This window comes from Accumulibacter sp., assembly GCF_023806635.1.
Lineage (GTDB): Bacteria > Pseudomonadota > Gammaproteobacteria > Burkholderiales > Rhodocyclaceae > Accumulibacter.
This window is the reverse complement of record NZ_JAMTDQ010000043.1, coordinates 57,551-115,221: the sequence shown is the minus strand read 5'-3', so window position 1 is coordinate 115,221 and position 57,671 is coordinate 57,551. Positions and strand designations below refer to the sequence as shown.

The window sequence follows — 57,671 nt, the reverse complement described above, 5'->3', positions numbered from 1 at the left end:
CGCAGCAGTCGCAGACCATCGAGGCCATTCGCTGCTACGCCGACCTGCGGCCGACGCCGATCGCGCCGGGTGGCAGCACGCCACGGGTGCTTTTCGGGCCGGCGCTGTCGGCTGCCGGTAGCGAACCGCCGGTGTGCTGGATGGCCCTCGAGGGCCTGTCATTCGCCGACGCGCTGGCCGCTCTGCTTGAGCTCGCCAGCGCAGACGACACACGGGCACTCGTTGCCAGCGAATTGTTCGGCGTCTGGGTCAATCGTGGCTGTCCGGTTGCCTCGCTGCAGTTCAGCAGCTGGTGGCAGGGCCGCCGTGCCGTCGTCAGTCACAACTACGGCCTCAGCGGCGAATCGCCGCCGCCGGCCTGGCTTGATCCACAACGGGGCGGAACCGCCGACCCGGGTCTCTTTCACGCCGTCTTCCTGCCGGTCCGCAAACTGCTCGAGATCGGCATGCTCACCACCGTAACCGACAACAGGAGTAATCCGATGCTCAACAAACTGGGCCACAAGGTGGCCTCGATCGCCAGGATGGCACAACTCGCGGCGAAGACGCCGCATGGCAGCCGCTGGGAGAAGCTACTGACCGCCCTGGCCGCCGTACAGGCGTGGTCGGAACAGGTCGACCGGCAGGAGAGCCGGCTGCGCGAGGTCTCCGGCTTTGGCTCCAATCCCGGCGAACTGCGGATGTACGAGTACCTTCCCGCTGCGCTGCCGCCGCAGGCACCGCTGGTCGTCGTCCTGCACGGCTGCACGCAGAGCGCGGCTTCGTACAACAAGGGCAGCGGCTGGTCGACGCTCGCCGATCGTCACGGCTTTGCGCTCCTGCTGCCGCAGCAGCAATGGAACAACAACCCGCTGCGCTGCTTCAACTGGTTCAAGCCCGAGGATCTCGAGCGCAGCCAGGGCGAACCGGAGTCGATCCGGCAGATGGTCGAGCACATGCTGGCCTCCCACTCGCTCGACCGGCGTCGCATCTACGTCACCGGGACCTCTTCCGGCGGTGCGATGACGGCCGTGATGCTGGCGACGCATCCTGATCTCTTCGCCGGTGGCGCGGTGATCGCCGGTGTTCCGTATCGGGCGGCGAAGGGGATGCAGGAAGGGCTGGAGACGATCTTCCAGGGCCGCAACCTGGCGCCGGCCGAGTGGGGCGAGCGCGTGCGCGCGGCCTCGCCGCACCAGGGGCCGTGGCCGAGGCTGTCGGTCTGGCATGGCGATGCCGATACGGCAGTGAAGCCGGTCAACGCCGAAGAGCTGATCAAGCAGTGGAGCCACCTGCACGAACTGCCGTTGCAGCCGACACTGGAGATGAGCGTCAACGGCTACCCGCGCCGGGTCTGGCTTTCGCCCGCCGGTGAGGAGGTCATCGAGTCCTACACCATTACCGGCATGGCGCACGGCGCCGCGCTCGATCCCGGTCCGGCGCCGCACCAGTGCGGTACCGCGGCACCGTTCTTCAACGCCGTCGGGATTTCGTCGACGCATCGCATCGCCGACTTCTGGGGGCTGCTTGCCGAACTGCCGGTACAGGCGACGAACGAGGCGAAAGCAGCGGCAGCGGCGACGCCCGCGGATGGCGACGCGTCAGCTGGCGCAGCGGCAGCCGGGCAGGCGAGCCCGGCGTCGCTGGCCAGCCCCGGTTGCGCGCCGGAGCATGCAGCCCGCTCGGCACCGGAAGACGGCCACGGCACGGCGGGTCCGGAGCAGGGCGCCGGTAGGCGCCGGCCTTTGGGTCTCGACGTGCACGGCATCATTTCCGCTTCGCTGGAGGCTGCGGGCCTCCTCAAGAGTGGTACCACGGCCGGCCGTGCGGGCAGCGGCGCGCCGCTGGGCATCGACGTACCCGGGATCATCTCGACGGCGCTCGAGGCAGCAGGCGCGTTGAAGTCGGTCAGCCAGCGTGCCGCTGCGGCGACGACGCCGGCAGCACGGTTGCAGGCTGCCGGTTGGGAAGGCGACGGCTGGGATCTGCTGCGCGATGACCCGCGCGCGTTTCGCGGTGGTTCGACGCTCCACGGCCACGCTTCCTCTGGCGAGCGGGGTGCGCTCGGGCCGCACGCGCACTCGATCTCGCGCCGCATCGAACTGGGCCCGCGGCCCGAGTTGAGCTACCTGCGGCGACTCGATCTCAGCGCCGCGGTAAACGATTACACCAGTGCCAGCTTCCGCATACTGATCGACGGCATCGTCGTCGATGAGGTGACGGCGATCGGCATGCTGCACCAGGAGAGCGAGTGGTTGCGCCAGTCGGGCATCGACCTGGCGCGATTTGCCAATCGGACGGTGACGCTGACGCTCGAAGTCGCTGCCTATTCGAACACGTACAGCACCGTGCATGCCAGCGCCTGGGTCGAGCAGGTCGTGATCGAGGACGCTGTCGATCTGGCGCCCTGCTGAGCGCCGGGCAAACCGTCGCCGGCCGGGCGACGCCCGTCTGCGGGCGTGCCCGCCGGCGAAGTTGGCGGGGGGGCGACTGCCGGTGGCAGTGAACTGACTGCGGCGGTCAGCGGTTGCTGAAGACGGGCTTGCGCTTCTCGACGAAGGCTGCCATGCCCTCCTTCTGATCGTCGAGCGCGAACGCCGAGTGGAAGGTGCGGCGTTCGAAGAGCAGTCCCTCGGCGAGCGAGCTCTCATACGACCGGTTGATGCACTCCTTGATCATCAGCACGACCGGCAGCGAGAAGCTGGCGATCTTGCTGGCGGTCGCCATCGCCTCGTCGAGCAGCTTGTCGGCGGGAACGATGCGCGAAACGAGGCCGGCGCGTTCGGCCTCGACGGCGTCGATGTTGCGTGAGGCCAGGCACATTTCCATCGCCTTCGCCTTCGAGATCGCCCGCGGCAGGCGCTGCGTGCCGCCGGCACCCGGCAGGATGCCGAGGCGAACTTCCGGTTGCCCGAACTGCGCGGTATCGGCGGCCAGGATGATGTCACACATCATCGCCAGTTCGCAGCCACCGCCGAGAGCATAACCGGCGACGGCAGCGATCACGGGCTTGCGGCAGCTCTTCAGCGTGTCCCAGTTGCGGGTGATGAAGTCACCCTTGTAGGCCTCCATGTACGACAGAGACTGCATCACCGTGATGTCGGCGCCGGCAGCGAAGGCCTTGTCGGAACCGGTGATGACGATGGCGCCGATGTTCTCGTCAGCCTCGTAGCCTCGGAGGGCGTCGCCCAGTTCGTTCATCAGGTCATCGTTCAGGGCATTGAGCGCCTTTGGGCGGTTGAGCGTGATCAGGCCGACTTTGCCGCGTGTCTCGGTGATGATGTTGACGTAGGTCATGAGCAGGAAACTCCTGTGGTGGAATTTGCGAAAGGGGCGTGCAGCTCCCGTTCTCCGGCGGTCGGCACGGGAGCACTGTTGGCGTGCGGCCCCCGCCGTGTTCCGCGGCGGGGGCCGACAGGGATTGCCGGGAGGAGCTTCAGGAGATGTCCATCTGGAACTTGACCGGGCCGCGCACATCCTTTCCGTTGGCGTCCTTGAAGGCGCCGTTGACCGGCGACTTCTTGCCGTACGGGCTGGTCAGGATGGCGACGTGGCCGCCGAAGAAGGCGACCGACTCGAGGCCGTCCCAGCCCTCGAGGAACTTGTTGCCGGCGGTGGCGCAGGGCGGCGTGACGAGGTCGTCCTTGATCGCGTAGTTCTGGTACCACGGCACCTTGAGGTCGATCAGGTTCTTGATGTTGAGCGGCTTGTCGAACAGCTTGACCGGCAGCGTGCCGTCGTCGGCGATCGGATCCTGGAAGGTGTGCGAACTCATGTTGGCGATCGCCAGCGGCAGGTGTACGCGCTCCTTGAGCAGCCAGCGGAAGAGCGCGGCCGGCGTCTTGCCCGGGTTGAGGTCGGTGGCGCGCTGCAGCGAGGCCTGGTCGAGCACCTTGACCAGCGGCGACTCGCGGTCGATGGCGACGAAGCGCATGCCGAGGCTCAGCAGATAGCCATTGGCCACCTTGTTGCCGCTCGGCAGCGTCGTCGTGATGAAGTCATGGTGCATCGTCGGCATGCCGCTGATGGCGTCGCTGTAGGTGCCGTCGACCGGCGTCACGTTGGTGATCAGCGCGTCGCAGACGTCCTGCAGCTTGCCCGAGAGCACGTTCATCAGGCAGATGTAGCCACCCTGGCAGGTGCCGTTGAGGGTCACCTTCCTGCCACTGTTGAGCTCCATGACCTTGGCGCAGAGTTCTCGGGTCTGCTCGCAGTCCTGCTCCGGAGTCATCATCTGGACCTTCTCGACGGTCATGATGTCCTTGACGACGCGGACGTAGGTCGGGATGCCCTCGTTGGCGAAGGAGTGGCTGTAGCTCTTGTTCTCGTACGGCAGGAAGGACAGGATATGGACGCCGAGCATGTACGGCGGCACGAGGATCACCGGCTTGAGATCCTTGCGCACCTCGACGCCCTTCTTCAGCGGCAGGACCTGATAGAGCTCGAAGGCGTCGGTTTCATGCACCAGCTTGTAGTTCGAGGTGTTGAAGTGGAAGCCGAACTCGTCGGCGATCGCCTCGATCTGCTCGTTGAAGTTGGATACGGCTTCCATCACTTCGGCCTCACGCCGCATGTAGCCGCCGAGCTTCTCGCCTTCCGCGTTCATCACCGTGTTGAGGAAGGCGCGGGTCGCCTCCTCCATCTGGTCAAAGGCATAGTCGGCCATCTTGTCCTGCATGCCGGCAAGCCCCTTGCGCGCCATGCCGACGTTGTGCTCGAGGATTTCGAAAGTCTCCATCATGCTCAACGGATTGTCGCGGGCGGCGGTCATCGCGATGTGCGCGGCAATGAACAGGTTGTCGTTGAACTCGCTGACCTCTCGGTTCGAAGCGCGCATCATCGCCAGCGTATACCTCCACCAGCTCGTGGTGAAATCCGGCATTTCCCTTAGCAGTGCATTCATTTTTCCAACCTCCAGCAATTAGACGTGCTACCTGAGTCAAAAAAGAAGCGGCCCGCAGCGGGCCACCCGCGCTTACCCTGGTGCCGCCGTCAGGGCGGCCACCGATGTTTCACCGAATCCGCTTCCGTCGCTGCACCGGCGCCGCCTTCCGGCTGTCGCACGCACTGGTGGCGATGGCCAGCCGCGAGCACCATATCGACCTCGTACCTGCCGCTCGTTCGAGTACCCGCCATACGCCGTCGAGATCCGCTGCACGACGCCTCATTGCGCAGCGCACAATACATTCTACTCCTCTGCGCGGGATTTGTTCACCCGCTTTCGCGCCAGCTGTGGTGAGCGTCGATCCGGGGCACGCAAGAGGCGCTGCAGGGCCGTGGGACGGTCGTGTGGTGCATCGTGGAAGGGCTCGGCGGCAGTTTGCGACGACTCTGTGCCGGACTCTCGCGCGGTACCGGTGTTGGTGGGGATGCAGGCGATGTATAGTACATCCTTGTTGCGCTGCGATGGAGCTGCACGCCGGTGCCGGCAGGCAGCACAGGGATCCGCCGCAGCCTTGTCCAGGGGAGACGACGATGCTGCAACTTGCGACACTGGTCAGCCACCACGCGGCCTTCCGGCCCGATGAGACGGCGCTGGTCTTTGAAGACGAGCGTTTGAACTGGCGTGACTTCGCCGCCCGCGTCGACCGTTGTGCCCGCCTCCTGCAGTGGCTGGGCGTGCGTCGCGGCGACCGGGTGGCGACGGTTCTCGCCAACTGTCGCGAGTTGCTCGAGATCTACTGGGCGGTACCGGCGATCGGTGCCGTCCTGGTGCCGCTGAGCCCGCTGCTGCTGGCCTCAGGGCTGGCCAGCCTGCTGCGCGACGCCGGTGCCGTCTGCCTGTTCACACAGGACTCTCGGGTGCCGATGCTGCAGCAGGTGCGCGACGAGCTGCCGCATCTGCGCGCCGACCGCATCCTGCTCGTGGACGGGGCCGGTGGCGATTTCCCGGACTACCGGAGCCTGCTCGACAGCTGTCCTGAAGGCAGCCACCGCCCGGTGGCGGTTGCCCAGGACGAACTGTTCAACATCATGTATACCAGTGGCACCACCGGTCTGCCGAAAGGCATCATGCACAGCCACTTCGTGCGCGCGATGTACTGCACGCTGTTCGCGTCGGCATGGCGGATGCGGCCGGAGTCGGTCGTTCTGCATACCGGCGCGATCGTCTTCAACGGCGCCTTCGTCACCCTGATGCCCTGCTTCTATCTCGGTGCGCGCTACGTCCTGCAGCGCCAGTTCGACGCCGGCGAGGCGATCGAGATCATTGCCCGCGAACGCGTCACGCACACGATGATGGTGCCGGCGCAGATCATCGCGCTTCTCGACGCGCCGAACTTCTCGCCCGCGAAACTCGCCTCGCTGGAGATGATCCTCTCGCTCGGAGCGCCGCTCCATCAGGAACACAAGGATCAACTCAACCGCCTGCTGCCCGACCGCTTCTACGAACTCTATGGCCTGACCGAAGGATTCTGGACGATCCTCGACCGCACGCAGTCGCTGCGCAAGGCGGGATCGGTCGGTTCGCCGCCCTGCTTCTACGAGATGCGCATCGTGCGCGAGGACGGCAGCGACGCCGAAGCCGGCGAAGTCGGCGAGATCGTCGGTCGCGGCCCGTCACTGATGCTTGGCTATCATGGCCGTCCCGACCTCACCGATCAGGCGATCCGCGATGGCTGGCTGTACACGGGCGATCTCGGCTACGCGGACGGCGAGGGCTACCTCTACCTCGTCGACCGCAAGAAGGATATGATCGACAGTGGTGGCGTCAAGGTCTACCCGAAAGACATCGAGGAGGTCGCTGCCCGTCACCCGGCGATCAGCGAAGTCGCCGTTTTTGGCGTCGCGCACGAGAAGTGGGGCGAGACGCCGGTTGCCGCCGTCCTGCTGCGCGCCGGCGCGACCGCCACCGCGGCGGAACTGCGCGACTGGATCAACGCACGCGTCGGTGCGCGCTACCAGCGGCTGCATGCGGTCCAGATCATGGATGACTTCCCGCGCAACGCAGCCGGCAAGACGCTCAAGCGGGAGATGCGCGACGCGTATCAAGCCGTGCGACAGCATCCTTGATGGGCTCGTGCCCTCAAGTGTGGTGACGGTATGCTTCGTGGCAGAGGAAGTCGAGCAGCGGCATCGCGGCAGCGAAGCGCTGCGCGGCAAGGCTGACCAGTCCACCGGCGGTCGCTTCGGCGAAGGACAGCGGCGCCATCCCGATGAAGTCCTTGCGCCGGATGTCGTCGATCGCCGGATGGTCCGCCGCGTAGCCGCGTGGCGGTCGGCGCAGGCTGTCACCGGCGAGCGTCCAGTTTGCGGTGAACAGCGGGTCGTCGCGAACGGCGAACCAGAGCAAGGGGTGATCGGCGATGCGGGCGCGGATGCCGGTGAGCGTGCCGGGATCCGGGTGCCAGCACCCGGCAGCGAAAAAGCAGCCGTCGTTGGCGAGGTGCATGTAGAAAGCCGCTGCGTGGACGTCCGTGCCGAGCTCATGGCGGAACTGGATGCCGACGTTGGTCTTGTAGGGACGCTTGTCGCGGCTGAAGCGCGTGTCCCGGTGCATGCGCATCAGCGAGCCGCCCGTTGGCCTCGGGTCAGCGCGGTACTGTGGCGCAAAGCCCGCCAACGCGGGCGCCATCGCGGCGATGAAAGCGAGGGCTGGCGCGCGGACCAGCGCTTCGTAGCGCTCCCGATTGGCGGCGAACCAGGAACGCTCATTGTTGGCCGCCAGTTCGTCGAGGAAGGTGAAGGTGGCAGGGCTGAACATCGCGGGTTCTCCTCTCTGGCATTCTGGTTGGGGAAGCGGGTGCCTCTTGCCCGCATTCCTGCGCTTGCCGGGCGGCGGCAAAGACGATGCCGCAGGTCGTTGGCGTCAAGTGCTGCGGCGCGCGGTGAATTCGTCGACGACCTCGGCGACGCTGCTGCCGCGACCGAAGTCGCCGGCTCGCTCGTCGAGTCCCTCGGCGCGCAGAATGTCGCGCGCAGCCGCGTGCGCTGCCACCAGCCGCAGGCGGATTCCCGCCGCCCGCAGTTCGGCGTGCAGCGTGGCGAGCATGCGTGCGCCGGCGAGGTCGACGGTTGGCGAAGTGGACAGATCGAATACCGCCAGCGTCAGGGGCTCAGGGGTCGAGCGGATGCGCTGCCAGATGGCATCGCGCACATGCTCGACGTTGAAGTAGAGCAGGGCGGCCTCGACACGAAAGATTAGTGCACCGGGAACGAACAGGTTGTCCGGGTTGCGCTCGCCGTCGGAGTAGATGCGCGTTCCGGGAATGCGACCGAGGAAGGCGACGTGCGGGTGCGCCGCGCGCCGGATGAGCAGGAGAAGCGACACCAGGACGGCGACGATGACGCCCTTGAGAATGCCGAGCACCAGCACGGCGGCGAAGGCGACCATCGAGACGCCGAACTCGAAACGGCTGACTCGCCACACATGACGAAGTTCGGCGATATTGACCAGGCCCCTGACGGCAACCAGCACGATCGCTGCCAGAACCACGTTCGGCAGGTTGTGGAGCATCTCCGTCAGGTACAGCAGGCAGAGGCCGATCGTCGCCGAGGCGAAGACCAGCGCGAGCGGTGTGCGGGCGCCGGCCTTGTCGTTCACCGACGACTGCGAGAGGCCGCCAGCCACCGGGTAGGCCTGGAACAAGCCGGCAGCCAGGTTCGCCGCTCCCAGGCCAAGAAGTTCCTGCCGGGCATCGATCTCGTAGCCGCGCGCCTGCGCCAGGGCGCGGGCGGCAGACACGCTTTCGACGTAGGCCAGCAGCAGGCAGGCGAAGGCGAGCGGGATCACGCCGTCCACATCGCGCACGCGCAGGTCCGGCAGCTGGAAGTCGGGCAGCCCCTGTGGCAACGCGCCGACGATCTTGAAGCCGAGTTCGCCGAGCGGCGTCAGCGACAGCAGGATGATCGAGACGATCACCACGACGAGTGCGACGGGCCGCCCCGGCAGGAGTTTCTCCCCCAGCAGCAGCACGGCGAGTGCGGCAAGACCGAATGCGAGAACCGCCAGGTTGGTATCCGGGAGCTGCCCGGCAAGGGTGACGACGGACTCGAAGAAGCCGTGCCCGCCGCCCGGGACGCCGAACAGCTTGGGCAACTGCGTCATGGCGATCGTCAGCGCCGCGCCGGCCTTGAAGCCGAGCAGAATCGTCTCGCTGATGAAGTTGACCAGCGAACTGAGGCGAAACAGCCACGCCAGCACACACATCGCGGCGATGACCAGCGCCGTCAGGGCGGCGATGGACGCCCAGCGCCCTGGATCACCCTGCGCCAGACCGGCGACCGTGACGCCGACCAGCATCGAGATCGCCGAGGTGGGGCCAATCGCCAGTTGGCGTGACGAGCCGAACGGCGCGTAGAACAGTCCGCCGACCAGATAGCAGTAGATCCCGTACTGTGGCGGCAGCCCGGCGAGCGAGGCGTAGGCGAGCGACACCGGGATGCCGTAGGCCGCCAGCGTCACCCCAGCGATCGCGTCGTTCGCCAGCCACTTCTTCTGGTACGAGGCAAGCCACTGCGCCGGCGGAAAGAGCGCACGCCAGCCGGCACCCGGGGCATCTCGCGCCGGTCCCGAAGCGGCGCCCGGGCTCACGGACTTTCTTCGACCTGCGCCTCGAGTCGCCCTTCGCGGATTGCCTTGACGAAGGCTCGGTAGTCGCGCTGGTTCTGGTCGCTGTACTCGACGGCAAACTCGCAGATCGCGTCGTCGAAGATGGAACTGGAACCCATATAGCCGGCGATCAGCGCCGCGTCGCCCGAGCGCGCGTGCGCGCGCGCCAGCGCGCGCGCGCACAGCCGGCCATAGGTGGTCAGCAGGTTGATGTCCCAGCCTTCGACGATGGCGCTGATCTTGACGTCGCGCAACTGCCTGAAGTAGTAGTGCCGGCCGTTGCTTCCGGTCGTCCAGCCGAGGAAGACGTCGCTCGCCGCCTGCATCAGGCGTTGCCCGGCGACCACACGCTGGCCGTGATTGGCATGCACGCTCGCGCCGGCATGGGGCTCGAGCACCGATGCACGCGCCTCCTTGATCTGCAGGAACAGGGGATCATTGTCGGCGGCCATGAACAGCGCGACGAGGCACTGGGTGCCGACGCTGCCGACGCCGACGACCTTGACCGCCACGTCGCACAGGCGGAAACGGTCGAAGAGCACGCGCACGTGTTCGGGCAGCGACTCGCGGTACAGGGCGAGGGCTTCGCGGTACTGCGTGCGCATTCCCGGCGCCTGCTCCTCGTTGAGGTGGAAGATCAATGGCGGGTTGTCCCGGATCTTCGGCAGTGCCCCGTGGTGCTCGGCCAGCTTGAGGAACACGCTTTCGACCGCGCTCTGCTGGTGTGCCTTGGCGAGCCGTCTGGCGGCGAGCTTCCTGAACCTGGCATCGTTGCCGCTCATCTCGGCCAGCGCGCGCTGCAGCGGAATCCGGTCGTACCAGATCTCGAGCGCGCGCATCGAGGAATAATCGGCCATCCGCTCGCGGTACGCGCGCACCGCTGCCGTCGCCGCCCTTGCCGCCTCGCTCTCGTGCAGCTGCAGGTACTGTGCGGCGATGACGATGCTCGCCGTCAGTCGCTTGAGATCCCACTCCCAGGGCGCCGGCAGGGTTTCGTCGAGGTCATTGACGTCGAAGACCACCTGCCGTTCGGGTGTGGCAAAGCCGCCGAAGTTGAGCAGATGCGCGTCGCCGCAGGCCTGTACGCGCAGGCCGGAGGAGGGGGTGGACGCGAGGTCGGCTGCCATGATCCCGGCCGCACCACGGAAAAAGGTGAATGGCGACTGCAACATCCGGCCAAAGCGGATCGGCACCAGTTCGGGCATTCGCCCCTCGTTGGATGCGACCAGCAGCTCGATTGGATCGAACCGTTTCTTCGCTGGCTTCCAGCCGCCATGCGCCTCGCGCGCTACCGCGTCGCGCAGCGCGCTGCCCTGCGCACGGCGTTCCTGCGGCGAGAGGACGGCCGGCTGCGCAGCGGTGTCGGCACTCTCGATCCTGTCATCAGACTTGCCCTTCGCCATCTTGCCACTCCCATTCGTTGAACACGCTGCCAGATCGTTATGGTCTTCGCGCGTCGCGCGCGGCGAGACCCTGGCGGCAACCGGGCGCGGGCAGCCGCACGCCGGGGTCGGGTGTCACGGCGACAAGGCCCGGCCATCGTCCAGCGCAGCGACTCAGTGGTGACGAATGGTGCCCGCAACGAAACCACCGCTGTGACCAGAGCCGCAGCGCGCCGCCGCCTTGCCGTTGCGCTCAGTACTTCCTGGCTGGCGTCGCCTGCGCCTTGCCGGCCTGGACACCTTGCTGGTAAGCGCGCTGCTCTTTCTGTTTCTGCTGATCGTAGAGGTAGCCGCCGGCAGCACCGACCGCCGCACCGCCCGCCGCCCAGGCCCAGTCGCCGGTGGCGGCTCCGACCACCGCGCCGACACCGGTGCCGATCGCGGCACCGCTCAACGTGCGCTGCTCGGTCGAACTCATGTTGGCACAGCCGCCGATGGCGAGCATTCCCGCCAGCAGGGTAACGGCCATTGATCGCTGTTTCATCGTCATGCTCCTCTCGTCTGTCGTTTCATGACCGGTCTCCGTCCCCGCGGCGTCACTTGCGGCAGGGGAACTTCTCGCCGGCGAAGCGGAAGAGGGTGTCGATCGCGCCGGCGGACATCAGCTGCGGGCGGGCGTTGGCCCAGGCGACGAAGTCACTCGCCACCTGCGAGCGCTTGGGACTCGGGTCGGGCAGGCAGACGAAGCGATCGGCCGGCTGCGTCGCTGCGTCGTAGTAGCCGTAGGCGCCGGCCAGGACGCCGTGGCAGAAGGCGAGCGCCGTCGCGTGCTCGGGATCCGACGCCGGCACGCTGCACACCTTGACCAGCTCGCCGGCGTTGCGGATGCGGTATTGATCGGGTGGCACCGCGTGGGCGGTGGCGGTGAGGGTGGCAGCGGCGGCAAGAAGGGCAAGGCGCATGTTGGGAACCTCCGTTGGGCAAGGCGAGCGCGTCGGGTCGCCGGCAATTGCTGGTTTGCTCTGTACCTGGTCAGTAGGCTTCCGGAACGTACTTCAACGGCAGACCGGGATCCTCGTAGTCGCCTGGCTTCTGCCGCTTCGGAAGACTGATCTTCGGCTGCTTGACGACCTCGTACGGGATGCTGCCCAGCAGGTGCTTGATGATGTTGAGCCGCACGCGCTTCTTGTCGTCGGAGCGGGCGACGAACCACGGCGCCCAGTCGGTGTCGGTGGCGCTGAACATGTCGTCGCGGGCTCGCGAGTAGTCGTACCAGCGGCTGTATGACTTGAGGTCCATCGGTGACAGCTTCCACTGCTTGCGCGGGTCGGTGATGCGTTGCTCGATCCGCCTGGTCTGCTCGTCCATGTCGACCTCGAGCCAGTACTTGCGCAGGATGATCTGGTTGCCATCGACCATCAGCTTTTCGAACAGCGGTGCCAGACGCAGGAATCCCTGCACCTGCTCATCGCTGGCAAAGCCCATCACCCGTTCGACGCCGGCGCGGTTGTACCAGCTGCGGTCGAAGATCACCACCTCGCCGGCAGCCGGCAGGTGCGGCAGGTAGCGCTGGAGGTACATCTGCGTCTTCTCGCGCTCGGTCGGCGCCGGCAAGGCGACGACGCGGAAGATGCGCGGGCTGACGCGGCCGGTGATCGCCTTGATGGTGCCACCCTTGCCGGCGCCGTCGCGACCCTCGAAGACGATCACCACCTTGAGTCCCTTCTCGACCACCCAGCTCTGCAGGTGAACGAGCTCGGCCTCGAGCTTCTCGAGCTCCTTGTAGTACTCCTTCGACGACATCTTCCGGGGTGGCTGCGCAGGCGTTTCCGCTGTCGCCACTTCCTCTGCCGTTTCGGGCCGGGCGACTTGCCCGACCTTCGCCTTCCCTGCCTTCTTGCCCTTCTTGCCCTTCTTGCCCATGCTTCTCTCCTCTGATGTGATATCGGGACGCTGCGCTACCGGGCAGCGCCGATGCCGGGACCGGCCGTCGCAAGGGCTACGACTACGCTGCCTGCCGCCGCAGGTGTCGCATCAGTGCGCGCCCGCCTGAACGTTTACGGTTGCCTGGCCCGCTGCGTCGTCCACCTTGCTGGCGAGCTGCTCTGCCTGATCGATCCAGCCTCCGCCCATGGCCAAATACAGACTGATCATCGCCTGGAACTCCGTTCCCTGCGTCTGCGTGTATTGTAGTTGAACGTTGAACAGGCTGCGCTCGGCGTCGAGGACCTCGATGAAGCTGGTGTAGCCATTGTCGTAGCGCAGGCGGGCGGTGGCGGCGTACTGCTGCAACGCCTCGACCTGACGCCGCTGCGCCTGCAGCTGCGCGCGCGTCCGGTTCTGGTTGATCAGCGCATCGTTGACCTCGCGGAAAGCCTCCTGAATCGCCTTCTGGTAGCTGAACAGCGCCTGCTGCTGGGTCGCCTCGGCGGCCTGCAACTGTCCCGCCAGCGCGCCGGCGGTGAAGATCGGCATGCTGATCGGCAGGCCGTAGTTCCAGACCTTGTTCTCGCCCTGGAACAGGTTGCTCAGGCTGGTGCTCGAGTAACCGAAGAGGCCCGTGAGCGAGATCGTCGGGAAGTAGGCCGCCTTGGCGGCGCCGATCAGGGCGTTGGCGGCGATCAGCTCCTGCTCGGCGCGGCGCAGGTCGGGCCGCCGCTCGAGGAGTTCCGACGGCAGGCCGGCGGGGATCGCCGGCAGCGTCAGCTCGTCGATGCTCTTGCCCCGGGCGACGGGCCCGGGGTTGCGTCCGAGCAGCACGCTGAGGCCGTTTTCCTGCTGGGCGATCGCTTTCTCGATGGGCGGGATCGTCGCCAGGGCCTCCTCGTACTGCGAGCGGTTCTGGCTCAGTTCGAGCAGGGAGATCAGGCCACCTTCGAAGCGCAGCTTGAAGAGCTCGTACGACTCGCCGCGCGTCTTTGCCGTCGCCTGCGCAATTTCCAGCTGCCGGTCGAGATCGCGCAGGTTGATGTAGGCGCCGGCGACGCTGCCGACGAGCGACAGGATGACACCTCGCCGGCCTTCCTCGCTGGCCAGCAGGCGCGCACGCGCCGCTTCGCTCTGGCGCCGGATGCGGCCCCAGATGTCGATCTCCCAACTCGCGTTGAGCAGGACATTGTAGGTGCTGAACGTCTTGTCCTGCCCGGCGCCGAGGACCACTGCGCCGACGTCGCGCTGGCGGCGGGCGTCGGCGCTGGCGTCGACCTGCGGGAAGAGACCGGAGCGAACGAAGCCGTACTTGCCGGCGAATTCCTCGACGCGGGCGCTGGCGATCATCAGATCCTTGTTCTCGCGCAGCGCCGTCGTCACCAGATCGTTGAGCACCGGGTCGGCGAACTGCTCCCACCAGGCGGTGTTGGCGAGATCGCGCGCGTCCCGCTCGTCCAGCCGCCAGGCCGCCGGTGCGTCGAGCGGGGGGCGGACGTAGTCGGGGCCGACCATGCAGCCGCCGGCGAGCAGAGTGATCAATGCTGCAGCGATGCGATTACGCATGGCCATCCCCTCCCTTGCCGGCAGCCGGGTTGTCTTCCGTGCCGGTGCTTTCAGCCGGCAGCGGATCGGTCTTGCCGCGGTGGCTGAGCCGCTCGATGACATAGAAGCTCACCGGGATCATGAAGATCGCGATGCCGGTGGCGGCCAGCATGCCGCCGATGACGGCGCCGCCCATCACCTGCCGCGAGATGGCGCCGGCACCGCTGGCCAGCGCCAGCGGCACGCAGCCGAGGATGAAGGCGAACGAGGTCATCAGGATCGGCCGCAGGCGCAGCTGCGCACCCTTCAGGGTCGCGTCCGCCAGCGACAGCTCGCCCTTCTCGTACTCCATCTTGGCGAATTCGACGATCAGGATCGCGTTCTTCGCCGCCAGGCCGATCAGCATCACGAGGCCGATCTGCGCGTAGACGTTGAGTTCCTGCCCGCGCAGCAGCAGCGCCGCGAAGGCTCCGGCGACGGCGATCGGCGTGCCGAGCAGCACCGAGAACGGCAGGGACCAGCTCTCGTACTGGGCGGCGAGGATCAGGAAGACGCAGAGCAGCGAGAAGGCGAAGATGGCGACCGGCGAGACGCCCTGCGCGGCTTTCTGTTCCTGGAACGACATGCCGGAGTAGTCGAAGCCCATCTCGCTCGGCATGGTCTCGTGGAAGACTTCTTCCAGCGCGCGCATCACCTGCGCCGAACTGAAGCCGGGCGCTGCCGAGGCGTTGATCTGCGCGCTGCGGTAGAGGTTGAAGCGCATCGTGAACTCGGGACCGGCAATGTTGCGCACCGAGGTCAGCGCCGACAGCGGCACCGGCTGGCCGTCCTTGTTGCGCACATAGAACTGGCCGACATTCTGGATGTCGGTGCGGAAGTCGCCCTCGGCCTGGATATAGACCTGCCATTGGCGGCCGAAGCGGTTGAAATAGTTGATGAAGCCGCTGCCGAGGAAGGACTGCAGCGTCTGGTAGACCTCCTTGATGTTGACCCCCTGCTTGAGCACCTTGTCGCGGTCGACGTCGATGAACAACTGCGGCACGACCGGGCGGAAGGTGGTCGACAGGCCGGCGAGTTCAGGACGCTTGCGCGCCGCTTCGAGGAACTTGCCTGTCTGCTCGGCGAGGAAGGCGATGTCCTTGCCGGCGCGGTCCTGCAGGATGAAGGTGGCGCCGCCCGAGACACCGACCCCCTGGATGGCCGGCGGCGGAAAGGCGAAACCGATGGCGCCGCTGATCCCGGCCAGTCGCCTGGAGATTTCGGCCTTGATCGCCCCGTACTGCTCTTCCGGCTTCCTGCGCTGCGACCATTCTTCGAAGGTGATGAAGAAGAACGCGCTGTAGGTGTTCTGGACCTGGCTCAACAGGTTGTAGCCGACCACGGTGGTCGTGTACTTGACCCCGGGGACGTCCTTGATCAGGTCTTCGGCCTGGCGGGCGATCTCCGAGGTGCGCTGCAGCGAACCCGCATCGGGAAGCTGCACGCCGGCGAAGACATAGCCCTGGTCCTCGTCGGGCAGGAAGCCGGTCGGCAGCGTCTTGCCGAACAGACCGGCCAGGGCGGCGAGGCCGGCGATGAACATGAGGCTGATGAGGCTCTTGCGGATCGCCAGCCGGCAGATGCCGACATAGCCGTGGGTGACGCGCCCGAACACCTCGTTGAACCAGTCGTAGAACTTCTGCAGCGGTCCGCTCCCCTTGACCTTGGGACGCAGCAGCAGGGCGCACAGGGCCGGGCTCAGGGTCAGCGCGTTGAAGGCCGAGATGACGACCGAAATCGCGATGGTCACCGCGAACTGCTGGTAGAGCTGGCCGGTGATGCCGGGGATGAAGGCGGTCGGCACGAAGACCGCGGCGAGGATGACGGCGATGGCGATGACCGGTCCGGTCACCTCGCTCATCGCCTTCAGCGTCGCGTCCTTCGGCGACAGGCCCTGCTCGATGTGGTGTTCGACCGCCTCGACGACGACGATGGCATCGTCGACGACGAGGCCGATCGCCAGGACCAGCCCAAACAGCGACAGGGTGTTGATCGAGAAGCCGAACAGCGGGAAGAGCATGAAGGTGCCGACGAGCGACACCGGCACGGCGAGCAGTGGAATCAGCGTCGCGCGCCAGCCCTGCAGGAAGACGAAGACGACGATGATCACCAGCACCAGCGCCTCGAAAAGCGTGTGCTCGATCTCCTTGATGCCTTCGGTGACGGCCAGCGTCGTGTCGAGGGCGATGACGTAGTCGAGGTCGGGCGGGAAGCTCTGCTTGATCTTCTCCATCAGCGCCTTGGCGCCGTTCGCGGCATCGAGGGCGTTGGCACCGGGGATCTGGTAGAGGGCGACCAGTGCCGCCGGCTTGCCGTTCAGCCGCCCTTCCATGTTGTAGGTCTGCGCACCGAGTTCGATCCGGGCGACATCCGAAACGCGGACGATCGAGCCGTCCGGGTTGGCACGCAGCACCACCTTGCCGAAATCCTCTTCGGTCACCAGCCGCCCCTGGGCGCGGACCGCGTAGGTGAATTCCTGTCCCGGTGGTGCCGGCTGCGCACCGACCTGGCCCGCCGGGTTGACGGTGTTCTGGGTCTGGATGGCGTTGATGATCTCGGGAATCGTGATGTTCAGCTTGGCCAGCACGTCGGGACGCACCCACAGGCGCATCGCGTACTGGCCGGCGCCGAAGACGGTGACGCTGGCGATCCCCTTGATCCGCGTCATCTGGTCGTTGATGTTGATGTACGAGTAGTTGGCGAGGAAGATGTTGTCGTAGGTGCCGTTCGGCGAGTAGAGGGCGAACATGATCAGCGGCGACGAGGTCGATTTCTGCACCGTGACGCCGTAGTTGCGCACGTCCGAGGGCAGTTGCGACTCCGCCTGTCCCTGGCGCATCTGGGCGAGCAGCTGGTCGGTGTTGGCGTCGGTGCCGAGCGCGAAGTTGACGTACAGCGTCGATTGGCCGTTGTTGGCGTTGATCGAGTACATGTAGTCCATGTTGTCGACGCCCGACATCTGCTGCTCGATCGGCGTGGCGACCGCCTGTTCGAGGGTCAGCGCATCGGCGCCGGTGTAGGTCGCGTTGACCTGGATCTGCGGCGGCACGATGTTCGGGAACTGCGCGATCGGCAGGCTCGACATGGCGACCAGGCCGACGATGGTCATCAGGATCGAGATGACCATCGCGACGATCGGGCGGTTGATGAAGAACCGGGACATGGCGGCTTATTCCTTGGCAGCGGCTGCGGCGGGCCCGGCTGCGGCCTTGCCGGGGGCGCCTGTCGCCGGTGGCGCGGCCGCAACGAAGGGTCTGGTCTCGACCGTCATCCCCGGCCTGACCTTCTGCGTGCCCTCGGCGACCACCGTTTCGCCGGGCTTCAGGCCCTCGGCGATCAGCCAGTCGCTGCCGATGCGGTCGCCGACGACGACCGGGCGGATGTCGACCTTGTTGTCGGCGCCGACGACGGCGAGCAGGAACTTGCCCTGCATCTCGGTCACCGCCCGTTGCGGCACCAGCAGCGCGCCCTTGACGACCTTCATCGTCGCCCGGATGCGACCGAACTGGCCCGGGCGCAGCAGGTTGTTGGCATTGGCGAAGAGGGAGGCGACCTTGAAGGTGCCGGTGGTGACATCGACCTGGCGGTTGAGCACAGAGACCTTGCCCTGGTGCGGATAGGTCGAGCCGTCGACCAGAATCAGTTCGAGCGGCACGTCTTCCGGCGACTTGCCCGCTGCGCTGGCGGCGGTTGCCACCTTGAGGTATTCCTGTTCGCTGATGTTGAAATAGACCTTGATCGGGTCGACCGACGAAACCGTCGTCAGCTCGGCGCCGCCCGGGCTCAGCAGGTCGCCGATCTGCGCCCTGGCGATGCCGGCGATACCGGTGATCGGCGAGGTGATCCGGGTGAAGCCGAGGTTGAGCTTCGCCGTCTTCAGGTTGGCGTCGGCGGCCTCCAGTTCCGCCTTGGCCGACTGGAAGGACCCGGTCGCGTCGTCTAGATCCTTCTGGCTGACCGCGTTCTTCTCCGCCAGTGGCCTGACGCGGGCGAGGTTCGCCGAGGCAGTCTCGAAACGGGCAACCTTCTGGGCGCGAACCCCCTTGGCCTCATCGACCGCCGCCTCGAAGGTGCGCGGGTCGATTTCGAACAGCGGCTGACCCTTCTTCACGAGGTCGCCTTCGCGGTAGTTCTGCTTGATCAGGTAGCCGGTCACCTGCGGCCGGATCACCGCGTTGATGTTGCCGTCCATCGTCCCCACCCATTCCATGTAGATCGGCACGTCCCTCTGGACCACCTGCACGACCTCGACGACCGGCGTCACGGGCGTTGCAGACTTCTTCTCGCTGCAGCCGGTGGTGGCGACGAGCAGCAGGCCGACGAAGATGGCGGCCACGCCCAGCGGGCGGTGGGGGAGGGGCAAGGGAGGGAGGTTCATGGTGGCTCCGGCGGATGCTGGTTTGAGGCGCTGCGGCGAGGAGAGGAATTATGGGCCATTGCCAGGGGCATGACCAGCGCTGCGATCGCTGCGCAATGCACCTGCCGGAGCGCAGCGGGCGACGAAACCCGTCATGCGCTGTTACGAACCCGCCCGAGGGCATGCGCTATACTCGCCGCTCATTGGGCATCGATTCGGCACCGAAATGGCACAGGAAGGCCGCAGGGCATGAGCGAACGCGAGACGGACCAGCTGCTGGTGGAACGTGCGCAGGCGGGGGACAAACGCGCTTTCGAGGTGCTGGTCGCCAAGTACCAGCGCAAGGTCGCGCGCCTGCTGTCGCGCTTCGTGCGCGATCCGGCCGAGGTCGAGGATGTGGCACAGGAAGCCTTCATCAAGGCCTTTCGCGCGCTGCCCTCGTTTCGCGGCGACAGCGCCTTCTACACCTGGCTCTACCGCATCTCGATCAACACCGCCAAGAACTACCTCGTGGCCCAGGGTCGCCGCGCGCCGACCTCGACCGAGTTCGATGCCGAGGAGGCCGAGGTCTTCGAGGACGCCAGTCAGCTGCGTGACATCAACACGCCGGAAAGTCTGCTGCTGACGCGGCAGATCGGCGAGACGGTGAATGCTGCGATGGACGCGCTGCCGGAGGAACTGCGCCATGCGATCGTCCTGCGCGAGATCGATGGCCTGAGCTATGAAGAGATCGCCAGTGCCATGAGTTGCCCGATCGGTACCGTCCGGTCGCGCATTTTCCGTGCGCGCGAGGCAGTCGCCGAAAAGCTGCGTCCACTCCTCGACGTATCGGCGGACCGCCGCTGGTAGTGATGAGCAGGCAGTCCTTGCCATTGTCGCGGCGAGCCGACTTTGCCCCGGGGCACGACGGTCGGCCGGCGGGAGCTGGCGATGAATGAAGCCTGGGGTACGGTGGTCGCGCTCGCCGGCGAGCAGGCGACGATCCGCATCGACGAGACGGGCTGCGGCCGCTGCCGGCAGCCGGGCGGCTGCGGCGGCAGTCAGGCCGCGAGGCTCTTCTGCCACACGCCGCGGACCTTCAGCGTGCCGAACCCGGACGGGCGACAGGTTGGCGAGCGGGTGCAGATCGTCCTCGCCGGCGGATCGCTCGGCCGCAGCGCGCTGCATGCCTACGTGCAGCCGCTGCTCGCGCTGCTTGGCGGGGCATTCGCCGGTTCGGCGATCGCCGGCGAAGCGGGTGCGATCGGTGGGGCGATCGCCGGTCTGTCGCTCGGCTGGTTGCTCCTGCGCCGGGCCCAGATGCGCTGGCGGAAGGAGCAGGGTCTGCAACCATCGATCCGGTCTTGATTTTACGGCGAGGATCCCCACTGAAGCCGAAGGGGAGCGCCAGTGCACTCATCCCAGACCTCAACCAGGAGACCGCGGGGGCCATGAGACAACTTCTTCTTGCCTTCTTCTTCGTCCTCTTCTCGCTGCCGGCGCAGTCGCAGAACAGGGGATTGCCCGATTTCACCGAGCTGGTCGAGAAACAGGGGCCGGCCGTGGTGAACATCAGCACCACGCAGACACAACGCAGCGGCGGCAGGGGAGCGCAACCCTTCCCGTTCGACGAAAACGACCCGATGTACGAGTTCTTCCGCCGCTTCATCCCGCGCCAGCCCGGGATGCCGGGTATTCCCGGGATGCCGCGCGAGTTCGAGAGCCGCTCGCTCGGCTCGGGCTTCGTCATCAGCGCCGATGGCTACATCCTGACCAATGCGCACGTCGTCGAGTCGGCCGACGAGATCCTCGTCCGCCTGACCGACAAACGCGAGTTCAAGGCGCGCGTCATCGGCACCGACAAGCGCACCGACGTGGCGTTGATCAAGATCGAGGCGAGCGGTCTGCCGACCGTTCGCCTGGGTGATCCGGGGGTGCTCAAGGTCGGCGAGTGGGTCGTCGCGATCGGCTCACCGTTCGGCTTCGACAACAGCGTCACCGCCGGCATCGTCAGCGCCAAGGGGCGCTCGCTGCCGCAGGAGAACTTCGTTCCCTTCATCCAGACCGATGTCGCGGTGAATCCGGGCAATTCGGGCGGGCCGCTGTTCAACATGAGGGGCGAGGTGGTCGGCATCAACTCACAGATCTACAGTCGATCGGGCGGCTTCATGGGGATTTCCTTCGCCATCCCGATCGACGTCGCGATGGAGGTGCAGGGGCAGTTGCGCGCCAATGGCAAGGTCAGCCGGGGCCGCATCGGCGTCGTCATCCAGGAGGTGACGAAGGAGCTGGCGGAGTCCTTCGGCCTCGCCAAGGCGCAGGGTGCCGTGGTGAACGCGGTCGAGAAGGGCGGCCCGGCGGACAAGGCCGGAGTCGAACCGGGCGACGTGATTCTCCGTTTCGACGGCAAGCCGATCGCCGGTTCGGGCGACTTGCCGCGCATCGTCGGTGGCACCAAACCGGGCAGCAGGGCGACGATCCAGGTCTGGCGCAAGGGCGCGACGCGCGATCTCGTGCTCGTCGTCGCGGAGATTCCGGCCGAGGAGAAGGCCGCCGGCCGCAGCAGCCGCAGCGCCAAGCCAGCCGAGCGGGCCGCCAACCGTCTCGGACTGGTGGTGGCGGAACCGACGCCGGAGCAGAAGCGCGAACTCAAGATCGATGCGGGCCTGCTGGTCGAAGACGTGCGCAACACGGCGGCGCGGGCCGATCTGCGGCCGGGCGACATTCTGCTGGCGCTGATCGCGCGCGGCGAGAGCATCGAACTGAAGAGCGTCGAGCAGTTCAACCGGCTGCTTGCACAGCTCGACAAGTCGGCCAGTGTCACGCTCCTGGTCCGGCGCGGCGAGTTGCAGACCTTCGTCACCATCAAGGCGGCGCCCGAGAAGCGCGGCGAGTGAGGCCGTCGATGAAGCTGACGCTGCTTTCGCGCTCCTGCTGCCATCTCTGTTCCGACATGCAGGCGGCGCTGGCGCCGCTTGTCGACGAGTTCGGCGTCGAGGTCGAAGTGCTCGACGTCGACGACGATGCGGCGCTGCTGGAGGTCTACGATGAGCTGGTGCCCGTCCTTCTGCATGACGGCGTCGAGCTGTGTCACTATTTCCTGGATGTCGGCAGGGTGCGCGATCACCTGCGAGCGATGTCGTTGCCCATCGCCCGGCAGCCATCACCCTCACCCCCAGCGAGTCGATCATGACCCCGGACACCCTCGAGAACCGTTGTTTCGACGAGATCAGCATCGGCGACAGCGCCAGCATCACGCACACCCTGAGCCTCAACGACGTGCAGCTGTTCGCCGCCGTCTCCGGGGACCTCAGTCCGACCCGGCTCGACAGCGAGCTCGACCGGCAGCTCGGGCCGAACGACCTCGCCGCGCACAGCATGTGGCTCGGGGCGCAGGTTTCCGGCCTTCTCGGCAAGCAGCTTCCCGGCCCGGGGACGGTACATGCGGGTCAGGATCTCGAGTTCCTGGCACCGCTGGCGGTCGGTGAGCAGGTGACGATCTCGATCACCGCCACGGCCAGGGATCCGGCCAGCAGGCGGGTCAGCTTCGCCTGCCGCGGGGTCAACGGCCGCGGCGAGACGATCATGACCGGCACCGCGCGCGTCATCGCGCCGCAGGCCAAGGTGCGCATGGAACGTCCGGATGCGGCCAGCATCTCGATCCAGAGCCACGACAACTTCGGGCGCTTCGTCGAGCGCTGCCAGCAACTGCCGCCGGTATCGGTCGCCGTCGCCCATCCGTGTGACGAGTCGTCGCTTGCCGCGGCGCTGCAGGCGAAACGCGAGGGTCTGATCGAGCCGATCCTCGTCGGCCCCGTCGCGCGCCTGCGTGCGGTGGCAGAGCAGGCCGGCCTCGACCTCGCCGGCGTGCGCATCGACGACGTGCCGCACAGCCATGCCGCCGCCTTCCGCGCCGTCGAGCTGATACGCCTCGGTGAGGCGGCCGCATTGATGAAGGGCAGCCTGCACACCGACGAACTGATGGCCGAGGTGGTCAGCAAGACCACCGGGCTGCGCACCGAGCGGCGCATCACGCACGCCTTCCTGATGGACGTGCCGACTTACCACAAGGGGCTGATCGTCACCGATGCGGCGATCAACATCGCCCCCGATCTCGATACCAAGCGTGACATCTGCCAGAACGCGATCGATCTGGCGCACGTGCTCGGCATCGAAAGGCCGAAGGTGGCGATCATCTGCGCCGTCGAGTCGATCAATTCGCGCATGGTGTGCACCACCGATGCCGCCTCGTTGTGCAAGATGGCGGACCGGGGCCAGATCAGCGGTGCGATCCTCGACGGTCCGCTGGCGCTCGACAATGCGATCAGCAAGGAAGCGGCACGCATCAAGAAGATCGACTCGCCGGTCGCCGGCGATCCGGACATCGTCGTCGTACCGGATCTCGCTGCGGGCAACATCCTCGCCAAGCAGCTCACCTTCATGAGCAACGCCGACGGCGCCGGCGTCGTCCTCGGCGCGCGCGTGCCGATCATCCTCACCAGCCGCGCCGACAACCGGCGCACCAAGCTCGCGTCGTGCGCGGTTGCGGTCCTGATGGCCAGCGCGGCGGCTGGCCAGGCGCCAGCCCCGGCAGGAGTCTGAAATGGAAAAACTGATCCTGGTTCTCAACGCGGGCTCGTCGAGCCTCAAGTTCTCGCTGTTTGCGTTGCCGGCAGCGGGCGAGATGCGCGCCGTCGCAGTCGGCCAGGTCGAGGGCCTGGGGACCGCGCCGCGGCTTAAGGTCAAGGATGGCGCCGGCGAGCGGATTGCCGACGAGCAGTGGGACAAGGGCGAGGTGAGCGGTCATGCGCAGGCGCTGCAGCGGATCGCCGGACTGCTGCGCTCGCGTTTCCAGGGCAGCGTGCTGGCCGGTGTCGGCCATCGCGTCGTGCATGGCGGCCCCGACTACGCGGCTCCCCTGCTGGTGACGCCGGAAGCGATGCGCCGCCTCGAGGACTTCATCCCGCTGGCGCCGCTGCATCAGCCGCACAATCTGGCGGCGATCCGTGCCGTGCACGAGGTGCAGCCCGATCTGCCACAGGTCGCCTGTTTCGACACCGCCTTCCACCAGACGCAGGAGCGCGTCGCGCAGTTCTACGGCCTGCCCTACGAGTATTTCGAGCGCGGCGTGCGCCGCTACGGCTTCCACGGCCTGTCGTACGAGTACATCGCCGGCGCCCTGCCGGCGGTCGCGCCGGCGGTCGCCGGCGGGCGGGTGGTCGTCGCCCACCTCGGCAGCGGCGCCAGCATGTGCGCCATGCGCGCCGGTCGCAGCATCGGCAGTTCGATGGGCTTCACCGCCCTCGACGGCCTGCTGATGGGGACGCGGCCGGGCAACATGGATCCCGGCATCGTCCTCTACCTGCTGCAGCAGGAGGGAATGAGCGCGCAGCAGATCGAGGATCTGCTCTACAAGCGCTCGGGTCTGCTCGGCCTGTCGGGCATCGGCAACGACATGCGGGTCTTGCTGGCAAGCGAGGACGCGCGCGCCAGGCTGGCGATAGAGCACTTCGTATACCGGATCGGTCGTGAACTCGGCGCGCTCGCCGCGGTTCTCGGCGGCCTCGACGCGCTGGTGTTCACTGCCGGCATCGGCGAGAACAGCGCACGCATTCGCGAACTCGTCTGCGAGCAGGCTGCGTGGCTGGGAATCGAGATCGATCGCGCAGCCAACGAGGCTGGCGGCCCATGCATCAGCCGCGGCGGCAAGGCTTCGGCGTGGGTGCTGCCGACCAACGAGGAACTGATGATCGCACGGCACACGCGGCAATTGCTGGCGCTCTGAGCAGCGCGCCGGGGACCGGTGCCTGCCGCGATCGACGACGTGACCGCTGCGCGGCTTGCGGGGCGTGGCGGCTGGCGATGCCGCCGGATCGCTGAAATACCTCGCCGTCGGTCGCGGCGCTCGGCGCCCGGTGTTCCCGGAACGAGCCCGCGGCAGGTAGAAATTGGGCGTGGGCGCCTGCCTACAGAACGCTCAGCGAGGACCAGCGGCGCCCCGCGCGCCGCAGCAGCTTCGGCGATGACCGTCGCCGTTGCCTGCTGGCGCGCACTCGTCGCTGTCCCGTCGGCGTCGCAGGGGGACAAGCGCGCGAAGCGCTCCGCCGGCTCGGCTCCTCTGCCGCGTCGCCGGTCAGGCTCAGCCACATCGTGCGCAGCATTTCGTCGGGGCCCGGGGCCAGGAAGCCGGCGTGGTCGAGGAAGTCGCCATCCGTGCCCTCGCCGGAGGTGCCGTACTCCATGCCCCAGCTGCCGCAGTGCCGATCGTCGGCAGGCACGAGCGCGTGGCCGGGGGACTGGCTCGAGCGGACGACGATATCGCCCATTCTTCGCTCAGGCGGAAGCAGCAGCGGGCGAGCTTTCCCGGCGATGATCGCCGTCCCCGCCGGGTCGAGCGTCGTCGCGCCGGTCAGCCGCGACAGGATGAGGTTGAAGGCATCGGCGGATTCGGCTGCCATCGCATCGAGCAGGGTGACCTTGACCGTCTTCGCCGTTTCGCCAGGGGCAAAGTCGAGGTGGCCGCTGGTCGCGACGTAGTGGCGTCCGGCCACCGCGCCGGCGTCCTGCGTCGCGTAGCTCATCGCCACGAGACTCGTCGAGGGCCGGTCGAGCGTCACGACGAAACTCGCCTCCCTCATCGAACTGTCCACCACGCAGTCGTCGACCGTCACCAGCGGCCGTCCCAGCGCCGCCGTGCAGTCGATGATCGTCGCGATCGCCACCGTGTTGCCGATGACCGCATTTGCGCTCGCCGAGGAGATGATCAGCGCCAGTGTCTCCGTCCTTGCGGATACACGTCTGCTCGCCAGCGAGACGCTGATGGTCCGCTCGACGACTCCCGGCTCAAAGACAAGCGTGCCGAACTCATCGTCACGCTCGTCACCGTTCGCCGAAGTCAGTCCGATGAGCGTCCACCTGACCGTCACCGGAGCCCGTGGGTCGGCTTCGGACAGGCGCACCGTGAACACCGCGTGGGCAGCGGACTTGCTGATGACGATGTCGTCGACCGAGATGACGCGAGACATGTGCTCTCCAGGGAAAACGGTGGCATGGTCGATTCCTGGCCTTGGCGAGGCACTCGCGGGCCAGCGCCGCCGCGCCGACAGGGTGGCCGGGCGGTGGCTTGCAACGCTGGAATCTAGCAGACGGAAATGGGCTGCGGCGGACGATCTTCTTCTTACCTGCGACATACATCTCGGCCGCCGGAGCACCCGGCAGGCGGTGTCGAGAGCATCGATCCTCGACCATCCGCGAACGACCGGAAGCTGCATCGGCCATGCCTCCGCCTGACTCCCGTGCACGAACGAAACCACCGCCCCGTGCGCGGAAAACCGACGTGACGCCGTTGCACCGGGTGAGTGTCCTTGTCGCCCCCTCCGTCGCAGCCCGGGGCGGGCGTGGCAGGACTACCGCCTCGCGGAGCGAGGGCCGAAACGGTGTCGGCAAGCGGCCCTAGCCGGACCGGTGGCAGCCGCCGGCCGGCTGCGGGCCGACGGGCTGCAGTCGCCCTGAGGATCGACCGGGTTGTGTGTCAGTCGCGCGCTTCGGTGCTGGCCGACGCTTTCAGGAGCGCGCGACGAAGCGCTTCGGTCGTCGCCGACGGGCGGCTGCCGAGGCGATCGGCGAGCACCTCGCGGCAGCGCTGGTAGACGCGCAGTCCTTCCGCGAGTTCGTCCTGCTGCTGCAGGCAGCTCATCCAGTCGCGGTAGAGCCGCTCGCGGCAGGGGTCGATCGCCGTCGCCCGGGCGTACAGCTTCGCCGCCTCGTCGTGCAGACCGGTGCGACAGAGGGCGGCGGCGAGATCGGCGAGCGCCGTGACCATCTGCTGGCGCAGGTCGTCGCGCAGGCGGGTGAAGCACGGCAGCGGCGCTTCGCGGGCGAGGAAGTCGCCCTGGTAGTGGCGCAGCAGCTCGCGCGCGCTTGCCAGCAGCTCCGCCGGCGCCGGCTCGGGCGCATCGAGCAGCGCGCGCACCGTGCCCAGCGCACGCTGGCAACACCAGAGGTCGACCCGGCAGCGGTCGGGATTGAGCCGCAGCAGCCCGTCCTCGACCAGCACCACATCATCCGCCTCGCCGTCGCCGCCGCCGAGGATGCGCCGCAGGCGTGAGAGGGCGCTGTCGAAGGCGCCGCGCTCGCGCTTGCCGATCGCCGCCGGCTCAACCGCGACCGCCGGTGGACGCCGGCGTCGTGCCGCCGCTGCCGGGCGCTCGCCGCCGACCGTTCCGTCCGCGGCCCAGGTCTCGCCGATCGCGTCGCCGATCCGGATCTCTCGCCCGCCGAGTGCGACCAGGACACGCAGCAGTTCGAGGGGCTTCTTCTGTGTCAGGCCAGCGGCCGTGCCGACCGGCTGTCCGTTGACGACCAGGCTGAAGCGGCCGAGCGTGTGGATGCGCACCGGCCAAGGCCACTGCGGCAGGTCGATGCGCGGCGGCTTGAGACGCCGGATGGCGATCAGGCGGCGTGCGAAGTCCGGGACGATGTCGTGTTCGAGGGCGAAGGCGCAGAGACGGGCCATCTCGGCGGGGAAGAAATGCTGGTGGTTGCGGTAATCCTGCCGCGCGCCGACGCTGAAGGCGCGCTGCAGCGCCGCGGCGCAGCGCGCCTCGTCACCGGCATCCAGGGCGAAGCTCGCTTCGCACAGGTCGGCCTGATAGGCGAGGACCTCGCCCTGCATCATCTCGCCAAAGCGGCGGGCACTCGCGAGCGCCCGCCAGGCCTCGCCGGCACGGCCGCAGGCGTGCAGCGCCTGCGCCAGTGCCAGGCCGTCGAGCGCGCGCTGGTGCGGTCCACCGCAGTGGCTGGAGATCGCCTCAGCCGCCTCGACGGCGGCAAGTGCGCGGGCACCATCACCAGCGACGAGCCGCTGTAGCGCCGTCAGATAGTGGAAATGAGCGAGATCGATCCGGCGCCTCGGTTCGATCATCCGCTCGAAGCGTTGCAGCGCCAGTCCTGCGCGATCGGCGACGCCGTCGTTGACCCAGCCATAGACCTCGAGTGCGGCGAGCAGGAAGTCCCACATGCGCAAGCCGTGCTCGCGTGCCCGGCGAACCCCTCTCGTGGCCGTGCTGACCGTCTGCGCACAGCGGCCATGGCGCCAGTGATCCATCGCCTGCAGCGCGTCCCAGAGGACGGCGAAGACCGGTGGCAGGTCGGTTTCGTCGGGTGGGCGCAGCGCGTTCATCAGCCGCTCGACTTCGGCGTGGCGGCCGACGCAGACGGTGTAGTAGATGTGCAGGTTGCAGCCGAGAAGCAGGCGCTGGCCAGGGTCGGTGCAGCGTTCGACGAGGCCGAGCAGGCGCGCCGCGACGGCGTGGATGGCGGGGTCCTGTGGTCGGCGGAACATCAGCGCGCTGAACATGCTCGCCGTGAAGCGCTCGTGCAGCGCAGCCGGGGGATCGCCGAAAGACGCGCGCAGCGACGTGACCTCATCCAGCCAGTAGTCGAGCTGACTGAAGTCGGCCCATTCGAGGCAGATCAGGTCGACGCTCGCCGACCAGGCGAGGTAGGCGCCGTCGCCGTCACCGCGCTCGCGGAACAGCCGGCAGGCCCGCGCGAAGCGCTCCTGCGCCAGTGGCGGAGCGAAGTGCAGTTCGGCTTCGCCGTGCCAGTAGCTCAACCACGGGTCCGGGTCGCGCAGCCCGGCGGGCAGGGCCTGCAGCCAGTCGGCGAGGGTGCGGTGCGCGCCCTTGCGCAGCAGCGATCCGGCCGTGTTGCCGATCAGCTCGCGCAGTTCGTCCCAGTGGCGGCCGTCGATCAGCAGCTGGGCGGCCGACTCGAGGTCGCCAGACCCGACCAGGAGGGCGGCGGCACGACGGCGCAGGCGCGCCTGCTCGTCGCCGGCGAGTTGCGCCAGAGCGCGGCGGCGCAGGAACTCGCGCAGCAGCGGGTGGAATTCGTACTGCGCCTGTTCGGTGTCGCCGTGCAGGGTGGTGAGGACGCTGTCGTGATGCATCGTTGCGAGGACCTCGACCGCCTGCGCGCTGCCGCACAGCTCTTCGGCCATGCCGGCGCTCATGCGCGGGAAGTGGGCGAGCTCGAGCAGGATGTGCTGCACGGCGAGCGATTGCTGCTCGAAGATCTCGCCCGCGAGGTAGCTGAAGAGCGCTTCCTGATCGGCGGTGGTGCCGTCATCCAGTCGGCTGGCCTGCGCCTGCGGCAACTGCAGCAGCAACTTGAGTCCCGCCGGCCAGCCGCGACTGAGCTGGTGCAGCCGGTTCATCTGGCTCAGAGAACGGGTCCCCGTCAGCGGTCGCGCGAGTCGCTGCACGGCGAGCGATTCGTCTTCGCTGAATGGGAGTTCGCCCGGGTCGAAGACGACCAGCTCGCCGCTGGCGAGCAGGCGCGCGAAGTCCCGCGGCGGCCGTACCCGGCTGGCGATCAGCAGGCGGATGCTGGCCGGGGCTTCGTGGATGGCAGCGACGAGCAGCGCACGGAAGGTCGAGGCCGAGAGCGCTTCCTGCGCATTGTCGAAGACGAGTGTGGTCGGGGCCGACCAGCCGCCGTAGAGGTCGGCGAAGTAGTGCCGGAAGAAGGCCCGCAGATCGGCGCTGGCGAGTGCGTCGAGCGGCAGCATGCTGCCGGCGGCGGCCGCAGTCGTGCCGGCGGTTGCCTGGCGAAGGAAATGGCAGACGCCGGCGGCATCGGTGTCGCCGCGATCGACCTGGTACCAGACCGCGGCGCGGTGCCGGCTGTCGAGGTAGCTGCCGATGAGGGTGGTCTTGCCCGCGCCGGCGCAACCGGCGATCCACACGGCCGTTGCCTGCAGCCCGTCGTCGATGAGCCGGAACAGGCGATCACGTACATGCACCCGCGGCAGCCGCGGCCGACAGAACTTTCCCAAGCGTCGTTGCCTCCTCCAGTTGGCGCCGGTTGCTGGCGCCGTGACGCGTCGCGGCGCTTGCGACGCCGGCGCGTCTGCTGCCGCTGCGCGGCGGCAAGGCTACCGTGTTCTTCCTCCGGGGACAAGCGGCTCCCAGGGCGGTGAGGGCAGCAGCCAGGGCGGCCGGTGGCAACGAGAACGGCTGAATCCGACGCGTGGAAGGCTACAATCGCAGCGCTGCCCGGCAGGCACGGCCGTCGTCCCTGGTCCCACAGCGATCCAGTCCGGGAGCTGGCGCCACAAGGGCCAGAGCACTTCGTTGTCCGGATGACGGGACGGGAGGCTGATCCTGCGCGGTGCCGGATCGGCATGCTTCGTGGCAGGGCCCGGCATTGCAGGCGGCTGCAGCCGCTGGAGTCGCCAACGCGGGGCTGCAGACGACGGGCCGGCTGGCGCGCGGTCCGTCACGTGGGCACGGGCGGCGGGAACAGGCCGAAAGAGGGGAGCGGGATGCAGAGCTGGATTCGACAGGCTGGCAAGACGACACGGTGGGCCGTCCTGACTTGGGGGCTGACGCTCTGTGGACTGTGGCCGCTCGCGGTCATGGCGCAGGGTCGACCGGCGCAGGAGGTATTCCTGCCGAAGTCCGGACAGGGACCCGTCGTCGTCGTGGTCTCCGGGCAGTCCGGGCCGCCGAACTACCGCGCCTACGCGAGGCAAGTGGCTGAGCTTGGCTATCGCGCCGTGCTGATCGACGGCCGGGACATCCTCACGCGACAACAGGACGGGGCACAGAACCTGCGCGCAGTGATCACGACGGCGCTGGATTCGACGAACGGTGCGAGCAGCAAGGTGATGCTGATCGGCTTCTCGCAGGGCGGCGGCGGGGTGCTCGCGCACGGACTGGCAATGTCCGAACTGGTCAAGGCAGCTGTGCTTCACTACCCGGCAACGAGTTGGGCGAAGAATCTCGGCGGTGTCGTGGGCCGGATCCACATCCCGGTTCTCGTACTCGCAGCGGAGCTCGACCGCTACCAGAACTGCTGTCTCATCGAGCACATGCGGGAGATCGAGTCGCTGGCCAAGGCGCGACAGATTCCCCTGCAACTGGTGGTGTATCCGAACGCGGACCACGGCTTCAATCTCGACGGACGGAACCATCGCGTCGAGGATGCAGCAGACGCATGGCGTCGGATGGTTGACATGCTTTCTCGTCATCATCCGGTGCGGTAGGAGCGGCGTGCAGGGCGTTCCGGTTGTCCGGTCGGGCCAGCGCTGCCGGCTTCGCTGCCACGGGCGAACGGCGACGCGATCGGTGCCGCCGGGCAGACCGACGCTGCGAAGACGGCACCGCACCCGTACCTGATCGATCCGGCCGGCAGGGTGGTCTGCGAGGGCGCCATCGACGACCGGCACTCGGCCCACCCGGCGGACGTTCCCGCTGCGCGCAACCACATCCGCATGGCGGTGAGCGAGGTGCTCGCCGGCAAAGCGGTGTTGCTCGCTGCGAGGACGCCCTGCGGCTGTTCGATCAAGTACTGAGCGTCTGCGGCAGGCACTCGCCGCGGCCGGAATCATCAGCCGAGAGGCCGCGGGCCGATTCGTATCCGGCAGGCGCCGCTCGCCCGTGCCTCATGTCGAGGAATCTTACACCTCGCTTCGCCGAGAACAAGCAAAGCCATGAATCGCAACGGCAAATCTTTTTGGCATGGAATGTGCTTGTGGACCGTTACAACAACAACCGTTCGGAGTTTTTCATGAAATTGAATCGCACTTTGCTTGCCGCCATGCTGGTTTTCAGCGCGTCGGCCTCCCAGGCCAGCGTCCTGTTGTACTCGCAGAACTTCGAGAACCCGGACCTGCCCGCCTTCAATGTCAATACCGGCCTTGGCGGCAAGGATGCCAGCTATTCCAGCGTCAACGACATTTACCCCAATCAACCGGCAGGTTTCACTTTCGCGCAACAGTGGACGGTGGAGACCCTGCGTGTCGGCGGCAACCTGGCGTGGGGCGGCGCGGGCTTTCAGGATCCGCAGGGCAGGGCAGGCAGCTACGTCGTCGGCATGCTGTCGAGCGCCAATGATGATCGTCTCGGCCTGTCCTTCAACATCGGTGCCTACAAGTTCTTCAATTTCCAGCTCGATGTCTCGTCGATAGACCTGGACTTCTGGGGTGGGCCGTTCGTGCCAACAGGTGGACTGGCTCCTTCCTTCCGCCTGTCGCTGTATGACAATCCGATCGGCGTTGCCAATGTGGGCACGGCGACCCTGCTGGATTCAGTCGACATCACGGGTGCGCTGTCCTCGGCGCCGAACGTGTTCAACTGGACGAACCACATTGTCGGTCTCGATACCACCGGCAATACCAACGGCAACGTCACCCTGGTCATCGACGAACTGGTTGGCGGCTATGCCGCGCTCGACAACTTCAGGATCGTGGCCTCCGACACGCAAGGCGATGTCGGGCAAGTTCCGGAACCGGCTGCACTCGCTCTGCTCGGCATGGGAATGGCCGCTCTCGGGCTTTCGCGCCGCCGCCGCAAAGCCTGATCCGCGCCGCGGTCCTGAGAAGACGGCGACCTTGGTCGCCGTCGTCGTTTCGGAGCCTGCTGTCCAGGGGCGGTCGATCACCTTCACTCGACACCCGCAGCGGCAGGCCCCTGCGGGCGATGGAGCAGCAACCCGGCCGCCGCGATGGCGGCGAACGCTGCTCCGGCGCTGAAGGTCGCCGCCGCGCCGAAGGTGCTCCACAGCCATCCGGCGACAACGCTCGCCAGCAGGAGTGCGCCGCCCGTCACCAGGTTGAAGATGCCGAACGCCGTTGCGCGCAGCGCTTCGGGTGCGGCATCGGCGACGAGCTTGGCGAGCAGCCCCTGCGTCAGCGCCAGGTGCAGTCCCCAGAGCGCCGCGCCGGCGAAGGCGATGACGGGCGAATCGGCGATCGCCAGAACGACGTCGGCGACGACCAGCACGCCGAGTCCAGGCAGCAGCAACGAGCGCGCCGCAAGCCGGTCGGCGATGGCGCCGGCGGGGTAGGCGAGCGCGGCGTAGACGGCGTTCAGCACGATCAGGATTGCCGGCACGTGGGCAGCGGCGAGACCGACATCCTGCGCTCGGAGGATCAGGAAGGCTTCGCTGAAGCGCGCCAGGGTGAAGACGGCGCCCAGGGCGACGACCAGCCAGAAGTGCCGCGGCAGCCTCCTGCCGAGCCGCAGGCGGAGGCGTTCGCGCGGGGCGCTGGCGACCGGGGGTGGTCGTGGCTCGCGCAGCGCGAGCGTCAGCAGCAGCGCGACGAACGCCGGTGCGACCGCCACCCACAGCACGAGACGGATGTCGCTCGCCAGCCAGAGCATGAAGGCGATCGCGAGCAGCGGACCGAGAAAGGCGCCGGCGGAGTCGAGGGCCTGGCGCAGGCCGTAGGCGGCGCCCCGTTGCCCGGGGGGCACGAGATCGGCGACGAGCGCGTCGCGCGGCGCGCCCCGGATTCCCTTGCCGACGCGATCGACGAAGCGCGCGGCGACGACCAGGTCGATCGTCGAGGCGAGCGGAAACGCCGGCTTGCTGCAGGCACCGAGGCCGTAGCCGAGCACGACGAGCATCTTGCGCCGGCGAAAACGATCACTGATCGCGCCCGAGAAGACCTTGGCGATGGCCGCCGTCGCTTCGGCGATGCCTTCGACGATGCCGATCGCCAGCATCGACGCGCCGAGGACGCCGGCCATGAACATCGGCAGCAGGCAATGCACCAGCTCGGACGAGATGTCCATGAACATCGAGACCATTCCGAGCAGCCAGATGCTCTTCGGCAACGAACGATGGCTGCCGCTGGCGGCCATCGCCTGTCCGGATTCGCGGGCACCCGGTGCGGGCATGCGTCTGCTCCCTCTGGTCTGCCACGCTTGCCGGCAGCGCGGCGCTCAGTGCCTGCCATGCGCCGCCGGCGCTCGCCTCACCGGCACGGCGAGCTGCTGGCTGCTGCCGTCGTCGAAGCGCAGCGTCAGCGGCACCCTTTCCCCATCCTGCAGCGGTTGCCGCAGGCCGATCAGCATGACGTGCTGGCCGCCGGAGTGCAGTTCGGCGTGGCCGCCGGCTGGAATCTCTATCGCCGTGACCCGCCGCATGCGCATGACGCCGTGGTCGTCGACGTGGGTGTGCAGTTCGACCGACCGCGCCACCGGGCTTTCGGCCTGCAGCAGGCGGCGGTCGCTGCCGCTGCGGTTGCTGATGCTCATGAAGGCGGCCGTGGTCGGCGACCCCGGCGGCATCAGGCGGACGTAGGGGTCGCTGACGACCAGGCCGCTGTCGGCGGCAGTCGCGCCGGTGGGCAGCGCGAGCAGCGCGGCGAGGGCAAGGGTCGCAAGCGGCGAGGGCATTGGCGCGATCTCCTGTCGGTCCGGCGGGCGGTCTGGCCGGTGGTGGCGCGGCGGCTTCAACGGGTGTCGCCTGCCACCAGTTGCTGGCGGACGAAGGCGACGATCTGCGCCGGCGTCGCGGCGTGCGGCAGGCTGCCGGCGAGCCTCCCCTGCGGGTCGACGACGTAGGTCGCCGACGAGTGGTCGACGGCGTAGTTGCCCTCGGCGTTCGCCGGCTGCTTCTGGTAGCTCGATCCGTAGGCGGTGGCGACGGCGGCGATCTGCTCGCGCGAGCCGCTGAGGCCGATCAGCGCCGGGTGGAAGAAGGGCGCGTATTCCTTGAGCCGCGCCGGCGTGTCGCGCTCCGGGTCCACCGAGATGAAGATCGGCTGCACGCGCTCGCGCTCGACCGGATCGAGGTCGGCGATCGCCTGCGCCAGCAGCGACAGCGAGGTCGGACAGACGTCCGGGCACCACGTGTAGCCGAAGTAGATCAGCACCACCTTGCCACGGTAGTCGGCGAGCGCCACCGGGCCGTGCGGGCCCTGCAGGACGAAATCGCCGCCGCGCGGCGCCGTTCCCGGCGGCAGCTGGCCGTGCGCGACGATCCTCTCTATCGGGCGCTGCGGCAGCGGCTCCCAGAACACGGCGAGGTAGAGCAGCGCGGCGGCGAGCAGCGCGATGAGCGCGATCAGGAATCCGCTGGTCCGCATGCCCGCTGCGACTCCTTCAGTTGCCGCTGACGAAGCGGAAGGGAACGGCGATCAGCGCCTTGCCGTCATCGACGAGAACCGTCGCCTCCCATTCCATGCTGCCGGTGATGCACACCGGCAGGCTGGCCTGGCCGCTGAAGCGCTTGCCGTCGCCCTGCGCTTCGAGCAGCGGACGGTTGTAGCCCATCTTCATTTCGGTGCCGGCGAGGTCGACCTCGACCCGGCGCACGGCGCTGCCGCGGAAGCTCGCCTGCAGTTGCAGCGGCCGCAGCGCCGGGATCGGCCGCGGTTCGATCGAGAACTCCATCTGGCCGCCGTCGGGCAGGGTCGCGATGCACGCCTGCTGGTTCAGGTTGCAGCTCGACACCGGCAGCAGGACGTCGGTCTTCGGCTGCAGGAGTGGCGCCAGCTTGTAGGCGACGACGCCAAAAACGGCGAGCGCGAGCAGGATGGCGGTGTCGAGCAGCAGGTTCCTGGTCATCGGCTGTGGGTGCGGAGCGGCGGTATCGCGAGCGGTTGGTGGATTATCGCTCGTCGGCTTCCTTGTGGGTACCGGAAACGCGATCGCTGCACCATGTTGCCATGCAGCATGATCCGCAAAATTTAATCCAGCTCAAATTAACCGGCTGCGCATGTGACCACAATGTGCGACATATTGCCGCAGCGGCGGCCGGACGCATGGCGGTCGGGGCAGGCAAGGGTGGCACCCATTTGATCAAAGGGAGAGTAACCATGAAAATGCGTACGGGACGGGCCGTGCCGATGCTGCTCGCGGCAGGGCTCGGCTGTGCGGCGGTCGGCAGCCTGCAGGCGGCCGAATCGCTGCAGGATGTGATGAAGCGTCGCAGCCTTTCACAGCAGGACATCCTGGCTGCGGCGAAGACCTACGTGCCGACCGGCAAGCGCGACGAATTCGTCGCCTTCTCGTCGGGCGGCCAGTCCGGTCAGGTGATCGTCTACGGCATCCCGTCGATGCGCATCCTCAAGTACATCGGGGTGTTCACTCCCGAACCGTGGCAGGGCTACGGTTTCGACGAAAGCTCGAAGGCGGTCCTGGCGCAGGGCCGCATCGACGGCAAGGACATCACCTGGGGTGACACGCACCACCCGGCGATCTCGGAGACGCAGGGCAAGTACGACGGCCAGTTCCTGTTCATCAACGACAAGGCAAACCCGCGGCTGGCGGTGATCGACCTGCGCGACTTCGAGACCAAGCAGATCGTCAGCAACCCAATCTTCAAGTCCGAGCACGGTGGCGCCTTCGTCACGCCGAACACCGAGTACGTCATCGAGGCGGCGCAGTACGCGACACCGCTGGAGAACAAGAAGTTCTACCCGCTCGAGGAGTTCAACGAGAAGTACCGCGGCGGCGTCACCTACTGGAAGTTCGACCGCAAGGAAGGCCGCATCAATCCGAAGCAGTCGTTCTCGATCGAACTGCCACCGTATAGCCAGGACCTCTCCGACGCCGGCAAGGGGCCGTCGGACGGCTGGTCGTTCACCAACTCGTTCTGCAGCGAGCGCTACGTCGGTGGCATCGAGAAGGGTAGGCCGCCATATGAAGCCGGCTGCTCGGCCAAGGATACCGACTACCTGCACGTGATCAACTGGAAGAAGGCGGCCGATCTGGTTGCCGCCGGCAAGGCGAAGAAGATCAACGGCCACGACGTGCTGATGATGGACACCGCGGTGAAGGAGGGCGTGCTCTTCCTGGTGCCCGAACCGAAGTCGCCGCACGGTGTCGATGTCACTCCCGACGGCAAGTTCATCACCGTTTCCGGCAAGCTCGACACGCACGTCTCGGTCTACTCCTTCGACAAGATCCAGGCGGCGATCAAGGCCGGCAAGTTCGAATCGACGGATCCCTACGGCATCCCGGTGATCGGCATGAAGGATGCGCTGCACACGCAGGTGCAGCTCGGCCTCGGCCCGCTGCACACGCAGTACGACTCGAAGCCCTGTGTCGCCTACACCTCGCTCTACGTCGACTCGCAGGTCGTCAAGTGGAACTTCTGCGAGGGCAAGGTGCTCGACAAGATCAGCGTGCACTACAACATCGGCCACCTGGTGACGATGGAGGGCGACTCGGTCGATCCCAAGGGACGTTACCTGGTGGCGCTGAACAAGCTGGCGATCGACCGCTTCGTTCCGGTTGGCCCGCTGCATCCGCAGAACCACCAGCTGATCGACATCAGCGAAGACAAGATGCAGCTCCTCTACGACATGCCGCTGCCGCTTGGCGAGCCGCACTACGTCGTCGCCATCGAAGCCAGCAAGCTGAAGCCCGGCGTTCGCTACAAGGTCGGTACCGACAGCCGCACCGACAAGCCGCACCCGGGTGCCGTCCGCGCCGGCGAGGAGAAGATCGTCAAGAAGGGCAACAAGGTCGAAGTCTTCGGCACCCTGATCCGCTCGCACATCACGCCGGAAACGATCGAGGTCGACGTCGGCGACGAAGTGATCATCAACCTCACCAACCTCGAACGGGCGCAGGACGAGACGCACGGGTTCACGGTATCGACCTACAACGTGCATGCCTCGGTCGAGCCGGGCAAGACCGTGCAGGTGAAGTTCAAGGCCGACAAGGAAGGCGTCTATCCGTACTACTGCACCGAGTTCTGCTCGGCGCTGCACCTCGAGATGCAGGGTTACCTGCTGGTCAAGCCGAAGGGCTGGAAGCCGACGAAGACCTCGACCGGCGCTGGCGCCAACTACACCGAGGCGGACTACAAGACGCAGCTGAAGAAGGTTGCCGACACGCAGGCGGTGATCGACTCGGTGGTCGGCTACATCACCAGCGTCAACTACAAGGACTTCCCGGACGTCGTCGCGATGATGGATGATGCGGTCGACCAGCTTGGCAAGATCAAGGACGCCAAGGCGAAAGCCGATGAGGCGGCGGCGAAGAAGGACTGGAACAACGCCGCGCTGTGGACCGAGCAAATCTGGCAGTACCAGGTCAAGGCCGCCGACCTCGGGCTGCGGGCGAAGACCTATCTCGAGCAGAACGGCGCCAAGAAGATCAAGTAGTCCGCGTCATTGATCTGACTCAAGGCAACTCGACGGGGAGCAGGTTTAGGCTGTTCCCCGTTTTCACATCAGGAAGGAACAACCATGAAGAGTGCGATGCCTGTGCTGCTGCTGGCCATTCTGGCAACGCCGGCGATGGCGGTCGACGGCGCCAAGCTGTATACGGAGAAGACCTGCAACGCCTGCCACGGTCCGGCCGGAACCAAGCCGCTGATGCCCGACTACCCGAAGATCGCCGGGCAGAACGCCAAGTACGCCGAACGGCAGATGCTCGACATCAAGAGCGGTGCGCGCGCCAACGGGAATTCGGCGGCGATGAAGGGCGTCATGCATCTGGTCAACGACGAGGAGATCAAGGCGCTGGCCGAGTACATCTCGAAGCTGAAGCCCTGATCCGCGACGCCGGCCCGACTTGACAATTATCAACGCCAGTGCGCGGGCCGGTTGCTAGATTGACGGCATCGTTTCGCAACCAACAGGGAGTTCGCAATGAAGAAGCTGATCCTGGCAGTGTCGCTGGCGGTGGTCGCCATGGCTGCCGTGCATGCCGGCCCGCCGGCGCCGAAGACGCAGGGTATCGAGAGCAAGGACTACAAGTGGAACGCCCAGGAAGGCGAAAAGATCGAGGCACTGAAGCTCAAGGGCGATCGCAAGCGTGGCGAGGAAGCCTATGAAGTCTGTGGTGCGTGCCATCTTCCTTCCGGTGCCGGCCGTCCCGACGGCACCTTCCCGCAGCTCGCCGGCCAGCACACCACCGTGCTGATCAAGCAGATGGCGGACATCCGCGCCGGCCTGCGCGACAACCCGACGATGTACCCGTTTGCGGCGACGCTCACCGATCCACAGGAGCTGGCCGACGTCGCCGCCTACATCGAGCAGCTCTGCATCCCGCTCGAGCACGGCAAGTACGACGGCAAGGACCTCGACAAGCAGCTCGCGACCGGCAAGGAACTCTACGAGAAGGAGTGCAAGGAGTGCCACGGCGCCAACGGCGAGGGAGTCAAGGACAAGTTCTACCCGGTGATCGCCGGCCAGCATTACAAGTACCTGCTGCGCCAGATGACCGAGATTCGCGATGGGCATCGGCGCAACGCCAACCCGGACATGGTGCGGATCATCAAGAAGTACAACAACGACCAGCTGGTCGCCATCTCGGCCTATCAGGCAAGCCTGGTGATGCCGGGCAACATGTGCAAGGCCAAGGCGGCACCAGCGAAGAAGAAGTAGAACTGGCGCCGAGCGCGTGCGCGGGACTTGCGCGCGCAAGCGACACCCGGCCCGCCGACCGCACATGCGGCGGGCCGACCAACAATGAATCACATGCTGCGGGTCGCCGGCTGGTGTCCGCCGGCCGCAGCCGGGGCAGTGTCCCCGCACGAGGATGGACAGAATGTCGGCAGGACCAGGCAGCAGGCAGAACGTGATCGTCGCGGCGCTGACGGCGCTGGCGATGGTGTTGATGATCGTCGCCTATTTCGCGCCGATCTGGTGGGTCTCGCTGACGGCGCCGAACTATCCGCCGGATGCCTTTCCCGACGGCATCCGCATCCACTTCCATTTCAACGGCGTCTTCAACGGCTGCAAGGCCGCCGGCAAGGGCACGCGGATGGCGAACGAGATCATCCAGAAGGATCTCTCGCACGAGGACGAGCGCTACAACCCGATCACCGACAAGGGCAAGGACATCGACAAGGGTGCGCAGGGGCTCGACTGCGTGCATGAGATGAACACCATCAACCACTATGTCGGCATGTTCCCGATCGCCACCGGCGCGCCGGTCGAGAAGCCGCTGGCCAAATTCTTCTTCGCCTTCTTCGCCGTCATGCTGCTTGCCTTCATGCTGCCTCGACGCAAGCAGCGGGTGTTCGTGCTGGCAGCCGGCTGCAGCCTCATCGCCGGCTGGATGCTGCTCGACCAATACGCCTTCGGCGCCCTGTCGGCGCATGTCGCGGATTACGTCAACGAGACCGGGACCTTCTTCAACGAGCCGGAGAAGATCCAGGTCTGGGGCGACAACGTCACGCGCATCACGCATGCGGTGATCGCCGGCACGCTCGTCGCGATGCTCGTCCTCGTCGTCGGCGTCGCCCGGCTGCGCGTCTTCTCGCTCCTGCTGGCGCTCGTTCCGGCGCTGCTGCCGATCTACTTCGTCATCACCTATGCCGGCTGGCTGTGGTTCTTCGGCCACAACCTGCATCCGTGGGGCGCCTTCACCGTCAAGCCCTTCATGCCGACGGTTTTCGGCGAAGGCAAGGTGGCGCAGTTCTCGACCTATTCCTACCCCTACTGGGGTTACGCGCTGCTCGTAGGCGTCATGCTCTGCCTGCTGCTGGCGCTGCTCATCCGCCGCAAGCAGATGCGTGAAGGAACGGCGGAGTAGGGGGGGTGTTCGGCCGCCTGCTCATCGCCGGCCTCGCCTGCGGCTTGGCCCTGGTCGTCGTCCCGACCCCCGGGGGGGCCGAGGATGCGCTGACCGCCCTGCGGCGCAGCGGCGCCGGTCGCGGCCCGGAGAGCGATGCCGGCGAGAGGCGCTTCGGCGACATGGCGGCGCCGGCTGCGGCCGGCTGGGGCAGCATCGACGAGAAAGTGACGATCCCGACGACCGGACGCGTCGCCGGCCTGCCGTTCCTGCAGGATCTCGTCAACACCGCGCCGGCCGGTTCGGTCCTCAAGCCGCCGGCAGGCGTTTACTCGGGTCCACTGGTGGTCGACAAGCCGCTGACCATCGATGGCGGCGGTGCGGTGACCATCGACGGCGGCGGCAAGGGGACGGTCGTCGTCCTGGCCGCCAGCGATTCCGCCCTGCGTGGCTTGCGGCTCGTCGGCTCGGGTGTGTCGCACGATTCCGATGACGCCTGCCTGAACGTCCGTGGCGACCGCAACCGCATCGAGAACCTGCAGATCGACGACTGCCTGTTCGGCATCGATCTCAAGAAGGCCAACGACAACGTCGTGCGCGGCAACCGAATCCGCTCCAAGCCCTTCGATCTCGGCACGCGTGGCGACAGCCTGCGCCTCTGGTACAGCCACCGCAACCTGATCGCCGACAACCTGATCGAGGATGCGCGCGACATGGTCGCCTGGTATTCGAACGACAACCGCTATCTCGACAACGTGGCGCGGCGCAGTCGCTACTCGATCCACTTCATGTTCGCCAGCAACAACCTGGTCGAGGGCAACCGCTTCCACGACAACGCCGTCGGCGTCTACGTCATGTACTCGGGCGGCGGCGCCATCCGCAACAACCTGTTCTCGCGCGCCAACGGGCCGACCGGCATGGCGGTCGGCTTCAAGGAGGCATCGGACGTGCTCGTCGAGGGCAACGAGATCATCTACTGCGCGATCGGCGTCGGCCTCGACATGTCGCCCTTCGAACCCGACAGCACGATCAGCATTCGCGGCAACCGCATTGCCTACAACGGTGTCGGCATCAGCTTCCTCGCCGACAAGGAAGGCACCGTGGTCGCCGGCAACACCTTCGAGGGCAACCTGTCGCAGGTGGCGATGGGCGATGCCGGCAGCGCCCGCAACAATGTCTGGCGCGGCAACTACTGGGACGACTACCAGGGCTTCGACCGCGACCGCGACGGACAGGGCGACCGGCCGCACGAGCTGTACGCCTACGCCGACCAGCTCTGGATGGCGATCCCCTACGCCCGCTTCTTCCGCAACGCGCCGGTGATGGAGATGCTCGACTTCCTCGAGCGCCTGGCCCCGTTCTCCACCCCGGTCCTGCTGCTGCGCGACCAGGATCCGGTTTTCGACAAGTCGCGGATGATCGAAGCGAAGCCCGCGGCCTGAGGCTAATACGGTGACAGTATACTAATTACGCCTTCTCAGGGCCCGAACCCGGAATTGGCTGCCATGGGGTTGGGTCCGCTCGCTGTTGCGGATTCGCCGGACCGCAGATCTCGGCTACCGCCGCCGCGGCAATGCGGCTCCCCTCCGTTCTCAGCCGGCGCGACGAGCGGCTCCTCCTCCGCGGCGGGGCACGCACAGCAGTGCCAGAGCAAGCCCGACCAGGGGCAGCGAGCCGGGCGAGGGGATGCTGCTGCCTGGCAGCACTTCGACGCGGGCGCTGCCTGGCGTCCCACTCGGTGACTGCTGGTCGCCCTGGGTGTCGGCGAGAACGATATCGGACAGGGTCAGGGTACTGATTCCCGGTGCATGGAGCGCGAAAGTCAGACTGGCGATGCTGCCTGCGAGCGGACCCGCGGTGCTGTCGAGTCCGCTGAAGGTCGGGTCGAGGAAGGTCGCTCTGATCCAGCCTGCGGGGCTTCCGAAGGGCAGTGCCCAGGCCCCCCACCGTGGGGTCAGCGAACCGTCCGCGCTACCGAGGTATTGCAGCACGTCCGGGGCATAGTTCAACACGAAGTCCATTCCCAGCAGGGTATCGCGGCCGTCAAGCGTGAGATTGACATCGACGACCACTTGCCCGCCTACTGTCCCGCTGGATGGCGTGGCGTGCAGCGAGAGGGCGTAGCCGGCCGCGGCGGGTGGCGAAAGGCCAACGGCTACGGCGGCCGCCAGCGGAGCAAGAATCGTGCGAGGGTTCATGGGTTGGGGTTCCTGGAAAGTCGATGGAAGCCCGCCGTGCGAGCGACGCGGGCGGGGGGCAAGGCCGCTCTCACAGCAACGTGATCCGCAGTGATGCGTTGGGGGACGCCTCGACGGGCCTCGCGAGGTTGGTCACGAAGGCAGCGACCCAGTTCGCGGAACGGCCCGGCGCCCGTGGCGCGGCCATCTGCGGCGCAACGCCAAGGCCGTCCCAGTATGGGCGGCTGGCCGCCAGCGGGGCAGGCTGGGGCGGTGCCGGCGCGGCTGCGGCTGTCGGCAGCGTGACGGCGATGCCCTGCGCTGCCGGAGCGCTCAGGAAGCCGCGCAGCCAGTCGCTGCTGGCGGGTGCCGCCGCCGCGGCCGCCGTGCCCTGCGTGGCGGCAGCGGTCGTCGCACCGCCGCCGCCGGCGTCGTCCTTCGCCACCGGTTCGGGGATGGTTCCGGGGTCGCCTGCGCTCGGCAGAGGAGGCTGCAGGGGCTGCACCGGAGAACCGGTCGCCGGTGCGCTGAACTCGGCCTGCCGCGACTGCAGCACCTGCGCGCCGCCCGGCTTGACCGAGGCGGCGGGCTCGTCGACGACGAGCGGCGCCGCGAAGGTGGTGGGTATCGCCGGGATCGCCGGGATCTCCGGACGATCGAGCGTGGCTGCGCCACCCTGAATCCACTTCGCCTCGGACAGAATGCGTGCCGTGTCGAGCACGTTGATCAGACCGTCGCCGGTGACGTCACCGACCAGCCGCGCGTCGACATTGCGGTAGGCAGCCAGCCCGCTGTCGCGACCGACCACCACCCTGCTGAGCGTGCTCACGTCGGCGTTGCTGATCGCGCCGTCGCCGTTGGTGTCGCCGAAACAGGCCACGACGGCGAACGCGTCGTCGGCGCGAGCCGCCAGGGCACCGCCGTTCAGCCTCAGGTTGAGCAGGTCGATGACATGGCTGGCGGCATGGGGGGCCGTCGCGGGAACATGGGCTGCCAGCGAGAGCAACTGCGCCGGACCGGCGGCAAGCGCGGCAGCGGTGATCCGCACGTGCAGACGGCCAGCCGCGCCGGTGACGTCGAGCACCGCGCCACCGTTCAGGCCGGCACCGCGCCGCACGCCGTCGATCACGAGCAGCGTCGGGTCGTAATCGAGGTCGAATTCAACCGTATCGACGCCGCTGCCTTCGGAAAGCGTGATCGGCAGGCCACTCCGCGTTGCCGGCACGTCTACCGGCTGCGCCGGTCCCCGAGCGAAGTCGGGCAGGCCCAGCGTCCGGCCGGCCGAAGCAGCGATGCTGAATTGCCGCGAGGCGTCGTCACCGGGCGTACCATCGCCATTGCCGTCGAGCGGCGCACCCTGCACGTCCTTGAAGGCATCGGCGCCGCTGCGCAGCGTCACGCTGTAGGTATCGGCGGCCAGTGGGCCACCGGTGGCGACGAAGCGAAGCACGCCGCCGGCCGGGTCGATCGCCATCGACCCCCTGACGACGCCACTCGCCGCACCCCGCAGCACCAGATCGGCCGGACCGTGGCCCGCTGCCGCGGCGTCGTACAGGTTGAGCGCCGACGCGTCGAGCGCCCGGTTGAAGAGCAGGTCGAAGCCGCTGTCCGTCGGTGTCAGCGCCAGCAGTTGCAGCGTCACGGGCACGACGTCGGCGACCGTGATCGTGAAGGTCTCGATGTCTTCGAGTGGCGGCTGGCCGTCGTCCGTCACCCGCAGCGTCAGGGTGAAGCTACCGGGGCCGTCGGCTGCCGATGGTATCCACGTGAACAGACCGGTCACGGGGTCGATGGCGGCCCCGGCCGGCGCGCCGGCGTCGAGGCTGTAACGCAGCTGGTTCGAGTCGCCGTCGACGTCGCTGGCGGTGGCGACGAGGTGCAGCAGGCTGCCTTCGTCGACCCGCTGCGACCCGATCGTGTCGAGTACCGGCGCATCGTTCACCGGCGTCACGGTGACGCGGACGGTCGCGACGTTGCTCGTCGCGCTCGCGTTGTAGAGGCCGTAGCTGAAGCTGTCGCTGCCGGACCAGTCGGCGAACGGCCGGTAGGTGATGCTCCCGTCGGTTTCGATCGTGACGCTGCCGTGCCCCGGTACAGCGAGCAATTCGATGTCGAACTGGCTGCCGGCCGGGTTCGCATCGTTGGCGAGGACGTCGATCGTCACCTGGCCATCTTCGGCCACGCTGGCGCCGTCGTCGAATGCCAGCAATGTTTCGATCGCTGGCAGCACCCGCACGCCCGAGAAGAACTCGGAGGCGCCACCATCCTTGTCGGTGACGACCCCGCGCACGGTCAGGATGCCCGCCGTGCCGAGCAGTGCCGGCGGCACGTCGACAGTCGCCGCGGTCGTGCCGCTGATCTCGAAGTCGCCGTCGTCGTCGAAATCGTAGGCGTAAGTGAAGCCGGCGGCTTCGTCCGCCGCCGACGCGTCACTGGCTGCCGTGAAGCTCACCGTCGCCGTGCCGCCCGGCGCGACCGGCCCGCTGGCGCCCTGTGTCGAGTTGCCGAGTTGCGCCAGCGGCGCCACGTTGCGCACGTCGACGTCGAGGGTCGTCGCATTGTCGAAGCTGCCATCCTCGTCGCTGAGCGTGACGGTGATGCGGCGCAGGGAAGCGCCGTCGTCGTAGGCGTGCGTGACGCCGAGTGTGGGCACGAGGCCGCTGGCGGACGCCGGCGGGGCGCTGACGGTCTGTACCGCCGAGCCGTCACCCCAGTCGATGCGGTAGGCGGTGACGGTGTCGTCGCCCGGGTCGTCCGGCGGCGCGATGCGCAACACGAAGTTGGCGCCCTCGTTGACCGCCACTGCCGTCGCGGCTGGCGGTGGACCGGCGAGCAGCCCGGCCGCGGTGCCGACGCCGCCGAGCGTGGTCCTGGGTGCCACGTTGCGCACGGTCAGGCTGTGCGCAACGTCGCAGGCGCCATCCTCGTCGGTCGCCGTGGCGACGACCTGCAGCGCCGTGCCGCCGCTGTCGTCGGCGTAGCGGTGCGCAGCGGTCCTGGCGTTGCCGCGCAGCGTCTCGGTGTTGCCATCGCCCCAGTCGATCTGCCAGCCGAGCAGCGTATCGGCGCCGGGGTCGCTGGCGGCGAGCGTGAGCGCGAACACGGCACCCTCGTCAACCGTCGTCGGACCCGAAACGATCAGTGCGGGCGCCACGTTGGCGACTGTGACCGGCTTGCTCGCCCGATGGATCCCGTCCTCGTCCTGCGCCGTGACGCTGATCGTCAGCGCCCCGTCGTCGGCGAAGACGTGCGTCCGGTCGGCGGTCGGCGCGTCGACGACTTCCTGCATGCCGTCGCCCCAGTCGATCGTCCAGCGGCGGATGGTGTCGCTGCCCGGGTCGCTGGCGGCCAGCGTCAGGCGGTAGGGCTGGCCTTCGCTGGTGACGGCGGCGCCGTCCAGCGTCAGCGTCGGCGCGACCTCGTTCACGCGCACGCCGGTCCACGCTTCGAATGAGGCACCGTCCTTGTCGAAGACGACGGCACGCACGGCGTGCACACCGGCATCGTTCAGGTAGCTGGCCGGCACCTCGATTCCGGCCGGCGCCAGCGGCATCAAGGGGGTATCGAGCTGGCCGTCGTCGTCGAAGTCAAAGGCGACGGTGTAGCCGGCAGCCCGGTCGGTTGCCGACGGATCGTCCACGTCGCTGAAGTGGACGCTCGCCGTGCCGCCCTCGTCGATGGCCGCAGCAGGCGCCTGCGTCGAGTTGCCCAGCCGCGCGGTCGGTGCGGCGTTCAGTACCGTCAGCAGCACGCTGCCGGTCATCGTGTCGATGCCGGGTCCGCCGCTGCCGTCACCATAGACGACCTCTGCAGCGATCGGATGGCTGGCGGGGCCGTCGTCGAGGCCGAGGGCCGCCAGGTCGGCAGCGCCGAGCAGCAGGTCGCCGCCGACCGGCCGCCCATGTCTGGCTTCGTCGCCGAAGACGCCGTCGCCGTCGAGATCCCAGCGCACGTTCGTCGGGTTGCCGGCGACCGCAGCGCGCAGCGTGACCCCCTGGCCCTCGACGATCTGCAGCGGCACCGCCGTGCCGACGCTGCCGATCGCCGGCGCGCCCGGGCGCACCGTCACTTCCGGACCGGCCGCGGCATAGCCCGGTGTCGCCGGTGGATCGCCGAATGCGCCGCCGCCGTCCTCATCGGATGTGACGACGATCGGCGTGAAGCGGCCCGGCACGAGATAGACATGGCTTGCCTGCCTGGTGTCGCTCGGCAGCAGCGCGGTCCTCGAGCCGTCGCCCCAGTCGACCGACCAGCCAGCGATCCGGTCATCGCCCGGGTCGCTGGCTGAGAAGGCGAGCGTGAAGGGCAGGCCGAGTTCGGCGGTCGCGGTCGTCTCACCGGCTGCCACCGTCAGTGCCGGCGGCACATTCACGATCGTCAGGCGCGCGGCATCGGTGGTCACATGGCCGGCGCTGTCGGTCACCTCGAGCGTGATCTCGCAGCTGCCGTCGTCGCCGAGGCCCAGCGCCTGCAGCGCGCCCCAGGTCAGCGTCGGCGATGTGCCCGACGCGTCGTCGAACAGGCCGTCACCGTTGAGATCCCAGCGTTCGCCGACGATGCTCGTGCCGGTCGCCGCCGAGGTGCTGCCTGCCAGGGTGAGGGTGCCGCCTTCGACGATCGCGTACGGTCCGCCGGCGTCCGCTGCCGACCGCTGGAAGCCGGGAATCGCCTCGACCGCGACATAGGAGAGCGTGCCGAAGCCCGCCGCGTCGACCCGGATCGACCCGTCGGGCGTCAGCGGGGTCGGCGGATCGATGGCGCCGCCGCCGGTACTGAACAGCAGCGTGTCGGCGGCGGACCCGCCGTCGAGCGTGATCGTCGCCGCTGCCGGGAGTCTTTCGCCGGCGATCTGCACCGTATCGTCACCGTCGCCGAGCTGCAGCGTGAAGGCGTTGCCGTCGGCCAGCTCACGCACCACGACCTGGTCGTCGCCCTCGCCGGCGTCGACGGTCAGCGTCAGCGTGCCGGCGGTGTCGGAGCGCACACTGATGCGGTCGTCGCCGCTGCCGCTGGCGACAGTCGTCGCGCTGCCGAGGTTGAGCAGGTCGACCGCGTCGAAACCGTCGCCGGTGTCGATCGCGAGCGCCGCGACCGCCGCCGGATCGATCTGGTGGATCGCATCGTCGTGAGCGCCGGTGGCGAGCGTCAGGCCCTCGATCCCCGCGAAGTGGACGGTGAAGTGCCCCGCATCGAGGGCCGCAGCGGCGACCGGCACGAACCTGGCGAGGCCGCCGTTGCCGGTGCCGAAGCCGTGTTCGGAGGCGACGTAGACGGTGCCGTCGTCGGCCCGCGCCAGCGCGGCCGGTGAGGCCAGCCCCGGCCCGCTGCGCAGGATCTGGGCGAACTGCAGCATCCCGGTCACGGGGTCGCGGACGAAGGTCGTCAGCGTGTTGCTGGCGCGGCCGCTGCTCAGCACGTAGAGCCGCGTTCCGTCGGCGCCGGGCAGCAGGTCGGCAGCGCCGGCCAGGCCGCGGACGCCGGCCACGTTCTCCTCCAGCTTCTGCACCAGCGTCAGTGCCGGGCTGCCGAAGGCGCGCTCGAACACCTGCAGGCGGCCGTCCGCGCCGGCGACATAGACCTGCTCGTGCAGCCCGTCGCTGCTGGCGGCGACGGTGAGCACGCGGGCGGCGGTGATGCCGGTCTGCCCGCCGGGCTCCGACAGGTCGCTCGCGGCGAGCAGGCGCAGCTCGTCGTGGCCTGCGACGTAGAGAAACTCGCCGTCGCTGCTGTAGGCGAGGTCGGTCGTGCCGCCGAGCGGTGCGCTGTCACCGGGGCTCAACCGGCCGGCATCCGGTCCCGCGGTCTGGCGCAGGTATTGCACGATGCCGTCCGGGCCGGCGACGACCAACTGGTCGGCGCCGACCGGCCGCAGCGCGATGTGGTCGAAGACCGACTGGCCGGCAGCGGGGGCGAGCGCTTCGACGAAGCTCAGATTGCCATTCGCGTCGCGCGCGAAGACCGAGACCGTCTGGTCGCCGCGGCTGGCGACGTAGACGTTCGCTCCATCCGCACTGCCGGCGACGGCGCTCGCGCCACCCAGCGTCGTCGCACCGTCGACGCCGTCGGTGATGTGCTGGCGGACGCTGAAATCCGCCGAGTTGACGACCAGCAGTGCGTCCTGCTGCGGGTTGACGGCGTAGATCTGGTCACCGGCGACCGCCAGCGCGTTCAGGCCGGCAATCGTCGGTGCAGCCGGCTGCAGCGAGATGTATTCCACCTGATCGTCGACCAGGCTGCACTGCTGCAGGCCATGGACGCTGCCGATCGGGCCACCGACCGTCGCATTGACCTCGATCGCAGTATCGGGGATCAAGGTCGCCCACACCTCGTGGCCGTTGAGCACGCCGAGCCGCACATCGGGCCCGAGACCGTTGACGCGCAGATCCTTGACAAAGGACGCGGCTGAGCCGGCCGCTGCGACGCCGAGCATCGGCGTGCGCAGTTCGTCGTCGCCGAGGTTGATGAACAGCAGCATGTCGAAGCCGTCGTACTCGTCGTCGTAGCCGGCCGGTCCGCGATCGAGGCGGACGACGGCGGCGACGGCATGGTCCGGCGCGGCGGCGGTCAGTGCGGCAAAATCGGCCGCCGTGACACCGTTCAGCAGTCCGTAGGCTTCGGCACCGCCGCGCAGCCCGGCGATCAGCGGCGTCGCCTGCGTACCCGCCAGGAAAGGATTGGCGCGCTGCTGCCGCACCGGTGCGAAGGTCTCGAGCGCCGTGCCGACGAGCGCTGCGTTCAGGCTGACGGCGTTGTACTCGAGCAGGTAGCGGCCGCTCTCGCCACTGGCCGTGCCGCCGGCGCCGCCGGAAGTGTCGACCGTGAACGCACCGTCCGAGGTGAGGACAGAGCCGGAGAGCTTGATCGTGCCGCCGGCACCCGCGGCGCCTGCCGCGCCCGAGCCGCCGCTGCCGCCGAGGCCGCCCGAGCCGCCACTGCCACCAGCGCCGCCGCCGCCGCCGAGCCCACCGTACCAGGTGCCGAAGAACCAGCTCGACTCGCGGCCGCTGTGGATGTAGTCGTTGCGCCCCGCGTTCTGGCCACTGTTGAGCAAGGCATCGCGCCCTTCGTTGATGCCGGCGTTGTAGCCCTGGTTTGTCGCTGCTTGGCCGGAAGCCCCCTGGGCCTGCAGGCGCGACGCGGTGCCGATGACGATGTGGCCACGGGCGACGACTTCGACGGCTCCGCCACCACCACCGCCCGCTCCGCCGGCGCCGCCGTCGCCGCCGTCGCCGCCGTCACCCCCGCGACCGCCGTCGCCACCATCTCCACCGCGACCGCCATGCACCTCGTCACCGAGAAAGGCGTTGTAGCCTTCGCCGCCGCCGCCACCACCGCCACCACTGGAGCCGCCGCCACCACCACTGCCACCGGAGCCTGCTCCGCCACCGCCGCCGCCACCGCCACCACCACCACCCGAGATCAGTGCCTCCGATCCCGTGTTGCTGCCTGCCAAGCCGCCGCAGCCGGCGCTGCCCGGGTTGCCGGGCACGCTCTCGCCGGCCAGTCCGCTGCCACCGTCGCCGCCTGCCCCGCCGTCGCCGCCATTGCCGCTTCCGGGAGCACCGCTGCTGCCGTAGCGGCCGTCGTCGTCGCTTCCCAGCCCCAGCCCGCTCGGGCTGCCGCCGGCACCGCCGCTGCCGCCGATCCCGGAACTCCCGGCTGCATTCACTCCTGGCGCGCCGGTCCACCCCGGTGTGCCGTAGCTGCCACCGCTGCCGCGCGTTCCGTTGGTTCCGTGCGCACCCCAATCGCCGGCCTCACCCCACTCGATCGTCCCGGAGTAGTAGCTGCCCCCACCGATGCCGCCGGAACCCCCGGCGCCACCGCTGCCGCCGTCGCCGCCGGCGCCACCATTGCCACCGTTACCAGCGCCGCCGCCGCCGCCGCCGGCGCCACCATTGCCACCGTTACCAGCGCCGCCGCCGCCGCCGCCGCCCGGACCGGCCACGGGGCCGACGAGCATCGACGAAATCGTCGTCTGCGTCACCGACAGCGCTCCCTCGTCGTCGAGCACCGTGTCGCTGAAGAAGTGGCTGCCGGGGCGATCGATGTCGGTGAACAGCTCGACCGTCCTGCTGCCATGGATCAGGTAGACGTCGAGGTCGCGCGTCAGCGGATGGCTGATGTCGACGGTCACGTTCACGTCCTTGACCGTGCCGAGGTTGCCCAGGGCGACCGACGAGTTCAATACCCCGGACGAGCCGATCAGTGGCCGATCGGGAATGGTGCCGCCGCCGCCACGCTGCGTGAAGACTTCGCCGGTGCTCAGCGTGATCGTCAGCGCCCAGTCGTTCAGCCAGCCGGCGTCACGGTAGGCGTCGTCCTGGACCTGCAGGGTCCAGATTCCGGCCACGTTCTCATTGTCGAAGGCCGCGAGCGAGCCCTCGGGCCGGAACCCGCCGCCGGCCGACGCATCCAGGACCACCCCGTCGCCGACGAGGACGTCGTTCGTCGCCCACAGCGACAGGCCGAAGTCGCCGACGACGTCGATCGTCGTGCTCGCCGGAATCACCAGGTCGCCGTCGAAGCGGAACTGGCGCACGTCGTTGAGCAGCACTGTTGCGAAGACCGGATTCGTCTGCCCGGTGGCGTCGAGCGACGCGCCGGAGGGGCGGCCATTGATCGTCGCATTCGTCGTGTCGATCGTGACGACGCCACCGCCGTTGGCGAGCAGAATCGATTGCGGGATGGACGCCAGCGGCTCGCCGCGCGCGATCAGTTCGGCGCCGAGGGCGAGGTTGTCGATCAGCACGGCGCCGTCGGCTACCCAGTCGAGGCGCGCCAGGCTGCCGAAGCCGGCCGGGTCGAACGATACCGTGCGGCTGGCGGTGCCGGCAGCCGGGTCGACGGTGACGACGACGGGTACGGCGACCGGCTGGTCGTTCTCGTCGTAGCCGGTGAAGCGGACCGTCCGCATGCCGGCGGTCAGCGCCGACAGGTCGATGCGGTCGACGCTGAACTTCCCGCCGGCGAGTTCGCTGCGCAGGCTGGCGCTGCCGACCAGCAGCGCCGGGCTCGGGCTGCCGGCAGGTTCGCGCGCGAGCACACTGCCGGCAGCCGCAGTGACGACGAAGCCGTCTTCGCGGTAGCTCGCCGCGCCGGCGGCCAGTGCGTCGAAATCGATCACGTTGCGCAGTCCGCGCAGGTCGCTGGCGACGCCGTCGCGCACGAGCAGCACCGGTTCGGCAACCACCTCGATGCGGTCGCCGTCGATGGTGGCGTCGACCGGGTTGCTGCTCGTCGCCACCGTCAGCAGGTCGGACGCACCGCTACCGGCACGCAACAGCAGCTGGCCGGCGGCGTCGGCGTAGGCGATCGGCGCGCCATTGCCGAGCAGCCTGCCGTCGATGAGCTGCCAGTCGACGGGGTCGTCATGGCCGTGGTTGTCGACCTCGAGGGTCTCGACGCCGGCGAGATCCAGTTGGTCGATCAGGCCGGCATGAACCGGCGCTTCGGGTGCACCGGCGATATCGAGGACGACCCGATCCTGCCCGCTGTCGCCGAGTACCTGCGTCGCCGATCCAATACGGCGAATCGTCACCTGGTCATCACCACCGCCCATGTCGGCTGTCACGGCGATGGCGTCGAGCGTGGCATCGATGAGCAGTCCGTCGCTGCTGCTGCCGAAGCGCAGCCGGGCTGCGTCGAAGCCGACGAAGGCGGCATCGATCACCGGGCCGAGGCCGCTGAGCTGCCCGCTGTCGCCGCTACCGCCGAGGACGGCGCCGGTGATCGCCGCCGCGGCGCCGTTGACGTCGAAGCTGACGGTGTCGAGGCCTTCGCCGGCGCCGATCGTCAGTGTCGTACCGGCCAGGACCGTGATCTCGTCGTCACCGCCACCGAGGTCGATCGTCGCGCCGGCTGTGGCGCTGCGCACGAGTACCCGGTCAGCGCGGCCACCTGTCGTCGCATCGGTGCGCAGCGTCGTCGCGATCGCGGTGTCGACCAGCGTCAGCTCGTCGGCGCCGTTGCCCAGCGTCAGCGCGAGCGATTCGAAGCCAGCGAAATCGATCCCGCCTGCGGCGCCCATGCCAAAGCCGCGGATCCGACCGATATCGACGACACCGGGCTCGGCTGCGGCCAGATGGGCGGTGTCGTCGATCGTCAGCGCGTCGTCGCCACTGCCGCCCTGCAGTTGCAGCGTCGCCGAGATGTCGGTCAGGTCGCGGCGCAGGGCGGCGTCGGCAGGCCGCGAGTCGCCGACCGTCACGAGGTCGGCGCCGCCACGCAGGTCGACCGTCGCCGGGATCCACAGCGCGCCGACACGCAGCGTGTCGGCTCCATCGCCGAGCGCGAGCTCGATTCGCCTGGCGCCGATCGTCTGCAGCAGCAGCGGAGCATCAGCCCCCGGCGCGCCCGCGCGCAGCGTGTCGTCGGCGAGCTGCCAGTCGGTGGCGGCGATGTTGCCGGTGTTCTCGAAGATGACGACTTCGGCCGCCGTCGTCACCAGGCTCGGTCCGCCGGCCGTACCGGGCGGCGTCCCGTCGAGGCTGGCGACGACGAGATCGTCGCCAGCCCCGCTGTCGACCAGCACGCGCCGCGACAGCGCGGGTGCCTCGACGCGGTCGTTGCCGCGGCCGAGGCGCAGCCCGACGGTGTCGACAGCCGCGTCACAGCGGATCGCTCCGCCACTGCCAAGCCCGCTGATCGCCCCTGCGGCGACGGTCACGACTGCATCGGCGACCTCGGCGCTGGCGTCGACGAGCAGCCGCTGGTCGCTGCCGTCGCTGCCGAGAACCTCGATGCTCGCGGCGATGCCGGCCAGCGTGCCATCCTTGCCGATGGTCACGCTGTCATGGTCGCCGGCGAACTGGACCGTCGTCGGGCCCGCCAGGCCCTGCAGAGCGATCGTGTCTGGCCGTGCGCCGGCGATGATCGCCACCGGCCCGGCGATCGTGCTGCCGACGCTGAGCGAGTTGCCGCCGAAATCGGAGCCGAGTTCGAGCCGGAGCGACTCGACATCGGCCAGGCGCAGGCGGTCGTCGATCGCGCCGCCGGTAGCGGCCTGGCGCGCGACCAGCAGTTCGTCCGCGAAGAGCTGCAGGGTGGTCACGCCGTCGATCAGCTTGCCGTCACTCGTGATGCGCAGGCTGTCGGTTCCGTCGCCACCGTCGAGCAGGGCGTTGTCGTAGACCGTGGTGAGCGTGTCGTCGCCGGTGCCGCCCGCGAGCGTCACGCCGATCAGCTCCGAGGCGTCGATGCCGGCGCTGCCGGGGGCGAGCGTCAGCGTGTCGTTGCCGCCGAGACCGTCGAAGAGCAGCGTGTCGCGCGCCGGCCGGCTGTTGATGACGAAGAAGCGGCTGTCGCGACCGGCCGACTGGTCGCGCAACTGGATGATCGGCCGGGAAATCTCGACGCTCGTGCCGCCGGTCGGATCGGCGCCGAGATCGGTGCGGTCGAAGCTGGCAAACACGCCCTCGACGCTCAGCGTGTCGTCGCCGGCCGTGCCGGCGAAGACGACACGGTCGCTGTCGAGGCTGCTGACCGGCTCGTCGGCTGCCTTGAGGTCGATCGCCAGCAGCGTCAGGCCGGTGCCGTCGATGTCGCCGACGGTCACGAGGTCGGAGCCGCGGCCGGCGTTGACCGACAGACGCTCGATGTCGCCGAGTCGCAGCGTCTCGCTCGGTGTGCTGCCGTCGCCAACCTGCAGGCGTGGTGTCCAGCCGCTGCCGTCGGCGACCTTGTCGATCGCCAGCACGTCGCTGCGCACCGTGCCGCTGACGGTGAGCGCGTCGCTGGCGGCCGGGTCGGGCGCTTCGGAGAGGATGTCGCTGCCCTGGCCGGGGCTCCAGTCGTAGGTGTCGCTGCCGCTGCCGCCGCCGAGCTCGTCGTCGCCACTGCCGCCGGCAAGCCGGTCGTCGCCGGCGCCACCGCGCAGCGTGTCGCGGCCGGCCCCGCCACTCAAGCGGTCGTCGCCGTCGCCACCGTCGAGCAGGTCGTCGCTCGCGCCGCCGATGAGCCGGTCGTTGCCGCTGCCGCCGTGCAGTGTGGCGGCGCCGCTACCGGCGCTGGACAGTTCGTCGTTGCCGGCATCACCGCGCAACTCGACCGGCGAGCCCACCGTCCGGTCGACGACGATCGAGTCGTCGCCGCTGCCGCCGTGGCCGACGATGCGCTTGACGCCGCGGAAGGTTTGCTGCGCACGCTCGACCCGATTGCCGGATCCATCGGGCACCAGGAACTTGACGACGATCGTCTCGCCACCGGCGGGATCGGAGGCGTCCGTCAGGCCGTTCGACCGGATGCTGAAACCCTCGTCGATGACGCTGTCGGTACCGGCGCGATTGACGTCGGTGTTGACCCGCCGCTGGGCGGTGTCACCCATGAAGAGGTTCAGGGTGCCATCGCCACCCAGTTCACCGAGCACGGGCGGGTTCACCCGTACTCCGGCGAGCACCTCGGCGTCACTCAACTGGTAGACGTTGAAGTCGTAGATGTTGGCCTGCACCAGCGTCCAGGTTTCGTCGACCAGGACGATCTTGAACGGCCAGAAGCCGACCGCCATGAAGACGAAGGCCTCGAGCCCCGCATACAGCGCGCCTGACTGGTTGGTGACACCCACCGGGTTGGCCTCGTGGGCGAGTGCCAGCTCGTTGAGGCGGACACGTCCGTCGTAGGTGAAGGGTGATGTCGGCACCTCGGGGAGGTAGCTGCCCTCGAGCATGCCATGGATGTAATCGAACTGTGCCGGGGACTGCGGTTCGGGCAGGTCGTTGAGGTCGATCCAGACCTGGGTGTCGAAGAACGCGCGCACTCCGGCCTGAAACTCGGCGACGTAGAGGTCGGGCCCGATCGCCGCGCCGGCGGTCATCTGGGCCGACAGCTTGAGCTCGGGCTGGTCGAAATCGTGATCACCGTCGGGGACGTGCTCCGGCGGTGTGCCGGCGCTCAGGTCGTTCGGATCGGCGCCGATGTGGTCGTCGAAGTAGAGACCGTCGGCCAGGCGATGCACGTTGTCGCGCACGCTCTGCTGCAGCGCCGCGTCGCTCGAAAAATCGAGGCTGCGGGTCAGCAGGTTGGCGCCGAACAGGTCGTAGCCGACGTCGAGGTCGAGCGCCGCCTGGAAGGTCAGCGCGAGCTCGACCTCGAGAATCGGGAGTGCCGGGATCGGGAACTGTTTCTTGAACGTATAGCCGAGGTTGAATTCGAAGCCAACCTCGACCAGCGACGCCGTGGTCTTGCCCTGCAGCATGCCGAGCACGGCCGTCGGGTCGTTCAGGAACGGAAACGAGAGGTTGCCGTTGATGTCGGAGAAGACATTGTCGAAGGTCTGGTTGCCGTCCTGGACCTTCCTGAGGGCATCGGGATAGGGGTTCTCCTTCGTCAGCTCGATCTTGCGCTCGACATCCGCCGGATCATCATCGGCACGGCCGGACTGCGTCAGCTGCATGCCGAAGTCGCCGAGGTCGACCGTCTGCGGCAGCCCCTCGCCGATCGGCTTCAGGTCGAGGAAGACATCGACGACGCCGAGCACCTGCTTCGCGGCGACCAGGCGGGCGAGTTGCGAGTCCTTCTGCTGCTGCGTCAGGCTGGGGTCGAGGTAGGTGGCGGTGATGCCGAGGTCGATCGGGGTGATCGAGCCGTAGCCGACGGCCTGGCCGATGTCGCTGAGCACGGGGATCGGGAAGGTGAGGAAGTCGACGATCGGTTTCAGTGGCTTCAGCGCCGTCTGGATCGCCTTGACCGTCGGGTCGAAGAACTCGGAGAAGAAGGTCCCGAGGTCCAGCCGAACGCTCTCATAGTCGATGGCGATCGGATTGCCGAACGAATCGCCCGCCGTGTCGGCGGCGGTGAAGACCTGCGCGATGTGGACATCGGCCTCGACGGCGAGGTTGAAGACCCGGTCGGATTCGGTGACGACGGCGAAGTCGGGCACCATCGCGGCGTCGACATCGAGGTGGATGTCGGCGGCGCCGGTGACGGCGGCGTCGACGACGAGTGCCGGGATCTCGGTCAGCGTCAGCCGCCGGTCGGCGCCACCACCGGCGACATCGATGTCGAATCTGCCGCTGAAGCGGCTCGGCAGCGGCGCCACGGGGCCGCCGGCCGCGCCCGGATCGCCCTCGTCGCGCCGGATCAGCGCGCCGAAGATGCCCGCCGTCCCCTTGGCAGCGAGTACGCCATCGTCGCCGCCGTCGAGGAGGGCAACGACATTCTCGAGTTGCAGTTCGTTCGCCGACGTCGAATCGATGTAGAACGACGAGCGGCCCTGCGCGTCCTCGTCGACTCCGAAGACGAGCTTGAAGCGCCAGTCGAAGCCCAGGTCCACCTCGTCGTGAGTGCCGAGTCGTGCCGCGATCAGCGGATCCTCACCAAGCGCGAGGTCGAGATCGATGCGCTCGTCCGCACTGCCGGCGAGTGTCAGCGAAAACTCGTAGTGACTCTGGTCCGCGTTCGTCGCGACGTCGATCCGGGCGTCCTCGATCAGGTCGCCGAGTGAAGCCGCGAGGGCGTCCTTGACGGCCTCGGGCGTCACCCGTTCGCCTGGCGGCGTCGGGAGGGAGAAGTTGCGCAGCGCGGCGGCGATACGGCCGGCGATGTCGCCGGACTCGATCGTGGCCAGCTGCGTGCCGATCAGCGGTATCGGCGCGGTGAACACATCGCTGTCGAGGCGCGTCTGCACCGCATCGAAGTAGCTGCTCAGGCCAGCCGCGTCAACGACAGCCAAGTCCGCCGACAGCAGCATCCGCGGCTCGAGGGCCTCGAAGACGAGGCCCTCACGACTCTGCGCTGGCGGCGCCGGCTGCCGGTCCGCCGGCCGGGCCCGCCGCCGGAGTCGGCGCAACAAGCGGCTCAGCCGGCCGATCAAGGCGTCGCCAGACCACGACGCACGCGGGCCGGCTTGCTGGCGCTTCATTTTGCTGCCGCTGCTGCTCACGACTCACTCCGCCAAAGGAGAGGGCGATCCGCCATCATCCAGGAACAGGATGCTCAACCATGATAGTCCAAATGTCTTTGGCTTGCCGGTGCGTTTCGCTGGCCGGCATGCGGATGGAGCCGCGCTCCTGCGGGCAAATCCGGTGTGCGACCGGCAGCCGGCGAATGACGGGTCGAGGCGCGGCAGGACAAAATCGGAAGCAGGTTACCCCGCAGCACGACTCCATCCCCGCGAGCGCGGGGGAAGTTCAAAGTGTTTCTCACCGACCCGGACGTGCCGGTCGATACGAATCATCTCGAGCGGGCCCTGCGCGTGATTCCGATGGGTCGCCGCAACTGGATGTTCTGCTGGACCGAACTCGGTGCCCGGCACGTCGGCATCCTGCAAAGCCTGATCGTCACCTGTCGGCTGCACGACATCAACCCGTATGACTATCTGGTCGATGTCCTGCAACGCGTCGGACAGCACCCGGCCGACCGCGTCCACGAACGCACGCCCCGCTGCTGGAAAGCGCTCTTCGCCGCCAACCCGCTGCGCTCTCCCTTGCACCGGCAGGCTCCATAGGCAGGACGAACGCCGCAGGGTTA

General features: G+C 68.0%; 35 protein-coding genes and 1 pseudogene (1 of these 36 cut by a window edge). 17 read left to right on the top strand and 19 right to left on the bottom strand.

Annotated elements, in window-relative coordinates; genetic code table 11:
- Positions 1-2,393, top strand: partial view of a PHB depolymerase family esterase gene (locus NFW30_RS08355; RefSeq protein WP_295355147.1) — the 3' portion only. 196 nt of this gene lie to the left of the window's left edge; only the last 2,393 of its 2,589 coding nucleotides appear in the window; its start codon lies off the left edge, out of view; its stop codon occupies positions 2,391-2,393.
- 106 nt (positions 2,394-2,499) lie between these two features.
- Here the strand turns inward: NFW30_RS08355 and NFW30_RS08350 are convergent, their stop codons facing one another.
- Positions 2,500-3,276 (bottom strand): enoyl-CoA hydratase, encoded by a 777-nt coding sequence (locus NFW30_RS08350; protein ID WP_295355145.1) that lies wholly within the window; start codon positions 3,274-3,276, stop codon positions 2,500-2,502.
- A 139-nt stretch (positions 3,277-3,415) separates the two neighbouring features.
- On the bottom strand, positions 3,416-4,882 hold the full coding sequence (locus NFW30_RS08345; RefSeq protein WP_295355143.1) for a metal transporter: 1,467 nt from the start codon (positions 4,880-4,882) through the stop codon (positions 3,416-3,418).
- Between the two features lie 572 nt (positions 4,883-5,454).
- Between NFW30_RS08345 and NFW30_RS08340 the strand changes: the two genes are divergently transcribed.
- Positions 5,455-6,990, top strand: a complete 1,536-nt coding sequence (locus tag NFW30_RS08340) for an AMP-binding protein (protein ID WP_295371987.1) — start codon at positions 5,455-5,457, stop codon at positions 6,988-6,990.
- Between the two features lie 13 nt (positions 6,991-7,003).
- Here NFW30_RS08340 and NFW30_RS08335 read toward each other — a convergent pair whose 3' ends face one another.
- The 9 genes from NFW30_RS08335 to NFW30_RS08295 form a co-directional block, all read right to left on the bottom strand.
- Positions 7,004-7,681 (bottom strand): TIGR02453 family protein, encoded by a 678-nt coding sequence (locus tag NFW30_RS08335; RefSeq protein ID WP_295355139.1) that lies wholly within the window; start codon positions 7,679-7,681, stop codon positions 7,004-7,006.
- A 105-nt stretch (positions 7,682-7,786) separates the two neighbouring features.
- Positions 7,787-9,511, bottom strand: coding sequence for a SulP family inorganic anion transporter (locus NFW30_RS08330; RefSeq protein WP_295355137.1), 1,725 nt, complete (start codon positions 9,509-9,511; stop codon positions 7,787-7,789).
- Positions 9,508-10,932, bottom strand: a complete 1,425-nt coding sequence (locus NFW30_RS08325) for a DUF2252 domain-containing protein (protein ID WP_295355135.1) — start codon at positions 10,930-10,932, stop codon at positions 9,508-9,510. The genes NFW30_RS08330 and NFW30_RS08325 overlap by 4 nt, the downstream gene beginning before the upstream one ends.
- A 232-nt stretch (positions 10,933-11,164) precedes the next feature.
- Positions 11,165-11,455: a YMGG-like glycine zipper-containing protein gene (locus tag NFW30_RS08320; RefSeq protein WP_295355133.1), complete on the bottom strand. Its 291-nt coding sequence runs from the start codon at positions 11,453-11,455 to the stop codon at positions 11,165-11,167.
- A 52-nt stretch (positions 11,456-11,507) separates the two neighbouring features.
- Entirely contained in the window at positions 11,508-11,873 is a 366-nt protein-coding gene (locus tag NFW30_RS08315) for a Rap1a/Tai family immunity protein (RefSeq protein ID WP_295355131.1), read from the bottom strand.
- Between the two features lie 70 nt (positions 11,874-11,943).
- Positions 11,944-12,714 (bottom strand): polyphosphate kinase 2, encoded by a 771-nt coding sequence (gene ppk2 / locus NFW30_RS08310; RefSeq protein WP_295355174.1) that lies wholly within the window; start codon positions 12,712-12,714, stop codon positions 11,944-11,946.
- 231 nt (positions 12,715-12,945) lie between these two features.
- Positions 12,946-14,403 carry an efflux transporter outer membrane subunit gene (locus NFW30_RS08305; RefSeq protein WP_295355129.1) on the bottom strand — a complete coding sequence of 486 codons (1,458 nt, stop codon included), beginning with the start codon at positions 14,401-14,403 and terminating at the stop codon, positions 12,946-12,948.
- On the bottom strand, positions 14,396-17,584 hold the full coding sequence (locus NFW30_RS08300) for a multidrug efflux RND transporter permease subunit (protein WP_295355127.1): 3,189 nt from the start codon (positions 17,582-17,584) through the stop codon (positions 14,396-14,398). The genes NFW30_RS08305 and NFW30_RS08300 overlap by 8 nt, the downstream gene beginning before the upstream one ends.
- Positions 17,585-17,590: 6 nt before the next feature.
- A complete protein-coding gene (locus tag NFW30_RS08295) occupies positions 17,591-18,799 on the bottom strand; it encodes an efflux RND transporter periplasmic adaptor subunit (RefSeq protein ID WP_295355125.1) in 1,209 nt (402 codons plus the stop codon).
- A gap of 228 nt (positions 18,800-19,027) precedes the next feature.
- On the opposite strand from NFW30_RS08295, the gene rpoE reads away from it, so the two are divergent.
- The 6 genes from rpoE (at position 19,028) to NFW30_RS08265 (ending at position 24,542) form a co-directional block, all read left to right on the top strand.
- Entirely contained in the window at positions 19,028-19,627 is a 600-nt protein-coding gene (gene rpoE / locus NFW30_RS08290; protein WP_295355123.1) for an RNA polymerase sigma factor RpoE, read from the top strand.
- A gap of 81 nt (positions 19,628-19,708) precedes the next feature.
- Positions 19,709-20,125: a SoxR reducing system RseC family protein gene (locus NFW30_RS08285; RefSeq protein WP_295355121.1), complete on the top strand. Its 417-nt coding sequence runs from the start codon at positions 19,709-19,711 to the stop codon at positions 20,123-20,125.
- An 83-nt stretch (positions 20,126-20,208) separates the two neighbouring features.
- On the top strand, positions 20,209-21,654 hold the full coding sequence (locus NFW30_RS08280) for a DegQ family serine endoprotease (RefSeq protein WP_295355119.1): 1,446 nt from the start codon (positions 20,209-20,211) through the stop codon (positions 21,652-21,654).
- 8 nt (positions 21,655-21,662) lie between these two features.
- The gene (locus NFW30_RS08275; RefSeq protein WP_295355117.1) at positions 21,663-21,950 is read left to right on the top strand and encodes a glutaredoxin family protein; all 288 of its coding nucleotides are present in this window, start codon (positions 21,663-21,665) and stop codon (positions 21,948-21,950) included.
- Positions 21,947-23,359, top strand: coding sequence for a bifunctional enoyl-CoA hydratase/phosphate acetyltransferase (locus NFW30_RS08270; RefSeq protein ID WP_295355115.1), 1,413 nt, complete (start codon positions 21,947-21,949; stop codon positions 23,357-23,359). Before NFW30_RS08275 ends, NFW30_RS08270 begins: the two co-directional genes overlap by 4 nt.
- A 1-nt stretch (position 23,360) precedes the next feature.
- Positions 23,361-24,542, top strand: coding sequence for an acetate/propionate family kinase (locus NFW30_RS08265; RefSeq protein ID WP_295355114.1), 1,182 nt, complete (start codon positions 23,361-23,363; stop codon positions 24,540-24,542).
- Positions 24,543-24,723: 181 nt separating this feature from the next.
- Here NFW30_RS08265 and NFW30_RS08260 read toward each other — a convergent pair whose 3' ends face one another.
- Both NFW30_RS08260 and NFW30_RS08255 read right to left on the bottom strand, forming a co-directional pair.
- Positions 24,724-25,782: a Calx-beta domain-containing protein gene (locus NFW30_RS08260; protein ID WP_295355111.1), complete on the bottom strand. Its 1,059-nt coding sequence runs from the start codon at positions 25,780-25,782 to the stop codon at positions 24,724-24,726.
- 506 nt (positions 25,783-26,288) lie between these two features.
- Positions 26,289-29,597, bottom strand: a complete 3,309-nt coding sequence (locus NFW30_RS08255; RefSeq protein ID WP_295355103.1) for a BTAD domain-containing putative transcriptional regulator — start codon at positions 29,595-29,597, stop codon at positions 26,289-26,291.
- Positions 29,598-30,086: 489 nt separating this feature from the next.
- On the opposite strand from NFW30_RS08255, the gene NFW30_RS08250 reads away from it, so the two are divergent.
- The 3 genes from NFW30_RS08250 to NFW30_RS08240 all read left to right on the top strand — a co-directional run bounded on the left by NFW30_RS08250 (position 30,087) and on the right by NFW30_RS08240 (position 32,125).
- Positions 30,087-30,809 carry a dienelactone hydrolase family protein gene (locus NFW30_RS08250; RefSeq protein WP_295355101.1) on the top strand — a complete coding sequence of 241 codons (723 nt, stop codon included), beginning with the start codon at positions 30,087-30,089 and terminating at the stop codon, positions 30,807-30,809.
- Positions 30,810-30,959: 150 nt separating this feature from the next.
- A complete protein-coding gene (locus tag NFW30_RS08245) occupies positions 30,960-31,118 on the top strand; it encodes a hypothetical protein (RefSeq protein WP_295355097.1) in 159 nt (52 codons plus the stop codon).
- Positions 31,119-31,297: 179 nt separating this feature from the next.
- Positions 31,298-32,125 (top strand): PEP-CTERM sorting domain-containing protein, encoded by an 828-nt coding sequence (locus tag NFW30_RS08240; RefSeq protein ID WP_295355091.1) that lies wholly within the window; start codon positions 31,298-31,300, stop codon positions 32,123-32,125.
- 83 nt (positions 32,126-32,208) lie between these two features.
- On the opposite strand, the gene NFW30_RS08235 is transcribed toward NFW30_RS08240, so the two are convergent.
- Genes NFW30_RS08235 through NFW30_RS08220 form a run of 4 tightly spaced genes read right to left on the bottom strand, consistent with a single transcriptional unit; the run spans position 32,209 to position 35,121 of the window.
- The gene (locus NFW30_RS08235) at positions 32,209-33,447 is read right to left on the bottom strand and encodes an MFS transporter (protein WP_295355085.1); all 1,239 of its coding nucleotides are present in this window, start codon (positions 33,445-33,447) and stop codon (positions 32,209-32,211) included.
- 45 nt (positions 33,448-33,492) lie between these two features.
- Entirely contained in the window at positions 33,493-33,948 is a 456-nt protein-coding gene (locus NFW30_RS08230; protein WP_295355078.1) for a copper chaperone PCu(A)C, read from the bottom strand.
- 56 nt (positions 33,949-34,004) lie between these two features.
- The gene (locus NFW30_RS08225) at positions 34,005-34,640 is read right to left on the bottom strand and encodes an SCO family protein (protein WP_295355072.1); all 636 of its coding nucleotides are present in this window, start codon (positions 34,638-34,640) and stop codon (positions 34,005-34,007) included.
- Positions 34,641-34,656: 16 nt separating this feature from the next.
- Positions 34,657-35,121 (bottom strand): hypothetical protein, encoded by a 465-nt coding sequence (locus NFW30_RS08220; RefSeq protein ID WP_295355070.1) that lies wholly within the window; start codon positions 35,119-35,121, stop codon positions 34,657-34,659.
- Positions 35,122-35,402: 281 nt separating this feature from the next.
- Here NFW30_RS08220 and nosZ point away from each other — a divergent pair, with 281 nt between their 5' ends.
- The 5 genes from nosZ (at position 35,403) to nosD (ending at position 41,471) form a co-directional block, all read left to right on the top strand.
- Complete coding sequence (gene nosZ / locus NFW30_RS08215; protein WP_295355172.1) at positions 35,403-37,670, top strand: Sec-dependent nitrous-oxide reductase; 2,268 nt, start codon at positions 35,403-35,405, stop codon at positions 37,668-37,670.
- Positions 37,671-37,754: 84 nt separating this feature from the next.
- Positions 37,755-38,063 carry a c-type cytochrome gene (locus NFW30_RS08210; protein WP_295355068.1) on the top strand — a complete coding sequence of 103 codons (309 nt, stop codon included), beginning with the start codon at positions 37,755-37,757 and terminating at the stop codon, positions 38,061-38,063.
- Between the two features lie 96 nt (positions 38,064-38,159).
- The gene (locus NFW30_RS08205) at positions 38,160-38,897 is read left to right on the top strand and encodes a c-type cytochrome (protein ID WP_295355066.1); all 738 of its coding nucleotides are present in this window, start codon (positions 38,160-38,162) and stop codon (positions 38,895-38,897) included.
- Positions 38,898-39,060: 163 nt separating this feature from the next.
- Entirely contained in the window at positions 39,061-40,050 is a 990-nt protein-coding gene (locus NFW30_RS08200) for a hypothetical protein (protein ID WP_295355064.1), read from the top strand.
- A gap of 5 nt (positions 40,051-40,055) precedes the next feature.
- On the top strand, positions 40,056-41,471 hold the full coding sequence (gene nosD, locus NFW30_RS08195) for a nitrous oxide reductase family maturation protein NosD (protein ID WP_295355061.1): 1,416 nt from the start codon (positions 40,056-40,058) through the stop codon (positions 41,469-41,471).
- A 150-nt stretch (positions 41,472-41,621) separates the two neighbouring features.
- On the opposite strand, the gene NFW30_RS08190 is transcribed toward nosD, so the two are convergent.
- Together NFW30_RS08190 and NFW30_RS08185 are read right to left on the bottom strand one after the other, a co-directional pair.
- Complete coding sequence (locus tag NFW30_RS08190) at positions 41,622-42,227, bottom strand: cohesin domain-containing protein (protein WP_295355059.1); 606 nt, start codon at positions 42,225-42,227, stop codon at positions 41,622-41,624.
- Between the two features lie 70 nt (positions 42,228-42,297).
- Positions 42,298-57,063 carry a PKD domain-containing protein gene (locus NFW30_RS08185; RefSeq protein ID WP_295355056.1) on the bottom strand — a complete coding sequence of 4,922 codons (14,766 nt, stop codon included), beginning with the start codon at positions 57,061-57,063 and terminating at the stop codon, positions 42,298-42,300.
- Between the two features lie 270 nt (positions 57,064-57,333).
- Between NFW30_RS08185 and NFW30_RS08180 the strand changes: the two are divergent.
- Positions 57,334-57,648: pseudogene (locus NFW30_RS08180) on the top strand (transposase domain-containing protein); the annotation flags it as partial.
- Positions 57,649-57,671: the final 23 nt, after the last annotated feature.

Bases quoted from the DNA above. Each gene is read 5' to 3' on its own strand.
- NFW30_RS08350 (WP_295355145.1), bottom strand. From the start codon at position 3,276: ATGACCTACGTCAACATCATCACCGAGACACGCGGCAAAGTCGGCCTG.
- NFW30_RS08345 (WP_295355143.1), bottom strand. From the start codon at position 4,882: ATGAATGCACTGCTAAGGGAAATGCCGGATTTCACCACGAGCTGGTGG.
- NFW30_RS08340 (WP_295371987.1), top strand. From the start codon at position 5,455: ATGCTGCAACTTGCGACACTGGTCAGCCACCACGCGGCCTTCCGGCCC.
- NFW30_RS08335 (WP_295355139.1), bottom strand. From the start codon at position 7,681: ATGTTCAGCCCTGCCACCTTCACCTTCCTCGACGAACTGGCGGCCAAC.
- NFW30_RS08325 (WP_295355135.1), bottom strand. From the start codon at position 10,932: ATGGCGAAGGGCAAGTCTGATGACAGGATCGAGAGTGCCGACACCGCT.
- NFW30_RS08320 (WP_295355133.1), bottom strand. From the start codon at position 11,455: ATGAAACAGCGATCAATGGCCGTTACCCTGCTGGCGGGAATGCTCGCC.
- NFW30_RS08315 (WP_295355131.1), bottom strand. From the start codon at position 11,873: ATGCGCCTTGCCCTTCTTGCCGCCGCTGCCACCCTCACCGCCACCGCC.
- ppk2 (WP_295355174.1), bottom strand. From the start codon at position 12,714: ATGTCGTCGAAGGAGTACTACAAGGAGCTCGAGAAGCTCGAGGCCGAG.
- NFW30_RS08305 (WP_295355129.1), bottom strand. From the start codon at position 14,403: ATGCGTAATCGCATCGCTGCAGCATTGATCACTCTGCTCGCCGGCGGC.
- NFW30_RS08300 (WP_295355127.1), bottom strand. From the start codon at position 17,584: ATGTCCCGGTTCTTCATCAACCGCCCGATCGTCGCGATGGTCATCTCG.
- NFW30_RS08295 (WP_295355125.1), bottom strand. From the start codon at position 18,799: ATGAACCTCCCTCCCTTGCCCCTCCCCCACCGCCCGCTGGGCGTGGCC.
- rpoE (WP_295355123.1), top strand. From the start codon at position 19,028: ATGAGCGAACGCGAGACGGACCAGCTGCTGGTGGAACGTGCGCAGGCG.
- NFW30_RS08285 (WP_295355121.1), top strand. From the start codon at position 19,709: ATGAATGAAGCCTGGGGTACGGTGGTCGCGCTCGCCGGCGAGCAGGCG.
- NFW30_RS08280 (WP_295355119.1), top strand. From the start codon at position 20,209: ATGAGACAACTTCTTCTTGCCTTCTTCTTCGTCCTCTTCTCGCTGCCG.
- NFW30_RS08275 (WP_295355117.1), top strand. From the start codon at position 21,663: ATGAAGCTGACGCTGCTTTCGCGCTCCTGCTGCCATCTCTGTTCCGAC.
- NFW30_RS08270 (WP_295355115.1), top strand. From the start codon at position 21,947: ATGACCCCGGACACCCTCGAGAACCGTTGTTTCGACGAGATCAGCATC.
- NFW30_RS08265 (WP_295355114.1), top strand. From the start codon at position 23,361: ATGGAAAAACTGATCCTGGTTCTCAACGCGGGCTCGTCGAGCCTCAAG.
- NFW30_RS08260 (WP_295355111.1), bottom strand. From the start codon at position 25,782: ATGTCTCGCGTCATCTCGGTCGACGACATCGTCATCAGCAAGTCCGCT.
- NFW30_RS08250 (WP_295355101.1), top strand. From the start codon at position 30,087: ATGCAGAGCTGGATTCGACAGGCTGGCAAGACGACACGGTGGGCCGTC.
- NFW30_RS08235 (WP_295355085.1), bottom strand. From the start codon at position 33,447: ATGCCCGCACCGGGTGCCCGCGAATCCGGACAGGCGATGGCCGCCAGC.
- NFW30_RS08230 (WP_295355078.1), bottom strand. From the start codon at position 33,948: ATGCCCTCGCCGCTTGCGACCCTTGCCCTCGCCGCGCTGCTCGCGCTG.
- NFW30_RS08225 (WP_295355072.1), bottom strand. From the start codon at position 34,640: ATGCGGACCAGCGGATTCCTGATCGCGCTCATCGCGCTGCTCGCCGCC.
- NFW30_RS08220 (WP_295355070.1), bottom strand. From the start codon at position 35,121: ATGACCAGGAACCTGCTGCTCGACACCGCCATCCTGCTCGCGCTCGCC.
- nosZ (WP_295355172.1), top strand. From the start codon at position 35,403: ATGCTGCTCGCGGCAGGGCTCGGCTGTGCGGCGGTCGGCAGCCTGCAG.
- NFW30_RS08210 (WP_295355068.1), top strand. From the start codon at position 37,755: ATGAAGAGTGCGATGCCTGTGCTGCTGCTGGCCATTCTGGCAACGCCG.
- NFW30_RS08205 (WP_295355066.1), top strand. From the start codon at position 38,160: ATGAAGAAGCTGATCCTGGCAGTGTCGCTGGCGGTGGTCGCCATGGCT.
- NFW30_RS08200 (WP_295355064.1), top strand. From the start codon at position 39,061: ATGTCGGCAGGACCAGGCAGCAGGCAGAACGTGATCGTCGCGGCGCTG.
- NFW30_RS08190 (WP_295355059.1), bottom strand. From the start codon at position 42,227: ATGAACCCTCGCACGATTCTTGCTCCGCTGGCGGCCGCCGTAGCCGTT.
- NFW30_RS08185 (WP_295355056.1), bottom strand. From the start codon at position 57,063: ATGAAGCGCCAGCAAGCCGGCCCGCGTGCGTCGTGGTCTGGCGACGCC.